Annotated in this window: 48 protein-coding genes, 3 pseudogenes and 2 riboswitches (2 of these 53 only partly in view); of the genes and pseudogenes, 13 read left to right on the top strand and 38 right to left on the bottom strand. The window is 36.3% G+C overall.

All coding sequences use genetic code 11. The annotated features are described in order from the left end of the window. Positions 1-532 carry the 5' portion of a GNAT family N-acetyltransferase gene (locus MKY81_RS14280; protein ID WP_341118112.1) on the bottom strand. Its footprint begins 227 nt before the window's first position, so the window shows 532 of its 759 coding nt (coding positions 1-532); the start codon lies at positions 530-532; its stop codon lies beyond the left edge, outside the window. A gap of 160 nt (positions 533-692) precedes the next feature. On the opposite strand from MKY81_RS14280, the gene MKY81_RS14275 reads away from it, so the two are divergent. Continuing rightward, positions 693-950 (top strand): autorepressor SdpR family transcription factor, encoded by a 258-nt coding sequence (locus tag MKY81_RS14275; protein ID WP_066231475.1) that lies wholly within the window; start codon positions 693-695, stop codon positions 948-950. A 14-nt stretch (positions 951-964) separates the two neighbouring features. Continuing rightward, positions 965-1600 carry an SdpI family protein gene (locus MKY81_RS14270; RefSeq protein WP_108073540.1) on the top strand — a complete coding sequence of 212 codons (636 nt, stop codon included), beginning with the start codon at positions 965-967 and terminating at the stop codon, positions 1598-1600. 219 nt (positions 1601-1819) lie between these two features. On the opposite strand, the gene MKY81_RS21130 is transcribed toward MKY81_RS14270, so the two are convergent. From MKY81_RS21130 to MKY81_RS14255, 4 genes are all read right to left on the bottom strand, one after another. Next, the gene (locus MKY81_RS21130; RefSeq protein WP_373454625.1) at positions 1820-1894 is read right to left on the bottom strand and encodes a putative holin-like toxin; all 75 of its coding nucleotides are present in this window, start codon (positions 1892-1894) and stop codon (positions 1820-1822) included. Between the two features lie 173 nt (positions 1895-2067). Further along, a complete protein-coding gene (locus MKY81_RS14265; protein ID WP_108073541.1) occupies positions 2068-3222 on the bottom strand; it encodes a YcxB family protein in 1155 nt (384 codons plus the stop codon). A gap of 454 nt (positions 3223-3676) precedes the next feature. Next, positions 3677-3832, bottom strand: a complete 156-nt coding sequence (locus MKY81_RS14260) for a DUF4021 domain-containing protein (protein ID WP_108073543.1) — start codon at positions 3830-3832, stop codon at positions 3677-3679. Positions 3833-3890: 58 nt separating this feature from the next. Beyond that, positions 3891-4892, bottom strand: coding sequence for an LLM class flavin-dependent oxidoreductase (locus MKY81_RS14255; RefSeq protein WP_108073545.1), 1002 nt, complete (start codon positions 4890-4892; stop codon positions 3891-3893). A gap of 152 nt (positions 4893-5044) precedes the next feature. Between MKY81_RS14255 and MKY81_RS14250 the strand changes: the two genes are divergently transcribed. Both MKY81_RS14250 and MKY81_RS14245 read left to right on the top strand, forming a co-directional pair. Then, a complete protein-coding gene (locus MKY81_RS14250) occupies positions 5045-5713 on the top strand; it encodes a hypothetical protein (RefSeq protein WP_202299716.1) in 669 nt (222 codons plus the stop codon). A 235-nt stretch (positions 5714-5948) separates the two neighbouring features. Continuing rightward, positions 5949-6143, top strand: a complete 195-nt coding sequence (locus tag MKY81_RS14245) for an alpha/beta-type small acid-soluble spore protein (protein ID WP_066231494.1) — start codon at positions 5949-5951, stop codon at positions 6141-6143. 63 nt (positions 6144-6206) lie between these two features. Here the strand turns inward: MKY81_RS14245 and MKY81_RS14240 are convergent, their stop codons facing one another. The 9 genes from MKY81_RS14240 to MKY81_RS14200 all read right to left on the bottom strand — a co-directional run bounded on the left by MKY81_RS14240 (position 6207) and on the right by MKY81_RS14200 (position 17599). Next, positions 6207-7502, bottom strand: coding sequence for an NCS2 family permease (locus tag MKY81_RS14240; RefSeq protein ID WP_107920092.1), 1296 nt, complete (start codon positions 7500-7502; stop codon positions 6207-6209). Positions 7503-7649: 147 nt separating this feature from the next. Then, a riboswitch (purine riboswitch) is annotated at positions 7650-7751 on the bottom strand. Positions 7752-7829: 78 nt separating this feature from the next. After that, positions 7830-8390, bottom strand: coding sequence for a GNAT family N-acetyltransferase (locus tag MKY81_RS14235; RefSeq protein ID WP_341118110.1), 561 nt, complete (start codon positions 8388-8390; stop codon positions 7830-7832). 30 nt (positions 8391-8420) lie between these two features. Then, positions 8421-10100, bottom strand: coding sequence for an alpha-keto acid decarboxylase family protein (locus MKY81_RS14230; protein ID WP_066231497.1), 1680 nt, complete (start codon positions 10098-10100; stop codon positions 8421-8423). Positions 10101-10534: 434 nt separating this feature from the next. Further along, on the bottom strand, positions 10535-11701 hold the full coding sequence (locus tag MKY81_RS14225) for an acetyl-CoA C-acyltransferase (RefSeq protein WP_268766460.1): 1167 nt from the start codon (positions 11699-11701) through the stop codon (positions 10535-10537). A gap of 52 nt (positions 11702-11753) precedes the next feature. Further along, positions 11754-13079, bottom strand: a complete 1326-nt coding sequence (locus tag MKY81_RS14220) for an MFS transporter (protein WP_084347636.1) — start codon at positions 13077-13079, stop codon at positions 11754-11756. A gap of 73 nt (positions 13080-13152) precedes the next feature. Continuing rightward, positions 13153-13578: a Zn-ribbon domain-containing OB-fold protein gene (locus MKY81_RS14215; RefSeq protein WP_066231499.1), complete on the bottom strand. Its 426-nt coding sequence runs from the start codon at positions 13576-13578 to the stop codon at positions 13153-13155. Further along, complete coding sequence (locus tag MKY81_RS14210) at positions 13575-14741, bottom strand: thiolase family protein (RefSeq protein ID WP_341118108.1); 1167 nt, start codon at positions 14739-14741, stop codon at positions 13575-13577. The genes MKY81_RS14215 and MKY81_RS14210 overlap by 4 nt, the downstream gene beginning before the upstream one ends. Continuing rightward, positions 14741-16705 carry an acetoacetate--CoA ligase gene (locus MKY81_RS14205; protein ID WP_341118107.1) on the bottom strand — a complete coding sequence of 655 codons (1965 nt, stop codon included), beginning with the start codon at positions 16703-16705 and terminating at the stop codon, positions 14741-14743. Before MKY81_RS14205 ends, MKY81_RS14210 begins: the two co-directional genes overlap by 1 nt. Before the next feature lie 143 nt (positions 16706-16848). After that, positions 16849-16953: riboswitch (SAM riboswitch) on the bottom strand. Positions 16954-17125: 172 nt separating this feature from the next. Continuing rightward, entirely contained in the window at positions 17126-17599 is a 474-nt protein-coding gene (locus MKY81_RS14200; RefSeq protein WP_108073560.1) for a DinB family protein, read from the bottom strand. Positions 17600-17667: 68 nt separating this feature from the next. Here MKY81_RS14200 and MKY81_RS14195 point away from each other — a divergent pair, with 68 nt between their 5' ends. Beyond that, positions 17668-18354: an ArsR/SmtB family transcription factor gene (locus MKY81_RS14195; protein WP_108073562.1), complete on the top strand. Its 687-nt coding sequence runs from the start codon at positions 17668-17670 to the stop codon at positions 18352-18354. A 230-nt stretch (positions 18355-18584) separates the two neighbouring features. Here MKY81_RS14195 and MKY81_RS14190 read toward each other — a convergent pair. Next, positions 18585-19150 (bottom strand): annotated as a pseudogene (locus MKY81_RS14190) (NADPH-dependent FMN reductase). A 166-nt stretch (positions 19151-19316) separates the two neighbouring features. On the opposite strand from MKY81_RS14190, the gene MKY81_RS14185 reads away from it, so the two are divergent. Next, on the top strand, positions 19317-20759 hold the full coding sequence (locus MKY81_RS14185) for a DDE-type integrase/transposase/recombinase (RefSeq protein WP_108073408.1): 1443 nt from the start codon (positions 19317-19319) through the stop codon (positions 20757-20759). 674 nt (positions 20760-21433) lie between these two features. Then, positions 21434-22660, top strand: a complete 1227-nt coding sequence (locus MKY81_RS14180) for an IS110 family transposase (protein ID WP_108073350.1) — start codon at positions 21434-21436, stop codon at positions 22658-22660. 304 nt (positions 22661-22964) lie between these two features. Here MKY81_RS14180 and MKY81_RS14175 read toward each other — a convergent pair whose 3' ends face one another. Next, positions 22965-24341, bottom strand: a complete 1377-nt coding sequence (locus MKY81_RS14175; protein WP_341118105.1) for a sigma-54-dependent transcriptional regulator — start codon at positions 24339-24341, stop codon at positions 22965-22967. A gap of 52 nt (positions 24342-24393) precedes the next feature. After that, positions 24394-26436 (bottom strand): transporter substrate-binding domain-containing protein, encoded by a 2043-nt coding sequence (locus tag MKY81_RS14170; RefSeq protein WP_341118104.1) that lies wholly within the window; start codon positions 26434-26436, stop codon positions 24394-24396. 149 nt (positions 26437-26585) lie between these two features. Between MKY81_RS14170 and mug the strand changes: the two genes are divergently transcribed. Beyond that, positions 26586-27098: a G/U mismatch-specific DNA glycosylase gene (gene mug / locus MKY81_RS14165; protein ID WP_066231552.1), complete on the top strand. Its 513-nt coding sequence runs from the start codon at positions 26586-26588 to the stop codon at positions 27096-27098. A gap of 109 nt (positions 27099-27207) precedes the next feature. After that, positions 27208-28071: a hypothetical protein gene (locus MKY81_RS14160; RefSeq protein ID WP_108073356.1), complete on the top strand. Its 864-nt coding sequence runs from the start codon at positions 27208-27210 to the stop codon at positions 28069-28071. Positions 28072-28635: 564 nt separating this feature from the next. Here MKY81_RS14160 and MKY81_RS14155 read toward each other — a convergent pair. From MKY81_RS14155 to MKY81_RS14140, 4 genes are all read right to left on the bottom strand, one after another. Continuing rightward, positions 28636-28845: a YjzC family protein gene (locus MKY81_RS14155; protein WP_341118103.1), complete on the bottom strand. Its 210-nt coding sequence runs from the start codon at positions 28843-28845 to the stop codon at positions 28636-28638. A gap of 95 nt (positions 28846-28940) precedes the next feature. Then, the gene (locus MKY81_RS14150) at positions 28941-29138 is read right to left on the bottom strand and encodes a cysteine-rich CWC family protein (RefSeq protein WP_341118102.1); all 198 of its coding nucleotides are present in this window, start codon (positions 29136-29138) and stop codon (positions 28941-28943) included. 27 nt (positions 29139-29165) lie between these two features. Beyond that, the gene (locus MKY81_RS14145) at positions 29166-30014 is read right to left on the bottom strand and encodes a 3-hydroxyacyl-CoA dehydrogenase family protein (protein ID WP_328007378.1); all 849 of its coding nucleotides are present in this window, start codon (positions 30012-30014) and stop codon (positions 29166-29168) included. A 24-nt stretch (positions 30015-30038) separates the two neighbouring features. Next, entirely contained in the window at positions 30039-31430 is a 1392-nt protein-coding gene (locus MKY81_RS14140; RefSeq protein WP_341118101.1) for a M20/M25/M40 family metallo-hydrolase, read from the bottom strand. Between the two features lie 172 nt (positions 31431-31602). Between MKY81_RS14140 and MKY81_RS14135 the strand changes: the two are divergent. Further along, positions 31603-32458 (top strand): annotated as a pseudogene (locus tag MKY81_RS14135) (MBL fold metallo-hydrolase). Positions 32459-32529: 71 nt separating this feature from the next. On the opposite strand, the gene MKY81_RS14130 reads toward MKY81_RS14135, so the two are convergent. The 4 genes from MKY81_RS14130 to MKY81_RS14115 form a co-directional block, all read right to left on the bottom strand. After that, on the bottom strand, positions 32530-35706 hold the full coding sequence (locus MKY81_RS14130; RefSeq protein WP_341118099.1) for a DEAD/DEAH box helicase: 3177 nt from the start codon (positions 35704-35706) through the stop codon (positions 32530-32532). 163 nt (positions 35707-35869) lie between these two features. Continuing rightward, complete coding sequence (locus tag MKY81_RS14125; protein WP_108073364.1) at positions 35870-37114, bottom strand: aminopeptidase P N-terminal domain-containing protein; 1245 nt, start codon at positions 37112-37114, stop codon at positions 35870-35872. A gap of 114 nt (positions 37115-37228) precedes the next feature. Continuing rightward, positions 37229-37741: a YbaK/EbsC family protein gene (locus tag MKY81_RS14120; protein WP_066231589.1), complete on the bottom strand. Its 513-nt coding sequence runs from the start codon at positions 37739-37741 to the stop codon at positions 37229-37231. 515 nt (positions 37742-38256) lie between these two features. Further along, complete coding sequence (locus MKY81_RS14115) at positions 38257-38427, bottom strand: hypothetical protein (RefSeq protein WP_170112387.1); 171 nt, start codon at positions 38425-38427, stop codon at positions 38257-38259. 116 nt (positions 38428-38543) lie between these two features. Between MKY81_RS14115 and MKY81_RS14110 the strand changes: the two genes are divergently transcribed. Then, entirely contained in the window at positions 38544-38765 is a 222-nt protein-coding gene (locus MKY81_RS14110) for a helix-turn-helix domain-containing protein (RefSeq protein WP_066231591.1), read from the top strand. Positions 38766-38851: 86 nt separating this feature from the next. Here the strand turns inward: MKY81_RS14110 and trhA are convergent, their stop codons facing one another. The 6 genes and pseudogenes from trhA to MKY81_RS14080 form a co-directional block, all read right to left on the bottom strand. Then, complete coding sequence (gene trhA / locus MKY81_RS14105) at positions 38852-39487, bottom strand: PAQR family membrane homeostasis protein TrhA (protein WP_066231594.1); 636 nt, start codon at positions 39485-39487, stop codon at positions 38852-38854. Positions 39488-39852: 365 nt separating this feature from the next. Then, positions 39853-40053: a cold-shock protein gene (locus MKY81_RS14100; protein ID WP_066231598.1), complete on the bottom strand. Its 201-nt coding sequence runs from the start codon at positions 40051-40053 to the stop codon at positions 39853-39855. A gap of 283 nt (positions 40054-40336) precedes the next feature. After that, positions 40337-43858, bottom strand: coding sequence for a S8 family serine peptidase (locus MKY81_RS14095; protein ID WP_341118092.1), 3522 nt, complete (start codon positions 43856-43858; stop codon positions 40337-40339). Positions 43859-43900: 42 nt separating this feature from the next. Next, entirely contained in the window at positions 43901-44554 is a 654-nt protein-coding gene (locus MKY81_RS14090) for a hypothetical protein (RefSeq protein WP_341118091.1), read from the bottom strand. A 55-nt stretch (positions 44555-44609) separates the two neighbouring features. Beyond that, positions 44610-45323, bottom strand: a complete 714-nt coding sequence (locus MKY81_RS14085) for a hypothetical protein (RefSeq protein WP_341118090.1) — start codon at positions 45321-45323, stop codon at positions 44610-44612. Between the two features lie 78 nt (positions 45324-45401). After that, positions 45402-49561 (bottom strand): annotated as a pseudogene (locus MKY81_RS14080) (S8 family serine peptidase). Positions 49562-50095: 534 nt separating this feature from the next. Here MKY81_RS14080 and MKY81_RS14075 point away from each other — a divergent pair. After that, complete coding sequence (locus MKY81_RS14075) at positions 50096-50644, top strand: signal peptidase I (RefSeq protein WP_107920226.1); 549 nt, start codon at positions 50096-50098, stop codon at positions 50642-50644. A gap of 151 nt (positions 50645-50795) precedes the next feature. Here the strand turns inward: MKY81_RS14075 and MKY81_RS14070 are convergent, their stop codons facing one another. From MKY81_RS14070 to MKY81_RS14050, 5 genes are all read right to left on the bottom strand, one after another. Continuing rightward, the gene (locus MKY81_RS14070) at positions 50796-52235 is read right to left on the bottom strand and encodes a C39 family peptidase (RefSeq protein ID WP_108073102.1); all 1440 of its coding nucleotides are present in this window, start codon (positions 52233-52235) and stop codon (positions 50796-50798) included. A 182-nt stretch (positions 52236-52417) separates the two neighbouring features. Beyond that, a complete protein-coding gene (locus MKY81_RS14065; RefSeq protein WP_107920227.1) occupies positions 52418-53173 on the bottom strand; it encodes an amino acid ABC transporter ATP-binding protein in 756 nt (251 codons plus the stop codon). A 19-nt stretch (positions 53174-53192) separates the two neighbouring features. Continuing rightward, entirely contained in the window at positions 53193-53852 is a 660-nt protein-coding gene (locus MKY81_RS14060; RefSeq protein ID WP_107920228.1) for an amino acid ABC transporter permease, read from the bottom strand. Between the two features lie 45 nt (positions 53853-53897). Beyond that, on the bottom strand, positions 53898-55049 hold the full coding sequence (locus tag MKY81_RS14055) for a saccharopine dehydrogenase family protein (RefSeq protein ID WP_327991300.1): 1152 nt from the start codon (positions 55047-55049) through the stop codon (positions 53898-53900). Positions 55050-55080: 31 nt separating this feature from the next. Then, positions 55081-55881, bottom strand: a complete 801-nt coding sequence (locus MKY81_RS14050) for a transporter substrate-binding domain-containing protein (RefSeq protein ID WP_108073096.1) — start codon at positions 55879-55881, stop codon at positions 55081-55083. 189 nt (positions 55882-56070) lie between these two features. Between MKY81_RS14050 and MKY81_RS14045 the strand changes: the two genes are divergently transcribed. Beyond that, complete coding sequence (locus MKY81_RS14045; RefSeq protein ID WP_108073094.1) at positions 56071-56745, top strand: GntR family transcriptional regulator; 675 nt, start codon at positions 56071-56073, stop codon at positions 56743-56745. Positions 56746-56779: 34 nt separating this feature from the next. On the opposite strand, the gene ybaK is transcribed toward MKY81_RS14045, so the two are convergent. Both ybaK and MKY81_RS14035 read right to left on the bottom strand, forming a co-directional pair. Then, positions 56780-57256, bottom strand: a complete 477-nt coding sequence (ybaK, locus tag MKY81_RS14040) for a Cys-tRNA(Pro) deacylase (RefSeq protein WP_107920232.1) — start codon at positions 57254-57256, stop codon at positions 56780-56782. A 144-nt stretch (positions 57257-57400) separates the two neighbouring features. Further along, positions 57401-57671, bottom strand: partial view of a hypothetical protein gene (locus MKY81_RS14035; protein WP_066233542.1) — the 3' portion only. Its footprint extends 32 nt past the window's final position; the window shows 271 of its 303 coding nt (coding positions 33-303); its start codon lies off the right edge, out of view; its stop codon occupies positions 57401-57403.

The following is a 57671-nucleotide window of genomic DNA, read 5'->3' as shown; positions in this document are numbered from 1 at the left end:
TATCTACCGAACCAGCTGGATTACCTTTGTAATATGCAAGGACCTGCATTATTTTTTCATCTTTAAAATTTCGTTTGTGCAGTGCTACCTTTTGTTTCGCGAATTCATTCCCATACTCTTGATCAAATGTATATTGCAACGTTAAAAACGCATCAAGGTTCTCGGAAGTGACTGGAGTTATGTTTATATCTGGGTCATCCTTCAAACGAGGAAATTCGTCCGGTTGAATCACATATAACTCATTATATCCATACAGAAAATCGTTATCGTTGAGATATTCAAGAAACTCCTCTGATGGTTTTTGATTTTCCGGAAAAGTAAATTTTACATGGGACTGACCATGCCTTTTATGACAATCACGTAAATAAGTGAAAGCTGCCTTAAATTCATCAATGGAAGGCATTGTTTTAAACTCTATAAAATTACTATCATAGCGAACTAACATTTCCGGATAATGAAAATGTTTATATAATTCATTTTCAAAAACGATATTGCCAAGCGTATAAATGTGGTTAAACGTTATATTTTCCATTTATTTGTTCCTTTCAATCAGTAGTGAATGCAGTCCATTATATTTCGAGTACTCATAGTATAACAGAAATTAGGGTTGATTTATAAATTGTAGTTGACTTTATTTTGTTTTTATTTTAGTATTTAAGTAAATAACTAAATACTTAAAAGGAGATGTAATGTTGAACGAGGTTTTTAAAGCATTATCAGATCCAACCCGTCGCAAAATTTTAGACTTATTAAAGGAGGAAGATTTAACAGCCGGCGAAATTTCTGACCATTTTAATATGAGTAAACCAAGTATTTCGCAACATTTAAAATTACTTAAAAATGCCGGATTAGTTCAAGATGAAAAAAAAGGTCAGTACGTATTTTATTCATTAAATACGACAGTATTTCAAGATATTATAAATTGGGCTTTTAATTTTTATGGAAAATAATAGGAGTTGAGATTATGAAAAAGCATTTTTTCCCACTTCTTATCATTGTCCTATCCGTGATTGTTTGGTTGATTGCTTTTCCACACCTGCCATCGCAAATAGCCACACATTGGGATTTTAGCGGCAATGTTAATGGATATTCTACAAAATTAGGCGCAATGATGACCATGGTAGGCTTGTTGATATTTCTTTATATTATGTTTTTATTTTTGCCAAAAGTAGATCCTAAAAAAGAAAATTATCAGTTTTTTTCGAGAAGCTATGGAATTATTGTCAATTCATTATTGTTCATTCTTTTCATTTTAAACCTACTTATCATCTTATACAGTCTTGGTTATCCAATACCGATGTCAAGTCTTGGATCATTTATAGTAGGTGCAATTTTTATCATCTTAGGGAATTTTCTTCAAACAGTAAGGACAAATTTCTTCATTGGGATTCGAACTCCGTGGACGTTGTCTAATGATACGGTATGGAGAAAAACACATCGTTTTGGCGGAAAAATTATGTTTATCGCAGGAATCATTATGATGTTATCTACATTTATTCCTGCCGGTTGGAGAGAAGCTATCGTTATAATTAGTATTATTGTATCTGTCGTGCTTCCTATTTACTATTCCTATCGGGTGTTTAAACAAGAAAATCGGTAATCCCATGATGAGCGTGAACTAGAGGATTTATTTTTAACTCACCATCTTACTTGAAATCCATTGATTTTATCCATCAAAGTATATTATACTAATTATAGGAATATTATAAAAGGAACGCTGATGTATATACATCAGCGTTCGAATAGCTAATCCGCAGGAAGTGCGGTAGCTTATTCGGGAAAGGAGTAACCCTTCAACTACTCGCTAAAGCTGGGAGGGTTACTTTTCCTTTATAATGATGACAATCAAAGTGGCAAAACTGATCATTAAAACCAGCGCCTCAAAGATAGTCATTGGCAACACCTCCTGTCTCGTTGTGACATAATCACATAACAAGGAACAGTTTTAAGGTGCTACCGCCCTCCCCCGCTCATAGCTACTCCAATAATAACATATATAAGGATTCCAGAACATACATTCTGTGAATTTTTTTAGTTTTTACAAACAATCCAACTCCCATTGACCCATTATGGTTTAAATATATATCGCTTTGGTGTTATCATATTTTCCTTACCTGGTATGTATAAAGAGATGGTCGGTCCAATGATTTCTGTAGTCATGGATGAAGGAATGCTTATCTTTCCGTTTTCACCAATAAAATGAATCCCGGTTGTGTTGTACCCCCAGCTTCTTATTCCCTTATACATAACTGCAAGATTGTCTTCGTTCCATTGTTTTACTTCATCTTCTACCGGAATTGAGTTAAGCATGTTGATGACGATTGATAAATCGTTGTCTGGTTCATATTTGGTTGTTCCTTCCCCATTCCAATGCTGTTTGTGAACAGTTATTTTATTGCTTTTGGTTTTATCGTAATAGACTAAATATCCCGATTGTAATTTTTTGTTTTTGTCGTATCCGTAAATATACGTTTCAATGCTAGTGATGGTCCCATCTTTTGCAAATCTAATTTCTAAATCATTGGTCATTAAATACGGTTCTAGTTTTATTTTTGATTTTACGGAATCAATGATTCCAGTTAGCTTTGTTGAGTAAAAATTGTCATTTTTCAACTTAACTTTTGTATCTGTTTTCCATTCATTGATTTTCCATGCTAGTGCCCCGTTAAAATTAACGGCATTGTTACCTACAAAATACATTCCAGCAATTGTAACTAAAGCAAAGAGCGTCACTGTTGGTTTCCAAACTAACGGTTTCGTTTTTGTCCCTTTTATGGACTGTCTGAAGAGCTCAATTTCGACGGCATCTTTTGAAACCGGAATGAATGTATTTTCTTGAAAAAATAAGAAAAACCACTTTTTATTCTCTTTTATCTTTATTAATTTTTCTAGTGGGAGAACAATTTTGCTTCCGGTTTGTTTTGTTATCGTTAATTGATTATCATTCATTTCGATTTGACTGCCCATTTCAAATAATTCTTTTTTCATACGACGTTTATAAACGATAAATTTATAGATTAGTAGGGTTAGAATTAGAAAAATAATTATCAAAAATAATGGAATTGTCGTTTTTAACTGCCCTATTTTTGTTATCGTATACGTGACTCGCCACAATATTACATACAGAACAAGGATTGTTAAGCTAGTTTTACTCCCGAACAATTCATTTCGCAAAACCATTCTTCTGTATATTTTTTTAGTCAGTTTATTTTCAATGATCATCATCTCACACCTTTGTTGATTTGCATTGCAACTTACTACTTCTTCAAATAATTTGCTATTCCTCTTTAAAACACAATTTCCGTAAAGTAAAGCGGTCGCTTTTGTTAAAATTCATTCCCTTTTAAATAAGCATCCTAAGTCGGTAACCAGAAAAGTATAATAGGCGGAAATTTTCCGATTAAATGCTGAATGGTGGTCGTTTCGGGCATATATAGGCGGAGGTTTTCCGACTATGCAAAGCAAAATCTCCAATTTTCGCATTTTTCGAGTCAATAGACGGAATTTGTCCGACTATTTAAGCCCTTTTTAATAAAATTCACTAATTAAGCGGAATTTTTACGCCTATTTGGAAGTTGCTACACACGTTCCTTGTTTGCTACTTTTTATAAAGGATTGAAACCAATATAAAATAAAAGCCCCCTCCCATTCACAAGGAGCAAGGCTTTAAGGCTTTCTATTCTGTATAATTTTGTTGACTCTCTTCTTCACTTTCAAGCATACCATACAAGCCATTCATTGCTTGTTCTTCGATACTACTGTCGACAGTGCTACTAGCCGTTTCACTTTGATTAACATTTTCTACGTTGTTATCTACGTTTTGCTTTTTCATTAATTTCACCTCGATTTTAGAATTCCTTTATTGACGTGAAATATGCGCAAATAACAATTTATCTACCTTCAACTACCTCTTTAAATATTTCATACGATCTTTTTTGTTTTTCAGGGTCATAAATATAAGAAACGGCCATGATTTCATCAACATTATATTTATCCTGGAAATCTGTTATTTGTTTTGTAACTGTATCTTTACTTCCCATAAACGTCATGTTTGACATCGATTCAATCATTTCTCTTTCCATCGGATTCCAAAGCTTATCCATATTATCAACCGGTGGCTGCATCGGAATTTTAGTGCCTCTAACGACATTTAAGAAAAATTGCTGCATCGATGTAGATAATAATGCTGCTTCTTCATCTGTTTCAGCCGCAATTACGTTTAAACAAACCATCATATACGGCTTATCCAAGTACTCTGAAGGCTGGAATCGTTTCCGATAAATTGAAATCGCTGCTTCCATTTGTTTCGGTGCAAAATGGGATGCAAACACATAAGGTAAACCCATGCTTGCCGCTAAATGAGCAGAATCTGTGGAAGAGCCTAAAATATATAGTGGGATATTTGTATCTACCCCAGGATACGCCCTTACATAACTTTGTTGATCTTCCGGACCGAAATAAGTAAGTATTTCCTTAATATCTTCTGGGAAAGTATAGACCGTATCGTTTTTTGACCTTCTTAAAGCGCTTGCGGTTAACATATCTGTTCCCGGTGCACGTCCCAGACCAAGGTCCAGACGGTTGGGATAGATTGTTTCCATCGTACCAAATTGTTCAGCAACAACTAATGGAGAATGATTCGGAAGCATCACTCCCCCAGATCCAACACGAATACTTTCTGTATGTTCAAGTGTATGTTTGATTAAAATCGAAGTTGCAGAGCTAACTAATGTCGGGCTGTTGTGGTGTTCTGCAATCCAATATCGTTTGTATCCCAATTTTTCTACAGCTTGGGCAAGATCCACCATAGAATCAATTGCCTGTTTCGTCGTCTGTCCATCTCTTATTGGTGCAAGATTTAATACAGAAACGGGTATATTTATAGTAGTCATGATTTATATTTCCTTTCATTGTCAAGAGTATTATTATAGTAACAATTTGATGGCAAAAAACAAACTTATTTGCTTATATAAAATCGTTACAAGAACATTTGTTCCTTTTAGGCGTTATGTTATAATTGCATTAAGATTAGGAGGTGTGACTAGTGGATCAAGAATTAAAAGATATTTTAGAAAGACTTGAAACAAGCGTTGGAAAACTAGAAAATGGACAGGCTCAAACGAATACAAAATTGGATCGTATCGACAAAAGATTCGACGCAGTTGATCAGAAGTTTATTGAAGTCGACAAACGATTTGATGCTGTTGATCAAAAATTTATTGAAGTCGACAAACGATTTGATGCTGTTGATCAAAAATTTATTGAAGTCGACAAACGATTTGATGCTGTTGATCAAAAATTTATTGAAGTCGACAAACGGTTTGATGCTGTTGATCAGAAGTTTATTGAAGTCGACAAACGGTTTGATGCTGTTGATCAGAAGTTTATTGAAGTCGACAAACGGTTTGATGCTGTTGATCAAAAGTTTGTTGAAGTCGACAAACGGTTTGATGCTGTTGATCAAAAGTTTGTTGAAGTCGATAAACGGCTTGATGCTGTTGACAGTAGATTAGAAAACCTAGAAACCGGACAAATTGAACTGAAAGATATGCTCAAGCATAGTACAACCCTTTTAATAGAAAATTTTACGAGCATAAGGCAAGACATAAGACAAAGAGATACTGAAATGAATGCGGATATTAATTTACTTTTTAGAAAAACTGAAAAAAATGAGCGAGATATTGAAAAAATAAAAAGCAAACTTAAAATTTAGGCTTTCTAAATATAATTTCAACTGTATCTTAAGTCTTTATTCAAAATAAAGACTTTTTATTTTACGTTTTTTCGCTTTAGTATTCACAAAAATGGACTCCCTCAATATCCTTATACTTCTCTCATTAATATCCTTAAATTTAGTAACATTTTACACGATAAACATAATTGAATAGGAAATAATAGAAACGAGCAAATAAATTTTTTGCTCAAAACTTCGTCGGGAGTGATGTATCATGGCTAGAAACAAACTTTTGGTTCCTGGTGCGGATAATGTTCTGGATCAAATGAAACAAGAAATCGCCAATGAGTTTGGAGTTCAACTTGGTGCTGATACGACCGCACGTGCTAACGGTTCAGTAGGTGGCGAAATGACAAAACGTTTGATCGCATACGCTGAACAATCATTACAAAATCAACAGGGCCAATAACAGGAATGGTTGATTTCGCAAAAAAATGGGTGTCCAACCGGACACCCATTAATTGAAAACCTTTTAAACGATAAATACAAAATAAGCTAAAAATGCAAGACTTAAAATATATATTAACGGATGAACAGCTTTCCATTTACCTAACGCAATCATTGTTACTGGATATAAAATAAAACCAAGCGCAATTCCCGTCGCAACACTAGATGTGAGAGGCATCATAATAATCGTTACAAATGCCGGAAAAACAATTTCAATTCGATCCCAATTGATCTGTTTTATTTCAGAAGCCATTAACGCTCCAACAATAATTAAAGCCGGTGCGGTAACTTCCGAAGTTACGATTGACAATAATGGTGAAAAGAATAAGGCAATGAAGAAACCACAGGATATGATGACAGACGTGAATCCTGTACGCCCCCCTGCTGCAATTCCCGCACTAGATTCAACCATCGATGCGGTTGTAGATGTTCCTAGTACTGAACCGACAACAATTGAAGTAGAATCAGCAAGAAGAGCTCTACCGATATTTGGAATTTTATTATCTTTTATGAGTCCCGCTTGACTGGCAATTGCAATTAACGCGCCAGCCGTATCGAAAAAAGCAACAAATAAAAAGGTAAAAATAACCGCTAATACATCCGGAGAAAAAATTTGATCTAAATGCTTAAACACGACCCCAAAAGTTGGAGTTAAACTTGGAATTTTTCCGACAATATGTGTTGGTTTATCAATCACATGACATACAATCCCTATAATAGTGGTAATAACCATTCCATAAAATATAGCTCCCCCAATACGTCTCACCATCATTATTACAGTAATGACTAGTCCAATAATAGCTAAGATTGTTGTTGTTTTCGATAAATCTCCTAATGACACGACTGTATCTTTATTTGAAATAATAAAGCCTGCATTTTTTAAACCGACAAACGCGACAAAGAAGCCAAGTCCGCCTGAGATTGCGTATTTCAAATCCTCGGGAATAATATTAATGATCATTTCGCGAATTTTAAATAAGCTTAATAAAATAAAAAGAATACCCGCAATAAATACACCTGTTAACGTGGTTTGCCACGGAATGCCCATGCCGATACATACTGAAAAGGTAAAAAAGGAGTTTAACCCCATACTCGGCGCAATACCAATTGGGAAATTCGCTAATAGTCCGATTAATAATGAACCGATAATAGCCGAAATGGCTGTCGCCGTAAAAACAGCTCCTTTATCCATACCGGATTGACTTAATATGATTGGATTGACTACTAATATATAAGCCATCGACAGAAACGTAGTAATCCCCGCCATCGTTTCTTGCTTATAGGACGTTTGACGCTGTGCAAACTGAAAAAAATGTTTCACAATATTTATCCTCCAATTCCAAAAAAACCAAACATTTGCATCTACCTATTAGAGTGGCTTCAAATGAAATAAATATAAAAAAACTTCCACTAAAAGTGGAAGCTGCCATTAAATTCAAGAAGAAATTGATTACTAACGATTCATTGTAGTAGAACAACAACTTCTTGTAGTCAAGCTATTTACGGCAGCTTGGTAGAAACGATTAGGCCCTATTCCTAACCATATACAAGACATGTTGTTAATTATACTCAAAGTCACATGGATTTCAATAGAACTGAAAAAAGCGTAATTAATCTAATTATTCTTCCTTTTTAAATTTAAAGATTTTTAATTAACTTTAAATATTATCGATATATCCTTCATATGCCTTCTCCATATCATATGATCACTACCCTTACCCCAATAATCCTTCAATAAATAATTAGGTTCTCCAAATTTTTTCTTCCATATTTTCTGTGCATTTTTATAACCGCTATCCAAACAAAATTCTTCAACCCCCTTATGATGCAAAGTAAAAAAGATACTATTTAAAAGAATATTTCCTATTCCTTTTCTTTGATAATCAGGATGCACAAATACGGTGCCTATCTCAAATATATTTTTATAAGCGCCCTCTGTACAACGATTAATTAGCTCATTCGAAGGGCCGTATGCAATCGATCCAACGATTCTATTTCTTTCTAACGCAATTAAAAAATAATGATTCTTCCCATTACTTTCAAGGTCACCTTTTAAAATGGTATTCTTTTCTTCTATTTCATGTTCAATCTCCTCAACTAACTCCGATAACCCTTCCCTAGCAAATGTATCCTTAATAACTAAACGAAAAAATTCATTCAACTCTTCAATATCCTCTAGCCTCGGCCGTCGTATCTCAACCTTATACAATATAATCCCCCCATGAGAAAGTTGCCATCCCTACCGTTTTAAATACTCCCTCATTTTAACCATATATTCCGGTGCGTCAAGTGGATTATTAATAATCATTTCAATGATACAAAGCTTATTTGCCCCTTCGGCTTGTTTAATTGCATCATCGAGCTCTTTATTCGTTTTTACGACCGCTGTGAATGCACTTTCACCAAATGCTTCCGGAAGCTTCGTATATTCCCAATTAGGTATTTGATTATATAACTGATTTTCCGTTTTGACATTTAAATACTTCTCGATCGTGTACCCACAATTATTCAAAACAAAAATAATTGGCTTACAGTCGTTGGCAAGCATCGAACTGATTTCTTGCGCAGTTAACTGCAATGATCCGTCCCCCGTAAATAACAATACTCTCCGCTCCGGTGCTGCAATACATGCACCAAAAGTGGACGGTGTTGCATATCCAATGGATTGCCAGCCACCTTGTGTAATATATGTCACACCGCGTGGCAGTCTTATTTGTGATAAACCGTAAAAAAAGCTCCCGGTTTCACCGATAACAATGTCATTTACTTTTAACATTTGCTGAATACGTGGATAATAGCTTTGAGCAGACAACAGTCCTTCCGGATTTTGCTTTTCCTCAGTATAAGGTAAAGGGAATTTTGGAATCGGTTCTTCTTGTTTAAATCCTAAGCTTTTTAACGCTTTTATCATATCTTGAGCTAGCACATTCCGATACTCAGCTTGTCCAATCTTCACTTTATCTGGTTGAATGTCAACCAATTTCAGTGGATCAAGCATCGCTGAAAATTTTGCAGTATTTGAATCTGCCCAAACAAGTCCAATAGAAATAACGCATTGTGCAGATTCTACGAAACTGCGCACAGCATCACTGCCAAATTGTCCGGCATACATCCCAATGAAATTTGGATGACTTTCATCAAAACCTCCCTTGCCGAACATCATACTCGCTACCGGTAAGTTCATCGCCTCAGCAAGTGCAAGTGCATCTTGTTGAAGATGAAATCTCATCATTTTCACATCAACAAGGAAGACGGATTGCTCGCTGCTTTCTAACAATTGTTTAGCATGAGCAAGTGCCGCTTGCAATGTTTTTGGATTGGTCACAGGGGATTTTGGCAGCATGGGCTTACGCATCACTATTGGCTTCATTACTAAATCATCAGCAATTACCAAATATACCGGCTTCTTCTTTTCTTTTGCTATATGAATCGCTGTTGGAATTTCCAGCATTGCATTTTCGGGGGTAACTTTAGCAGTATACGCTGTAATGGGTTCATATACTTTACGAAACGTATCAAAATTTCCATCCATTAATGTATGGTGCATTAACTTATGCTCCTGTTGATCTATCGATGGTGGAGCCCCCACAATATGAATAACAGGTACATGTTCACTATTGGAACCAGCAATCGCATTACAAGCACTCAATTCGCCTACGCCAAAAGTAGTTATCAGCGCTGCTATTCCCTTAACCCTCGCATAACCATCAGCTGCATATCCTGAATTAAGTTCATTACGACCGTTCACAAAATTGATTCCCTCATATTTCTCCAAATGATCAAGCAATGAAAAATTAAAGTCTCCAGGAACACCGAATATTTCAGTAATCCCTTCATTTTTCAAACAATCAAACAAATATTCACCTAGCACTACCTGTACTTCATTTCCTACTACTGAACTCTCACGATTGTTAGACATTATACATCCTCTCCTCATACAACTAGTAGCGGTAAACTCCTTACAAAATTCCTCTTATTAACATACACACCTCGATCTTTTGGTTAATTTACCCAACTTATTGCCAAATTATAAATACTTAAATTATTAATTTTAATCCTGGATCTTTCTACCAAAAATTGTTGTTCGTTTTATTAAAATGAGATATTTAATCTTATAACCCCAAAAAATATGAATAAACTTTTACATTCGACAATTTCATGTTCGATTCCAATAAAAAAGTAAAAACGATCCTTTTATGAAGAATCGTTTCTGATAAAGAATAGAAAGAAAAAACCCCTATTTAATATTAACTAAATAATCCCCCGAATAGTCACTTATTGGGTAATAGGTTTATTTGAATATATGGGTCTTCTTTCTTTACAATATATAAGTTTTCATAAGGTGGCATCCGCTTACTCCACTTCTATCAAAACTGCTGCTCCTTGACCTCCACCACCGCATAAGGAGGCAATACCTTTTCCTCCTCCACGACGTTTAAGTTCAAAGGCAAGAGTTAATAATGTCCTAAACCCACTAGCACCTAAAGGATGACCTAGGGCAATCGCACCACCATTCACATTAACTATATCACTTGGTAACCCTAATTTGCGTTGAGAAGCGATCACAACGCTCGCAAAAGCTTCGTTAATTTCAAACAGATCAATATCTGATAATCTTAATTTTGTACGCTCCAGCAACGACTTGATTGCATTTGCAGGTTGCAAATGTAGTGTAGGATCCGGTCCGGCTACGAATGCCCAATCGATGATTGTAGCAAGTGGTGCTTTACCAATTTTTTCACAAGTATCTACATTTGAAATTAGACCAGCACTAGCACCATCTGACATTTGACTGGCATTTCCGGCAGTAATTGTGCCACTTTCTTCAAATGCAGGTTTAAGCATTTGTAATTTTTGAAGCGTGGTTTGAGGGCGTATACATTCATCTTCTGTGATAAGTTGCTCAGAAATGGGGACCCCCACAATCTCTTCCTTAAATATCCCGGAGACCTGAGCTCTGGCGGCCCTTAATTGTGATTGTTCTGCATATTCGTCCTGCTCTTGGCGATTAATATTAAATTGGCGATTCGCCTTTTCAGATATTCCGCCCATCGATTCATTGGAGAGTGCACACCATAGTCCATCGTCTAGCGAATCTTTAAATTCTACTGATCCCATTTTGACATCTTTGCGTAGTGTAGAAAAATGCGGAGCATTCGTCATAGATTCAAAACCACCAACAACGAATAGATCCCCTTCGCTCCTTTCTATTCGACGAGCAGCATCAGCTACAGCTGCTAAACTAGCAAGGCAAACATTGTTTAATGTGATGGCTGGTGTATTAATATCCATCCCAGCATTAAACACAACTTGACGTGCCGGATTTTGGCCCTGTCCGGCTTGAATAACGTGACCAAAAATAGCACCGTCGGCTTGTGCTGCTATAGGATAACGACGAATCAACTCAGAAACTGTATTAACACCTAGTTCAATCGCTGATTTAGAGTGGAACATCCCTTTGAACCTACCAATCGGGGTACGAACACCATCTATCAAAACAGCCTTTTTCAATTGAATCACCCTTATATTTGAAATTTTATCACTAAAAATTCATGTCAATGAATTTAATAAGTCATGTCAATGAGTTCCGATACGTTTCGCGTGCATATAAAGTAGCAATAATACTAAGCACCCCAAGTGCAATTAGATAGATTGCAATCGGCCAGTACTGACCATCGAATTTTGCTAGCAAAGCAGTAGCAATAATCGGTGAAAATCCTCCCGCGAGAATCGCTCCAATTTGATAACCGATTGATGCACCACTTAACCGTGTCTTTGTAGAAAAGAGTTCGGAATAATACACAGCCTGCGGTCCGTAAACAGCATCATGTAAAACATTCAAGCCTAGGATAATTCCAATTGTTATCAAAAAAACGGAGCCCGAATTCATAAACCAGAAAAAAGGAAAAACAAATAATGTTGAAGCAACTGTTCCAAATAAATATACTGGCTTTCGTCCGATCTTATCGGATAAGTAAGACCATAGTGGCATCGTAACAAATCCAATAGCCGAAGAGATCATCACTGCATTGAGTCCAACCGAGCGATCAATCCCATGTGTACTTACAAGATAAGTCAGAATAAATACGGAATAAACGTAAAACACAGCATTTTGTACTAATTTCATTCCAATCGTTAAAAACAATGGTTTCTTCTGATTACGTAGAACAGTTATAACTGGCCGTTTCTCTTGTTGCTTTTTTTCTGCAACGTCTAGGAATACTGGTGATTCACTCACCTTTAAACGAATATAGAGTCCAATCGTAACAAGCACAATGCTTAATAAAAATGGAATTCTCCAGCCCCAATTGAGGAAGGCTTCATTTGACATGTTTGTTGATACGAATGAAAATACACCCGTGGATAGAAGGAGCCCTGCAGGAACTCCCATTTGTGGAAAGCTTCCGAAAAGTCCCCGTTTCCCCTTCGGTGCATGTTCCACAGCCATTACTACAGCTGATCCCCATTCGCCACCGATGGCAAATCCCTGTATAACACGTAGGAGACTAATTAATAGTGGTGCAAGTACTCCAACTGAATGGTACGATGGGAGTAATCCCATGAAGAATGTAGATATTCCCATAAGCAAAAGAGAAATCGTTAGTACTTTCTTTCGTCCTAGCTTATCTCCATAATGCCCGAATACCATACTTCCAAGCGGTCGAGCGATGAATCCTGCCGCATAAGAGCCAAATGCAGCTAATGTCCCATATAGTGGATCAAAATTAGGAAAAAATAATGCTGGAAAAACAAGTGCAGCCGCCGTTCCATATAGATAGAAATCATACCATTCTATCGTCGTTCCTATAAAACTAGCGAGAGCAACTTTTCGATGCTCCTTGGAAAAGTCCTTTTCCTTTTCTATTATTTCCTTTTCAATCAATAGACTTTGAGCCAAAACAAACCCCTCCTCTATTTACATTTAACTATTTTAAAAAACTTGTTGAACTTACATAAAGGTAAAAGTTAATTTAGTTATCTGACAACCTAGTGAAAAAAGGCATCCAGACTTGATTACATTTTGTAAAACTTACTTGTAATGGTAAACCTATTTGTAAATCTTGATCTGAGTCGAGCAACAGATGGGTCATCATCGTTGGTCCTTCTTCTAACTTAACCACTCCAAGAATATAAGGAGTCACATCTTGCCAAGCAGGATGTCCTGGCCTATGTACAACACCCCATGTTTTCAACCGCGCTTTCCCGGAAGCCTTTTTCCACTCTAATTGATTGCCCCAGCAATATGGACATAACGTTCGTGGGTAAAAAATCCATTGATCGCAATCTGTACATTTTTGTAAATAAAATTCATGTCTCGCTATTGCATCCCAGAATGGTTTTGAAACAGTGGTTATCGTAGGACCGGGAACGACGAGATGTTCATACTTCTCACTCATGACTCCACCCCCAGTACCAAAGCTGTAGCTTCACTTAACGTCGCACCATTTCCGGTAACGAGTGCGAGCTCTGCATTTCGAATTTGTCGAGAAGTTGCTTCGTGCCTTAGCTGACGCACAGCTTCGATTATATGGGACATACCTCCAGCAAGATCTGCTTGCCCAACCCCAAGTTGACCTCCATGAGTATTGAGTGGCCAATCCCCATCGTGTCCAAATGAATGGTCTTTCATCCAATCACCAAATTTTCCAGGTGCGCACAAACCAGCATTTTCAATCGTGATACCTACAACGCTCGTGTAGCAATCATATAAAGAAAGTAAATCGATATCTTGTACACTTACATTTGCTTGACCAAGTGCAGCTGAAATAGCATATGATAATGGTGCCGATTCTAAAGCCGGAGCATGACTGACAGCCCGGTGAGTGATTTTTTCCCCTGCACCAAGTAAAAAAACCGGTGGATGGTCTCCACTAGGTAGATTATTTTTAGAAGTGATAACGAATGCTGCACCACCACCAACCGGCATTACAATTTCAAATAAATGCATCGGATCGATAATCAGTGGTGAATTTAAAACTTCCTCGACGGAAAGTGGTTTCCCATAGAAAATTGCATTCGGATTGAGTTGAGCATTTTTTCTTGCCCAATGTGCAATAAGAGCAAATTGTTCCTGAGTTGATCCATATTCCTCCATGTGTTGCCGTTTCAATAAGGCATATGAAGTATTGGCACCCGATGCTCCGAATGGTACATCGAATTCCCGAATGGGGTTTCGATTAGGTGAACGTGGATTTCCATTTCTTTCATTCGTATTCGCCAGTACACATACAACTGTTTCACACATCCCAGCTTCAATGGCTGCTGCAGCTCGCCACAACATTCCTGCAGCGGTTGCTCCTCCAAGATCGACCACATTTGAAACTTTCGGTTCAAGACCAAGATACTCCGCTACTGTTGCAGGTACATGTTGTGGAGTTTCACCCACTTGTGGACCGACTAAAAGACCATCAATCCCCTCTTTATCTAGCCCAGCATCTTGGACCGCTAATCGAACCGACTCTGCAATTAATCCTAAAGTCGTTGCTCCATCTGTATAACGAACCGGAGTAAGTTCCGCAATACCGATGATTGCGCAATTTGGAACACGTCGCTTGATCATCATACGAAGCTCCTTTCTAATAAGGAAATATACTCTAGAAGACTATTTGGATTATGAAGGGATCCCTTGTTTTTCACCTGCTGTCCTAACACCGTTGAACGTGCAGCGCCTTCCACTTTCTTACCGTTAATTGTATAAGGAACCTCATTTACACTGTAAATACGACGAGGTACATGCCGTGGAGAAGCTTTTTTACGAACATTGTTACGAATAACATCAGCTAAATCACTATCTAATTCTCTATCCTTCAAAACCACGCACAATACTATTTCTTCATCTCCCGCATTTGGTAAACCAAACACCAATGAATCTTCTATTTCCGGAATTTGCTCCAGAACACGGTAAATTTCAGCAGTACCTATACGTACACCGCCAGGATTAAGAGTTGTATCGGCGCGCCCGTAGATGATGATTGATTGTTCATCAGTTTGTTCTGCTAAATCTCCGTGCGTCCAAATACCAGGACGTTTAGTAAAATAGGATGAATAATACCGTTCGTCACCGTCCTCTCCCCAAAACGTAAGTGGCATGCTCGGAAACGGCTTTGTGCACACTAAGTCACCTTTTTGATGAAGAACAGATACATCCTTTTCATCGAACACATCGACCGCCATCCCCAGTGCCTTACAAGTAATCTCTCCTCGACGTACAGGATGTACGGGAGAGCCCATTACGAAACAGCCAATAATTTCGGTTCCACCGGAAATCGATGCTAGTAAAATGTCTTTTTTAATATAATCATAGACCCAATCATATTGTTCGGCTGAAAGTGGTGCACCGCAAGAAAGAACACTACGAAGCTGTGACAAATTATGCTCCTGACCAACCGAATAACTGGCTTTTTGTAAAGTTTCCAAATACTTTGGACTCGTACCAAAATGTGTGACGCCAACTTTTTCAGCAATCTCCCATAAAACTCCAATATTGTCCTTAGGTAATGGTGATCCGTCATAAAGGAGAATTGCGGCGCCGCTCGCAAGTCCCGAAATTAACCAGGGATACATCATCCATGCGGTATTTGTATACCAAAACAATATATCGCCATGCTTTATATCACAATGCAACTGATGTTCTTTCACGTGTTGAATTAAAGTACCGCCGACCGAGTGGACAATCGCTTTTGGAAGCCCTGTCGTTCCCGACGTATAGAGTATGTATAAAGGATGATTAAAAGGAACTCTCGTAAATTCCGGAATGAACGGGCCGTTTTTACACAGTTGATTCCAATTTAATACATGCTTTGACTGGTTCTTTAAAAAATCATCGCCTTCAGTTAACGTTACTATGGCTGACACCTCGTCAAGGACCTCGGAAATCGCACGGATATTATCACGGATATCAAAATGTTTACCGTTATATTGATACTCCAACACTGTAATCAATACCTTTGGTTGAACTTGGCCAAGCCGATCAATAATACCTTGAGAGCCAAAATCTGGGGAACACGAAGTCCATACCGCTCCTAATGAGGCAGTTGCCAATAAAGCTACTAATGATTCGATTTCGTTTGTCACAATTCCAGCAACACGATCTCCACTTCTTACACCTAAATTCCGTAAACCTTCTTGCGCTTTCGCCACCTTGCTACGTAATTCTCGTAGTGAAAAATGTGAAGTAGTACCATCCTCTCCAGCAACAATTACAGCTATTTCTTCTTCCTCTCCCATCAAAACATTTTCTGCAAAATTCAATTGAGCCCCCGGGAACCATTGGGCTCCTAATATTCCATCAACGGTGGGTGGAATGAATACCTTCTTCCCCTTTTCTCCGATGATTTTTGCAAAGTCCCAAACGCCAGACCAGAACTCTTCCGGATGAGCTATTGACCAACGATGTAGGCGCTCATAGGGAAAGAGAGGAAATCCAACCTGCTCTGAAAATCCTTTCAAGTTAGACTGTGAAATCCAATTTTCGTTTGGCTTCCATAAAATGTTTGGATCTAATACATTGTTTTGTTTTTTCATCATTTATCCCTCCACTAAACTAATCAAATATAACTTATAATATTGGTTTACTTGGATTAACGAATGAAGACGACTATTGTACTTCTCTTCATCCAAAATATTTAAATAAAAAACCCCTCATCACAATAAGAAGAGGGGTCCTCATCTTATCTTTCAGATACATACGTATCTGCAGGAATTAGCACCGTTCCATATAGGGGGTTGCTGGACGTCATTGGGCCTGGTCCCTCAGTCGCTCTTGATAAGAATATATTTAATTGGTTTAAATTTCTTAATAAATTGAATTTTATAATCAATCAATCTGATTGTCAATTATTTTTTTACTCTTAGGCTGTGTGAAAACACTTACATTCATGTGGCTGTTAGAAATATTTTTATTATTCATGATCGTGATACTGGTTAAAGTCCTGTATCCCAGTTCTAATCCCATATTAACGGTCTTTCCAAACCGATCATACGTAAATATTGTAAAAATTGTCCGGCATGAACTCCATCATGATAGGCAATTCGCAGAAGCATGTCCCCTAAGTATCGCTGATAGCCTACATCACTGCGATCGATAAGTCTATTTTTTAATTCATCGGTTGAAAGAGATTGAACATATGAAATGAAATTGTCAAAGTAGGGTTTCGATAGTTCAATTTCTTTTTCTATTGATATAATCGGTTCCTCATCAAATGAAGCTGGTGCCTCCTCTTTAATTGAACCATTTTTCTCTAACATTAAATGATAATAATAGCTAGATGTCCAAACGTGACGGATCATTTCTCCAAAAGACATTGCATCTTTATCCGGTTGCCATTCAATCCAGCTATCAGGCAATGACCTCCATAATTTAATGGAACGACGACGTGTTTCTTGCAAATTTAAAATACTTAACTCAATCGAATTCATTCAAATTCCTCCCGTAAATTCTTTACTAGATTATTGTAGTATAAAAACATTTAGGGTATCATCGAAATATGAATGTATATCCGAATATTTCATATATTGCAAAACTCATAGCCGAACCAACGCGTGCCATCATTTTAGATCGTTTAATGGATGGGAGAGCACTGCCAGCCAGTGAACTAGCTTATATGGCGAAAGTATCCCATTCAACAATTAGCTCCCACCTTGCAAAGCTTGTTGAAGGAAATCTACTAGTAATGGAGCAGCACGGAAGACATCGTTACTACCGGCTAGCCAATGAGGAAGTCGCCGAGGTCATTGAAAAATTAGGAACGATCGCACCGCAAGCTGAAATTCGCACATTACGACAATCAAGTCAAATGAAACAAGTCCGTCATGGTCGAACTTGCTACGACCATTTAGCTGGAGAACTTGGTGTAAAAGTGACTCAATCTTTGCTTGATAAAAAAATCATCATTTTAGACAAGGAGGCATTTGTTGTTACTGAACAAGGGAAAAACTGGTTTCTTCAATTAAGAATTAATATTGAAGAGGCTACGATTAAAAGGAGGATTTTTGCTAAACCATGCCTTGATTGGAGTGAAAGACGCTATCATATGTCAGGCTGGTTAGGTGCCGCGATTGCTACTCATTTTTTTACACAAAAATGGATCATAAAAGCTGAGTCGATCCGTGCGGTTCACCTTACACCAAAGGGAAAACAAGCATTGCAACAGTATTTTGGAATTGAAATGTAGGTTACAGCAATTGCATTAAAATGCATACAAATGCTGGAAAAGAACGATCGATTTCTTTAAAGAAAGTTATCATAATACTAGAATATAATTAGAAAGATTGACCATTCATTGATCAATCTTTCCAATTCCTGTATATAAAGATTTATCAATTTTTTCGCTAAATACCCCGAATTACAATATACGATTAAAGTAAGTAAGCTCCCGGGTCTAAGTTACATTTAGACAACTTATCAAAAATCATATTGAGCATCTCTATCTTCTTGCACATTTTTATAAGTTTCTGTTAATAAAACCGTATCCTCAACTAAACGTTCAAGGCGAAAGAGTATATCATCATTGACAATTTTTTTCGGTGAAAATCCTTTTCCTCGATGAAGACATAAGTTTGGACAATCTGAGCTTTCATATACGCTAAGATTGGCTTTAATTGTAGTTCTACCATTAAATAATGCTTTGCTGATCCGGCTGTCACGACTGCACTCACTACTTTGTCACGAAAAGCGTTAACTGGAAGTAAGTCAAAAATGTTTTTTAGTGTTGCTGGAATCGATGCTTGAAATGTTGGTGTCCCAATAATAATTGCATCCGCAGCCATAATGGTTTCTGTCACATATTTTGTATCACCTTCGTATTCAAAGTAATTGCGACCATCGCTAAATTCCAATGTATAGTCGGCTAAATCTAGCAGGGTAACTTCATGCTGCGGATATTTTCGCGAAAAAATTTCCACTGTTTTGAGCATAGCTGTTTTTGTTTTTGAACCTACGATCGAACCTGAAAGTGCGACGATTTTCATGTTTTTCTCTCCTCGTATAATAACGTTTTGTCAAAACTTTTATATAAAATAGGCTATAAACTACCTTAATAGAGGGATTTTTGAGCAAAAAAATTGCCACCCCCCTAAATCTAAGGATAATTGAGGTTACCACACACCCAACAACCTTAGAAAAGGAAGTGACAAGTTGTACCCTCAAATTATAACCTATTTACTAACTTTTATAAAATTCCAAGAACAAATAATTCGAACATTACTCACCCTACTTATTGGGAAGAGTATGTTTGATAAACCGAAAGATCAGCAGCCTGTTAACAAACCTTATCGAAAACTACAAGTTGATGATCTTCCCATTATCGAAATCCCAGAAAAGCTGAATTATCGAAATCTCCTAACGGAGTACCAAGAGAAGCATGGGAAATCTCTTAAACCCGTTCGAAGACACAAGAACGCAAAAGTGTCGGTACCTAAAGGAATGAAATGTCCTAAGTGTGGTGCACCATCTGATTATCTTTATGCCAATAATGGTGATAAGGGACAGTATCAATGCAAGGTATGTTCTTGCCTTTTCAGCGATAAGAATCGTTTTTCGAAAGAGGCCATTTTGAAATGTCCTCATTGTTCTAAAACACTCGATAAGATCAAGGAGCGAAAAGATTTCGATGTGTTTAAGTGTAAAAACGACGACTGTCCGTATTATCAAAAGAAATTAAACGGTATGTCTTCCAAAGAAAAGAAACAGTTTAAAAAGGATCCCCAGTCGTTTAAGTTAAGGTATATTTTTCGCCAATTCCACATTGATTTTCAACCATTATCCAAGAATTCACCGGAGTTGCCAGTTGTTGATCTGTCTAGAATCTATGCTTCTCCGCATACGTTAGGTTTGATATTGACCTACCATGTGAATTACGGTCTTTCCGCAAGAAGGACCGCTGCCCTTATGCAGGATGTTCACGGTGTAGCTATTTCTCATCAGACGATATTGAACTACGAAAATAGTGTGGCTCTTTTACTTAAACCTTACGTGGATCACTATCCTTATGAGCTTTCAGATCAATTCTGTGGTGACGAAACCTATATCCGGGTCAATGGAAAATGGCATTATCTCTTTTTCTTCTTTGACGCGGTGAAAAAGATCGTCCTTTCGTACCGAGTGTCGCCTAATCGTGATACAGCATCCGCCATTCAAGCGATAAACGACGTCCTACTGAAGATGGAAGAGATCCCTGAAAACCTTACATTCGTAGTAGATGGAAATCCAATCTATCTTCTAGCCCAGCATTTCTTCGCTCAGAATGATATTTCTTTCGATGTGAAGCAAGTAATCGGGCTGACAAATGAAGATCCCATCTCAACCGAATACAGACCGTTAAAACAGATTATCGAAAGACTGAATCGCACATTTAAAGGAAATTATCGCTCTACACAAGGATTTGGATCGGATCATGGATCTGTTTCTTTTGTCACCTTGTTTGCGGCGTATTTTAACTTTCTACGACCACATGCATCCCTAGAGGGCAAGGTACCCGTTGTGAATCCAAAGTTATCAGGACTTCCTACCATGCCTGCGCGTTGGACAAAGCTCATCGAGTTAGCTCAACGATGGATAGTCGAACAAAGATCCGCCTAACTTTTTGTTTAGCAGAGCCCTTGGACCATTTAGCAATCGGCGGAGCGAACTCTTGACAAACCGAACTTGCCAATGGTTTAAAATGAAAATACCAAGGGCTTATTTGGTATGCCTTCTTTTTGTCCCCTTCGCCCTTGTTAACCTTGGATCAAACCATTGGCGTGTTTGTCAAGAGCGATTGCGGGAGCTCCCCACCTAATAAATGGAAAGTAACCTAAACAACTATTTAGTTTTCATAGAACTTTTTACAATACCTATAATAAGTTTTAGAAATTGCTTTTATTGTTCTTTGATAACTAAATAATTAAGATATTGCTATCTATGATGGAGGCAATGCTGCTCTCTCTTTATATTCATAAATAGCACAACCCGAATTGCTTGGATACTGGGGGATATCCCTGGATAATAGACATTGGAATGGATCCAACTGGGAATATGCTGTTTCCTCCTGTAGTTCGACTACGATTAAAGACTGTGACCCAGACAATGGTTGTACTGCAAACACACAAGCTGTATCGGTGTATTTCTATACCAATGTTAGTGGACATTGGGGCAGCTTTTAGAGACGCACCTTTTGAATACTCATACGCGAGGCTGTTGCCAGACCATTGTTTCTAGGGATATCCCGCAGTATCCAAGCTTATTCCATAATCAAATGAAAGGAGGTCCTTTCCGTGAATTTATTTGTAGGTATTGATGTAAGCTCTAAAAAACTTGATGTGTGTTTTCTGGACAGCGAAGACACACGTTTAAAAGAAACGACTTTTCCAAACGATATTCATGGAGCGAACCAGATTAAAGAAAATATCTTAGCTTATCATGGACAATCCCATTACGAAAAAATCATTGTCGGCATGGAATCCACCTCTGTGTATAGCTTTCACCCTGCGCATCTTTTAGATAACGATGCCGACTTAAAACGGATTGGGGTGGAAGTGGTGGTTCAAAATCCAAAGGCGATCCATCGGTTTAAAGGCTTATTTGAAGAAGATAAAACCGATAAAATTGATGCATTTCGGATTGCCGACTTTCTTCGGTTTGGGCGCTATAATAAAACCATCATCAAGGAAGAAAAGTATGTTGCCCTTCAGCGTTTAACGCGTTCTCGTTATCAGGTCATTCATCAATTGACCGAGTGTAAGCAGCATTTCCTTGAAAATCTCTATTACAAGTGCAATACATTGACCAATGAAGTAGATACTTCTGTTTTTGGTTCGACCATGATGGAGTTGTTCGCTGAATCCTTTTCGCTGGATGAGATCGCTCAGATGGAGCTGGAAGAGCTGGCTGAGTTCCTTCAAGAGAGAGGAAAAGGTCGCTTTCGTCAGCCAGAAAAAGTTGCGAAATCCATCCAAAAGGCGATTCGTGACTCCTACCGTTTAGGCAAGGTCGTACAGGACTCCGTTGATGTCGTATTGGCCACCTATGCCAAACTCATTCAAACACTTAAAAACCAGGTCAAAGAGTTAGAAAAAGGGATTGAGTCCCTATTTCACATTATTCCAGAAGGACAGTGCTTGAAAAGCGTGCCGGGTATTGGTCCGGTTTATGCGGCAGGGATTATCGCCGAAATCGGTCAAATTGATCGATTTGAAACACAAGCGCAAATAGCTAAATATGCCGGTCTCTTCTGGAAAAAATCGCAATCAGGCGACTATGAATCGGAACGAACACCACGAGTCATGTCGGGAAATCAGTATCTTCGTTATTACTTAGTTGAAGCTGCCAACTCGGTCCAACGAAATGAACCCGCCTATCGTGAATTTTACTTAAAGAAGTATAAAGAAGTTCCGAAATTTCAACACAAAAGAGCCCTTGTCATGACTGCAAGAAAATTAGTGCGTTTGGTGGATGTGCTACTACGCAATCACCAACTCTACACGCCAAAAAGGAGCGTGTAACTCAAAAGCAAATAGCTGCTTTTGAATCCTTTCAGCAAACCCGAACAAGCGTTCTTGTGATGGTGCGGGTTTAGTTCAGTGCGCCTTTTTTTCCTTTGAAAGTCCAAAATCAACTTTATTTTTTATGGATTTTCTCTTGACTTATTACCACAAGTCTTTATACGTAAAAGTATAAATGCAATTTCCATGCCAACTTTCTGTAGTCAGAAAATGTATACGCTTACACTCACAACAAATAACTTTGCAATTAATAACGGCAAAATTTGCCGATGCATTCAGAAAATTTTGCCGTTTTTATATACTACTAAACTTTTTCAATTTCATATTGTTTAATTTTATCCCGAAGACTTCTCTCGGAAATTTCCAAAATCTGAGCGGTTTTCTGTCTGTGGTTTCCATAATAGCGAAGCGTTTCACCGATCACTCTTTTTTCTATTTCCTTCATTGAAAGACCGAGTGGGATATGGATGATATCATCATTGTTATCAGAACATGTAAATGCTGTTTTCTTTTGTTCTTGAACATAATGTGGTAAATCATCCTTGTCAATTTCTTGATGAATGGAAAGAGCTACAGCATATTCTATTATATTCCCTAACTCACGGACATTTCCGGGATATTGGTAGTTTAATAGAAGCCTTCGAGCACTTGTTGACAATGACTTCTTTTCCTTATTCATTTCCCGACAATATTTTCTCAAAAAATAATCAATCAATAACGGCAAATCTTCCATTCGATCTCTTAACGGTGGTGTCCTTATAGGTATTACATTCAATCGAAAATATAAATCTTCACGAAACGTTCCTTCCGTAATCATTTGCTCAATATTTTTATTTGCGGCACTTATGATCCTCACATCTAGATTAATTTTTCGATTCGAACCTAACGGAGTCACTTCACGTTCTTGAATCACACGCAATAATTTAGCTTGAAGTGTAAGCGGCATTTCACTTATTTCATCAAGGAATAATGTACCTCCATTTGCTGCTACCCACTTCCCCTCTTTACTTTGAGTCGCTCCGGTAAAAGCACCCTTTTCATAGCCGAATAATTCTGATTCAAGCAATGCTTCTGGAATGGCTGCACAATTCAATATTTCTAATGGTCCGTTCTTTCGTTTACCGGTGTTATGAATACGTTTTGCAACTAGTTCTTTCCCCGACCCACTTTCGCCCGTAATTAAGACACTGGAATCGATATCCTTTATTCTTTCAATCATTGAAAATACTTGTTTCATCGCCTTACTATTCCCTATAAAGTTCCCCGAATTCCGTCTTAACTCCAGCTCCTCATTAAGCGTTTCAACTTGTTGAGACATAAACAAAAACTCTGAAGCTCTTAGTAAAAGCAATGATAGTTCTTCTATATTTATCGGCTTTTCAATATAATAGTAAGCACCTTTTTTAATTGCTTCGATTGACGTTTCAATTGTTGCATAAGCAGTCATAATTATGACAGTAACCGTTGAATCTTTTTGTTTTATTTTTTGTAGTACGTCCAGCCCGTTGTAGCTTCCTATACGAAGATCGAGCAAAATAATATCAACTCGACTTTGATCCATTATTATGAATCCTTTTTCAGGATCCGTGGTAGTCATTACTTCATAATCATTTTCAAGGGCAAAGCTGAGTGAGGTACAAATCGCTTGTTCATCATCAATGACTAGAACTTTGGGCTTCATTATCGGTCTTCCTCCTCTACACAACTAGTAATATACTAAATAGAAATCCAACTTAGTCTTGCGTTGATTCGATCTTTTTTTCTTTAAACAATGGTAATACTACAGTGAATTTCGTCCCTTGTGCTGGAAAGCTAGAAACGTGAATATCCCCCTTATTCTCTTTTATCAGATTATAAGATAATGTTAGTCCTAACCCTACCCCTTTTTCCTTACTAGTATAGAATGGTTCAAATATATGATTTATTTCTTCTTGGCTCATACCTTTCCCTGTATCAATAATCAAAATCCTCCCCATTTCACCATTCTCTTTCTCCATTATGATTTTAATCTTCTTTTCACTCGACTTTTCAACAGCATGAACAGCATTTAGTAACAAATTAAGAAGGACCTGACGAATTTGCTGAGGGTCGATGAAAAAAATGAGATCTGATTCTATGTATTGTTCAAATTCGATATTATTTTTATTCATCGTTACTTGTAAAAAAGCGAGTAAGGAAGTAAGTTCATTTGCCGTACAAGATTGTATGTTCGGAGGTCGCGGACGGGCATATTCAATTAAATCCGTTACGATCATATTTAATCTGTTCACCTCTACAGGTAAATGCTCCATAAGAACCTCACGAAATTGTGGCCGGTCATATTTACTAGGAAGCAGATCAATAAACGTTTTTATCGATGTTAATGGATTCCGAATTTCATGGGCTACACCTGCCACCAACTGTCCGAGGGCATGAAGTTTTTCTTGTGTTATTAATTTTTGCTCGAGTTTCTTTTTTTCAGTTTCATCATTTATGGATAGTAAATATCCAATCTCGTTTTTCATCGAATCAAACATTTTATGCATCGAGTAATAAATGACTTTTTTTTCTCCTTCATCATTAGTTTCTAATATATGATATGTTGCCCCATCCCCCTGCTGAGAAAGTTGCTCAAAGGGGTTATTTGCAAATAACTTAGTGAAAATAGGAGAATCTCCTAGATTAAAATCTATCGGTTTAGTAATCTCGAGAATTTCTAATGCACGTTTATTGCAGCTAGAGATCGTTCGGTCCAGTCCAAAAGTTATAATTCCTGTATCAATATTATTTAAAATTTGTTCTTTAAACGCATTACTATCGGCATTACTTTGACGTTGTCTTTTTAGATCTTCATTTAGCATTCGCAATTTACTCGTTTGGGCATTTACAGCTTTTTTCAACCGTTGATTCCATATGTAAATAATGAAAACAATGAACACTCCGATTGATATAAAAAAAACTAAAAAATAGATAAACTGTTTTAACTTAGCAATCACTTCCCCATTTTGCGGTCTTAACCATGCATCAGTTAAAATATTTACTTCACCTTTAGCTTTTAAATTAGTAAGCGATTTATTAATCATTGAAAGGAGTTGATGGTTTCCTTCCTTAACAGCAATCGTATAATCTGCTGGCTCAATTACTTCATCACGAATCACGTAATTCTTTTCTTGGTTCCATTTTTTTAAAAAGAAGGAGGTCGTCCACTTATTCCCGATAAAAACATCTGCACGGTCTTGAATTAATGTTAATAGACCAGAATATTGATTTGTCGTTAACGTAAGATCCGTATTTCTCATATTTAATAATGTACTAAGTACAGGAGAATTATTTTCCAAAACAACATGTAAGTCCCTTATATCCGCAATACCTTTTACTTTGTTTTGATTGGTTGCTGGAAGAACCAATGAATTTGACATAGTAAAATAAGGAATGGAAAAATCAAATTCTCGATCTTTGTCTGTGCTATATGTTATGCCCGCTATCGCATCAATCTCTCCGTTCTTTAATGCTCGCTCTGCATCAGGCATCTCCATGGGAATGTATGTAAAATGGACCCCGTTTTCTTTTGCAACTTTATTCATCAATTCAATATTTAATCCTGACAATTTTCCTTGATCATTTTCATACGAAAAAGGAGGCAGTAAACTTTCACCTGCTATTTTATATGTTTTTTGCTCAGCAAATATTGAGAGTGGACAAGATATCGTCAGTGTGAAAAATAGCAATAGTATAACGAACCACTTTAAATGTCTATTAATATAAGATCCTCCTTGGTTCCTAATGTTTAAAAGCATTCAACATACTTAAATTAACAATATTTAATTACAATTTATTATATTATTCATTTTAATATTGTCAATTATCTGATATTTACACCCTAAAGTTAATCCAAAAGCAGGATAGGGTATAATATATTAACAGTACATAACAACAGGAGGTTAACATGAACCCAATTCCTGACTATTTACAAAATGATTTATCGATTCTTTTTGTTGGCTTCAATCCTAGCATTCGTTCAGGAGAGACCGGCCATCATTTTGCTAATCCTAATAATCGATTTTGGAAAATATTATTTGAAGCAGGCCTAACACCACGAAAATTTCAAGCTTCAGAAGATTACAAGCTGCTTGAACTAGGATATGGTATGACCAATATCGTTTCAAGACCAACGAAAGCGGCCGATGAAATTACGAAAGAAGAATACGAAAATGGTAGAATCATGTTAAGGGAAAAAATAACCAAATTCAGCCCGAAAATTGTTTGCTTTGTTGGTAAAGGCGTGTACCAACAATATAGTAAAAAGAAATCGATTCCTTGGGGACGCCAAGATGAATCAGTTGTCCTAGGAACGATTGACTTTGTCGCTCCATCTTCAAGTGGACTAGTGAGGATGAAGCTAGAGGACATTATTGATATCTACCGAAAACTGCCTAAACTATTGGATGAAATCTCCTGAGTGAAAATTTATAACAGAATATTGTTTATTTAAAATATTCTGTTATAATATAGGCAGCTAGTATTCCCCCACTACTAGTCTACTAAAATCTATAGAAAGGTGTTGTATAATGAAGAAGTTTGTATATTGTGAATGTGGCAGCGGTAAACCGAAAGATGATTGTTGTGCTCCTCAAATTAGGGTGCGGATGAAACATTTTTCAGATGTTGATGAACGAAAGGAGTTTATGAAAAAAATACACATTAGCTCTCAATTTAATTTACGATATCGAGGATTATTTGAATTTTATATTGATGATTTAATTGCATACAAACAAAAAAGACCAACTAGTCATTCCCGCAATGAATTTCTTACCATATTAGGCAAGTACTTAACTGACTATTTGGAAGATGATTGTCCCTCCTCTTGGAACAACTGCGAACCAACTTTTTGGGAAGAATTTCTGTTCAGTTTTTATCCTTTCCGCATAAAAATTACCCCTAAAGAAAAAGAAGTCGAACAATTCCTAGTAGAACTAAAAAAATTCACCTACGAGCTTGATAAAAAATACGGTTGTTCATTTAAACCATTAGTTGATAAAATGATTGATGAATCTAGCGGAGAACTCATAAAATGTGAGCATTTATTAAATCGCCTCTTTTTAGACCAATATCCACGTATTCACCACAAAGATTGGAATCCACAATTGGAAATAAAAAAGCATCATCAAAAAATTGATAAATTTCCCGAAAAAATAGAATCCGTATTTGAAGTCACGAATTTAAACGGCCCTATTATCGTTGCAACCACACTAGATACAAATCTTTCGTATTTTATAAAGGGGTTACCTTATGAAATGATATCAGTAGGTGATATCATCAGCGGTGGAATAGGTAAAAAGAAAGGTGAATGGATTTGGACATGGATCCTTACCCAAAGTGTTTTCCCACCAAGAGCAAAAAAATTCTTTTCGCAAGTAATGATTACAATGTAGATTCTATCAAGTAAGAGCATAACGTGGAGAAAATTTAAAATCACAGCACAAATAACATAAGAGGTCATAGCATTGAATAACAATATAATTTGCACACAAAAGCTTAGGGATTTTCCCAAGCTCTTGTGTGACGCTAAATCGAGTTTGAAAAATAGGCGGAGAAATTTCTCTTAAATAAAAAATAGCAATGAAAATACCTTAAATAGCCGGAAAAATTCCGACTATTAACTCAAAAAACGTGAAAATGAGTAATTTTGCTTTGCTTAATCGGAAAACCTCCGCTTAAATACCCCGAACTGAGCTCTATTCCGCCGGCTAACCGGAAAACCTCCGCTTATTTGATTATCTTTCATTTCTTATCTATTAGCATGTTGACAACAACAATTGTCAAGATGTTTTTAAGGTTGCGATTTTACTTGCTAATTAAAGTAGTAATATCTTATAATCGCTATATTAGAGGAAAATAAGAGACCAAATCATAAGCGATTTGGTCTGCTAATTAACATACTATTTGATATGTTTCTCCATCGAAACGGAACTACTTTGTTTTGTGCAAGCTCACGTTTATTTTACTAAATGCCAACGATGTTGACGGTTTCTCATTTTCTTTTCACCTTTATGTTCGATTTCTACTGTGTAAGGTTTAAGTTCCGGCAATTGATCGCCTTGTTTCACTTCCACCCTTTGTGCTTTCTTCACTTTTCCCCCACCGTGTCCTACTTCAACATAAGTACCAGTTTGAGTTGCGGTTTCCCCTGATTTTAATGTTGCCATTAAAACAACTCCTCCTCCACCTAAATTTTGTTACTATTTCATTATAATAGGCATTAGCGATTATAAACATAGGTAAAAGGTCTAATAATTCAAACTTATTTATTAAACGCGGACAAACAATTTTTGCAAATGCATGTTTTTTTAATTAAATCGACTGGAACAAGTTCAAATATCCCTTCTGGAAATATTTCTTCACTACACCAACAACTACTCGAAGTATCTTCAGAATAACAACATTGATTATTTCCCCCACAAATGGGGCATCTTTTCGTTTCTTTCCGTATATCTGTCATACTAGTTCCCCTTTTTTAAATGCCCACTTACTCAGTATACGTATAAAATCCTCTACCAGACTTCCTTCCAAGGCGGCCGGCTTTCACATATTTTGTTAGCAATGGTGATGGCCGATACTTTTCCCCTAGTGTTTCGTATAAATAGTTCATGTTTTTTAGCCTGGAATCGAGGCCAACTAAATCAGCTAGTTCAAGCGGTCCCATTGGATGATTTAATCCAAGCTTAATCGCTTTGTCAATATCCTCTGCTGAGGCTACTCCCTCCATCAACATGTTCATTGCCTCATTGCCAATTAAGCAATTCATCCTGCTTGTTACAAAACCAGGGAATTCATTTACTTCCACACACTCTTTTCCCATTTTCCGTCCCACTTCTAACACTTTTTCAACTGTATCATCGGATGTATCTAATCCTCTTACTACTTCGATTAATTTCATTTTATGAACCGGATTAAAAAAATGCATCGCTACACATTGATCCGGTCTGCTAGTTTGTGCAGCTATTTCCGTTGGACTCATCGTAGACGTATTCGTAGCTAAAATTGTATGAGTGGGACAAGCAGCATCCAACTTTTTAAACATCTCGATTTTTAATTCCATTAATTCAAAAACTGCTTCAATGACAAGATCAGCTTCTTTGACACTTTCCGAAAAATCGCTTAAGTAGCTGATATTTTGTATCGCTTCTTCACAAGTTGTTTTAGAAATAAATCCTTTTTTTGCACTTGTTTCAAGAGTTTTCTCAATGTAATCTTTTGCCTTTGTTAAGTTTTCATCACTTATATCATTTAAAATGGTAGTAAATCCTGAAACTGCCGCTGTATAGGCAATCCCTCTCCCCATCGTTCCCGCGCCAATGACACTTATCCTTTTCATTTCCCCATCCCTTTCTTAATCAACCTATTCCCGTTCTAGTGCATGATTAAAGCCGTTTAACATATGTGCCATATGTACGATACCGTCCTCGAAATCCTGTATGCGAATCGATTCATTTGGGGCATGTGCTTTTGATTCTGCCCAACCGACGCCGGTACTAACGATTGGAAGCTTTAACTGTTCTCCAAAAATGTACATTGGCCCTGTACCTGCTGCATTTGGAGCGAGTACAACTTCATTTTCGTACACTTCTTCCGCAGTTTGAATGACATGATCGATAAATGGGTGGTTATAGTTCGAACGGAAGGCTTTTTGCCCATTGATTAACTTCACTTCAATATCTTGAAATCCGTAATTCTTTAAGTGTTTTTTGACAGATTCAAAAATGTGGTTCGGATCTTGTCCAGGAACAAGTCGACAATCGATTTTTGCTTTTGCTGATTTGGGCAATACTGTCTTCGCCCCTTCACCTGTATACCCACTTTCTAACCCGCAAATTGTCATTGTCGGATAAAAAACCATAGCAATGCGTGGATCAACACCTTTAGCCGATGTGATTAGTGGCAACTTTAACCCGTAGATACGCTTAATCGCTTCTTCATCAAAGGGCAAAGTTGAAACGATCTGTTTCTCACTTTCAGTAGGTTCTTCAATTCCGTCAAAAAATCCATCGACAACGATTTCATTTTGATTATTTTTCATCGTACCTAATGCATGAACAAGCCTCCATGCTGCATTATCAACATAAGCACCTAACGAGGAATGCATATCAATTTCCGCTCCAATGCTTGTTAGCTCCATATATGCCATTCCTTTTATTCCCGCTACCATGTTAATTCTATTTTTGACATCCTTGCCACCGAATTCCCATATACAAGCATCTGCTTTGAATAAGTCGCGATATTTCTCAAGATAAGGGGCCAAATGAGGACTTCCGATTTCCTCTTCGCCTTCGATTAGAAATTTGACATTACACGGTAAACCACCTTCTGAATTTTGTAAAATGCGGATAGCTGTTAGCCGTGCAACGAGGTCACCTTTATTATCAGCTACTCCACGTGCATATATCTTTCCGTCAATGATCGTTGGTTCAAACGGCTTTGTATTCCATTCATTTAATGGTTCTGGAGGTTGAACATCATAATGATTATAAAATAGAAGCGTTTTCGTTGAATCTCCCTGCTTACTTGCCTTAAAAAATCCATAAACGACAGGATTCCCGCCAAGATCATTTAAAACTTTTGCTTCCCCATCAATTTCTTTAATCATATTAACAACATATTCGACTGTTTCAGGAATCGCTTTATGCTGGGCTGAAACAGTCGGTAATCTTAAGTAATTTTGCAATTTTTCTATTGAGTCATTGACCATTTCTTTCATGGACTTTTTTAGATTTTCTATATCTTTTCCACTCATTGAGTTCGCTCCCTTTCAAAAGGCTATCATTGTTCTATTTCTCCATACAAAACTAAATTCCTTTTAATTTTAGAAGATTTCAAAATAATACGAACCAAATTGGAAATAAAATTTAATGAAGGCTATCCATAAGAGAAATACTATTCTTTAGAAACGTAAGGAGCTGTCCATTGTGGAAAAAGATATGAATTACGGAAGTGATTATAAGTTTATCCCTGCTACATCAATTGGAAGTGGTATGGGGATTGAAGTATTACCAGATCTATATTGTCATACAATCCAAATAGTAAATATTATTTTAGTGGGAACCGCTGATCATTTTGTTTTAGTAGATGCTGGGATGCCTCGATCTGCAAAGGAAATTATTTCAATAACAAATGAGCGATTTGGAGAAAATAGTCGCCCTAAAGCGATAATATTGACGCATGGTCGGTCATTTCGATCATGTTGGGTCCATTATTGAGCTAGTTAAACATTGGGATGTTCCCGTGTATGCACATGAATTAGAATTGCCCTACCTTACGGGAAAAAGAAGTTATCCAGAACCTGATCCTACTGTTGAAGGTGGACTGATTGCCAAAATGTCTCCCATTTTTCCAAATGAACCAATCAATTTAGGTAGCAAAGTGAATCAACTCCCTGCTGATGGAACGGTACCTCACATGCCAGATTTTCAATGGATCCATACCCCTGGGCATTCACCAGGACATGTATCTTTGTTTAGAGAAAAAGATCGAGCACTTATTGCTGGAGATGCATTTATTTCGGTAAAACAAGATTCAATCCTTAAAGTTTTTACACAAAAAGAGGAAATATGTGGGCCGCCTAGATATTTAACTACTGATTGGAATGAGGCGAAAGAGTCGGTCATAAAACTACAATCATTAAACCCTTATGTAGCTATTACAGGACATGGTTTACCTGTTTCTGGAGAAACTTTATCAAAAGGATTAGCAAAATTGGTTCGTAATTTTGATGAAGTTGCTGTACCTGACTATGGGAAATATGTTGATAAAAATTATCATTAAAAAATTAATCATAAAAAAAGTGCAACTTTGTTATAGCTGCACTTCTTTTTTGTTTACATAATAAATTTATACTATACCAACAAAATTTCACGAATATCCTCTTCAGTTAGTGTTGTAGATGCTTTTTCATTAATAATTTCTCCGATTAGACTTTTCTTCCTTTCTTGTAGCTCGTTCATTTTTTCTTCAATCGTTCCCCGGGCAACTAGTTTAACGACTTGGACCGTATTTTGTTGACCGATACGGTAGGCGCGATCTGCTGCTTGTGCTTCAACTGCTGGGTTCCACCAAGTATCGTAAAGAATAACTGTATCTGCACCCGTTAAATTAAGGCCCGTACCTCCTGCTTTTAACGAAATTAGGAATAAATCACGTTCGCCTTGATTAAATCGATCGCAAATTTCAATTCTTTCCTCAGAAGGTGTTTGTCCATCTAGGTAAAAAAATGGCAGACCCTGCATGAGTAGTTCTTTTCCGATAAGCTCAAGCATTTTCGTAAATTGTGAAAAAATCAACACCCTTCTTCCCGACTCCTTCGCTTCTTCAATTATCTGCATTAGCTGCAAAAATTTCGCTGAACTCCCTTTATATCCATCTACAAATAGGGCTGGGTGGCAACAAATTTGTCGTAACCGGGTCAATCCCGCGAGAATTCTAATTTTATTTTTGCGTAAGGTGTCCTTATCTAGATGCTTTAATGTGTCATGTCGTAGTTTTGCTAAATATGCAGCATATAATTTCTTTTGCTCTGGAAGCAATTCGATAGAATCTGTTGATTCTATTTTTTCTGGAAGCTCGGAAAGAACATCTGATTTTAACCTTCTAAGTAGGAATGGACGAATCCTACGTGAGATGGTTTTTCTCGTTAAATTACTGTATTCCTTTAGTCCACGAAACAGTTCAGGGAACACAATATGAAAGATGGACCATAGCTCTTCTAATGAATTCTCTACAGGTGTTCCTGTCAATGCAAATCGATGATCCGCCTGAATTTTCTTTACAGCGCGGGCTGTTTGGGTCACTGGATTTTTAAAAGCTTGTGCTTCATCAAAAAATACAGTATGAAAGAATTGCTTCTCAAACCATTTAACATCTCGGCGAATTAAAGGATAAGAGGTAATCAATACATCTAAATTCTTCAAATCCTTCAGTATGGCACTTCGTTCTGTTTTATTACCATCAACGACAACTGCCTGTATCTCAGGGGCAAATTTCATGCATTCACTTAACCAATTATAAGTAACGGATGATGGACAAATAATTAAAATAGGCGTCTTATTTTTACGAACTTCAGGTAAAACGGATAAAATAAAAGCAATACTTTGCACTGTTTTTCCAAGGCCCATATCATCTGCAAGAATCCCGCCAAAACCAAAACTAGCAAGTGTTTTCATCCATTTGTAACCGACTTTTTGATAGTCACGCAACACACCTTTTAACATGTCGGGAACTTCAACTTTCATTCTCTCAGGTTGTTTAATTGTATCTAAAAATGTTCGAAATGATTCTTCAACCATAAACATGGAACGATCTTCTACACCATCAAGATAAGGAATAGCTTTTACAAGCGGAATGTCCAAACTTTTTTCCCAATCTTCATTTTGCACCGGTAAAGCATGAAGAAAACGGTGAATTTCTTTCATTTCTCTCGTTTCTAACGATAATAATGAACCATCCCGCAGACGATAATATTTGCGCTTTTCCTCAAGTGCCTGAAGAATATCCCGAATCTGCTGCTCGGGAATTCCATCCATTTCAAACGAAAATTCCAACCAATTTGTACGCTCTTTCTTTAGTCTTACACGAATTTTCATTGGTGTGCTTTTTTTTGAAATTCGATTCCTCACAGCAGTTGTTGCATACACTTGGACAAGCTTTTGCAATTGCGGTAAAGTATGATACAGAAATTCATATTCCAATTCTTCATTATGTAAAAAATAACCCTCGTCAGTTTTTGTAAAAGAGCTCGCCTCCATCAATTGTAAAATTTCTTCTTCTTTATCTTCATCCCTAATGATCATTGTACCCGCTAATTGACTTCTATTTTCCAACGGATTGATCACCATATGATCATAGTGAAACTCCAGCCCCGCAAGTAATCGGTTTCTAATACGATCCAAATAAAGTTTTGCTTTCAAAGGGGTCCTTTTTAGTTGCTCGACCAAATTTCCATTGATTCGAATATCCCCTAATTTTTTCAAACTAGGCATAACTTTTTCTAAAAATAAATGGAATTGATTCTCGGAAAAAGTTATTTGATTTGTTCTTGAGTCTTCCAACATTTGTTTTAAATCTGAGATGCGTTTACTTTCCTCGCTTTTCAGCGGATATAATTTCCCATCAACTAAAGCAAAGTTATACTCATTGAATATAATTAAATCATTTAACCCTATAACCTTCAGGAGAAAACCACTTCCCTCCCATTCAGTTAGCTCAAATTGTAATGGAAGCTTTTCTTTGGCAACTTCTAATCGGTCATGGGCCATTCCACTGTATTCCATTTTTATAAACGAAGGGTTTATTAATAAGGGGTAGAGTCTTTCCCACGATGATGGCGGGATAAGAATCGTGTCACCCTTGTTTGAATGAGCCTGATCATTATATATCTTTTCATCCAAAATCACCTGGATTAAGTGTTGAAGAATTTCATCTGCATCCTTTGTAAAACAATGCAAGGCCGGATCATACTTAAATAAATTAGATATTAAACATGAACGCCCATTTTTTATGTTCAAAAGAAAATCACGAATTTTTTCTACTTGAATTAAATCAATTTTTATTTTTATTCCAAAAAAATATTTGTCATCCATTTTAATAGGATGGCAGATAAACTCAAGAGGAACGATTTGTCGATTTTCAAAATGCAGCTGATGTGCACTTGACCGTTTTGGTTGAGCAGAAAATAAATTCAATACACCACTCGATAAATTATTATCTAATGAAGATAAGATTTCTTTCCTCCCGCTGTGTTGATTCTCATAGATCGCAAGTAGAACAGCTGCAATATGCTGACAGTCCTGTTTGAAAGAAGCGAGTGCTGGACAGCTGCATGTCGAATGGAAGGTTCCATCCGCATCTACTTCTATTAATACATAGAATTTCTCTGTTCCTGAAACCGTTGCTTCACACCGATTAGATTGCAAAACGTCAAAATTCACTTTATTAGCACGAAAAAAAGCTTCTCCTTTTTTGTAGGAGACATTTCCACATCGTTCTTTAATTGTTTTCAAATTTAATTTTTTATCCATATGCTACGCTCCTTTCTGAAACGGACCGTCTAATAATCTGTCCTACTATTTTATACTAGATGAAGCGTGAATGAAAAGTTTCCAGTTCGTTCTTTTCGCAGTTGTTGAATATCAAATAAAAAAGCTCCCTCACATCAAACGAAATGAGAGAACTTTGTAATATTTATTTCTTCATAAACTCCTCAATTTCTTCCGTAGAACGGAAAATATCTTTGGAAAGTACTTCGTTCCCCTCTTCTGTTACTAACACATCATCTTCAATCCGTATGCCGATTTCTTCTTCCTCAATATATAATCCCGGTTCAACCGTTAACACCATTCCGGGTTGAATAATTAGATCTTTATAACTGCCAACATCATGGGTATCTAGTCCGAGAAAATGGCTGACACCGTGATAGTAATATTTGCTAATTTCACTTTCTTCTTTGATCAACCCAACTTTAATACATTCCTCCGCCAAAACTTTCTTTGTATGTTCATTAAGCTTAGCAAATGGAACACCCGGTTTAATCAACTCAGTTGTTTCTCGTAGAGCTTTTAGAACGATATCATAATACATTTTTTGTTTATCTGTGAATTTGCCATTTACCGGAAAAGTGTAGCTAATATCTGCACTATAATAGTCATACTGTGCTCCTAAATCAAGTAACACAAGACTGCCATCTTCGACTGTTGCATCGTTATTTTCATAGTGTAGGACTGTGCCGTTTTTTCCGCTCGCAACAATCGTATTAAACGCATGGCTCTTTACACCTTCTGATTTTAATGTAAAATCAAAATAAGCCTCTAACTGGTACTCTTTTAGCCCCGCTTTTGCATGATTCATTAAATTTTTTATTCCATTTTGCGTAATTTCAATCGCTTTTTTAATCTTTTCAATTTCTTCTGGTTGTTTAAATACACGTAGTTCACAAATTTCCGGATAGACATTTTTTATTTGTACGTAAGGGAAATTCACACGACATTTTGCTGCAAATTGCTGTGCTTTAGTCGTAACAGTATCTAATTCCCTTCTTTCAAGATCTAGAAATAAAGTGGAATCAGTGATTGAAAATAAGGTTCGTGATAAAAAGGATTCAAACTCATCGATATAACGAATGGATTCAATTCCGGAACGTTCTTGAGCTTCATCGTTAGAAATGGTTTTTCCCACCCATTTTTCCATAATTGGATCGGCTTTTTTAATAAAAAGAAACTCTTCTACCTTTTCGTTTGTTTTCTGTGCAAGAAAAATAACATTAGGCTCGTCAATCCCTGTTAAATAATAAAAATTACGGTTAGGAACGAATTTATACTCTTCATCAGCAGATTTCTGAGGGGCATTACCTGCAAATAAAATAAGAAGTGATTGTTCATCTAATTTTTCATATAAACGTTTACGATTATGTACATAAAAATCTTTATTCATCCCATGTTCCTCTTTTCTTTTAAAATCTACTACTATTCTATAACTATACCACTATTCCGAAATTTCCTAAAACAAAAACTGAACTAGAAAATCACTTTCTAGTTCAGTTTTTGTTTAAATCCTTGTATGTAAGATTGCATCTTCTTGCTTTGCTTCTTCCCACCCTTTGCATACATCTACCCAATCTTTTGCAGATGAATAAGTATCCAATTCATCTAATGTTAATTCAATTGCCGAATTCGCATTGCCGCAAGCTGGAAAAACACTTTCAAACCGTTTCATTGAAATATCTAAGAACACCTGTAAATCATTTTTTAAACCAAATGGGCAAACACCGCCGATTTTATGACCAGTTTGTTCCAATACCTCATCTGGTGAAAGCATTCGAGCCTTATAGCCAAATGTTTGGCGAAATTTCTTATTGTCTATTTTGGCATCTCCAGCCGTAACGATAAGAATTGCTGCATCATCTTCACCTTTAAATGACAAAGTTTTGGCGATTCTAGCCGGGATGACACCAATAGTTTCCGCTGCTTGATCGACAGTTGCACTGGATGTTTCAAATTCCATTATATCCTTCTCACGATTCCATTGCTTAAAATGGGCTTGTACACTTTCTAGCGACATCTTTATCATCCTTCCAATTATCTGTATTTTAAAAAAATGATAACATAATTTTAAGGAATACAAAAATTTGCAACTACTCTTATCTAAAAATTATTTTACGATTAATGGAAGTATCTTTTAAGGAAGGTTGTATTGCTTCTCAATACGGTAAAGATAAAATTAGGTGGAATGTATTCCATATTGAAAGTTTTCAAACATTTCATGAAGAACCATTTTTTGTCCGATGTATTTATATCTCTATTCGAGTTATAATAAAAGAAATAGAAAAAATTGGACGTAGAAGGATGGTGACTTTCCATGAAAAATCGTGATAAAAGGCGAAAAAGGAAACGTGACTTTCTAAAAAATTATCTTAAAGATCGATTCAAAAATTGGAAGCCAAATACGGATAAATCGCCTGTGTCAAATAGTGAAAGGCAAGTGGAAAAGTAAGGTTGTTCGGGGTATCATTTCATGTGATACTCTCTTTTTGTTGTGAGAGGGAGAGTGCCCCCCTCGATCAATAAATTGATCAGTTAAAGTTTTTCTAATTCTTCTTCAAAATAAAAAGTAGCCGGATGCTCTTTTACAATATAAGAGTTACGCTTCATATTTGTAATATATTTTGCTTTGACAACTGTTACTTGTTCGTTAGTGGCTGATATTCTAACTAACTCATTTTTCGCAAATTTATAATTTCCCTTCATTTTTACACCTTCTTTATAATTATTATATCATAACTCGTTCATTTCTACAGATTGGTAATGATTCCTTTCTATTTCCAGCTAACTATGGTATACTTAATAAAAGTGAGGTGTTCGTTTTGACAAATTATAAGGCAAAAAAGAGTAACCTTAACACATTATTATTACAAAATAATATGGATTTGGAAGTATTAGAGCAAAATACGAAAATTCCAAAAAGTCAACTTGAAGACTATTTATCAAAAAAAGTAATGAATTTAAATACTGCCATGACAATTTCAAAAGAATTGAACTGTCAAATTGAAGATTTATATGAGTGGAAAACAATTTCAAAAAAATAATCCATCATCCAAATCTACATTTTAAAGGGGATATCCCATAAGTCTTAAAACTTATGAGACATCCCCTTTTAGCTTGAATTATTTCGTTATAAATAAAGTAATATACCGAAAAAGTGACAAGCCGATCCAGCCATAACAAAGATGTGCCAGATGGCATGATGGTATTTAAATCCTCTCCACATATAAAATATGGAACCAATCGTGTATATTAATCCTCCTGCAACTAACAAAATGATCCCGGTTTGACTTAAATTCATCAAAATAGGTTTCCAAATTGTTACAATCCCCCAACCCATAACTATATATAAAATAGTCGATGTAAAGAGATACTTTTTTACAAAAAAGCATTTAAAGATTGTACCCAAAATCGCTAATCCCCAAACGATTCCAAATATCGTCCACCCTTGCCACCCCTTAACAATAAGTAATAAATAAGGTGTATAGGTACCAGCAATAAAGAAGTAAATAGCGGAGTGATCAAATATCTCAAAAACATCTTTCGCCTTTCCTTCACAGAGTGCATGCACAAGTGTAGATGACATATATAGGAACAGCATCGTGATTCCATAAATTGTAAAACTAATAATATGCCACGCATTCCCATTAAGACTTGAAAAGATAATTAACAGAACAAGTCCGGCAACACTAAGAAGTGCACCGATCCCATGTGTAATAGAATTAGCTAATTCTTCCCCTTTGGAAAATGTATGAGTAGCTGCCAATAGGATCATTTCCTTTCATAACTAAATTATATATAACCTTGAAATAGTATGAACTATTCGAATATCGATTACTATTACCTAAAACAACAAAAGCCCTACCTCTCTTTTGTCCTAACGGCTCCTTGACCGTGCCAGTGTGAATCAGGCTATTTAAAGTCAAAATTCTACATTCTTGATGGAAAAATTCTGAAATTGATAGATGATTTTCTTGTAAATACAATTGAGGTAATTATGAATGGAAATTTAAGTGGTTTAAAGAACGGTTGTTTTTGCGAAAGACTATTAAAAACAACATTTTCGAAAAAAGCCAAAGAATAAAAAAGTGAAGCTCTACAATTGCAAAGCTTCACTTTCAATTGTTTTAATTAAGCTTTTTGAACGTTTGCAGCTTGGTCTCCACGTTGACCTTGCTCGATATCAAAAGTAACCTTTTGACCTTCTTCTAATGTTTTAAAGCCTTCGCCTTGAATCGCTGAGAAGTGAACGAATACATCGTCTCCACCTTCACGTTCGATAAATCCAAAACCTTTTTCACTATTAAACCATTTTACTGTACCTTGTACCATGTGTAGTTCCTCCTAGTGTGTCATGCACACAATGTATTACTATCCTTGCTCATTAGATATCAAGTCGATAAGCTTTTATTCACTTTTTCTACCATACATACCGAACAAAAATAATTCTACTTAAGAATAACAGAGGTTTAAGATAAAAGCAAGTTTTTATCGTCGGATAAATTGATTTTTTCATTTTTCATTTTGGTTATCATTGATATAACTGGTCACTATTCCCCGTTTCCTTTTGATAATGAACGCTCTCCAATCCGGGAAGGGCGTTCATTTGTCATTATTATTTCTTTTGCTTAACCGTAAATTTTGTCGGTTCTGCTTCCACTTTAAAACCATCAGCATCACTAGCTTCCGTATAAATGGAATAAGTTCCGTCCGGTAAGTCCTTCTTAGGCTTCCAATTCATGTGAATTTCTGCTTGATGCTTTACATCGAAAGTGTCGACAATCTTTCCGTCCGGCCCTACAATTTTAAAGTTCCAATCTACTTTTTTAATAGCAAATCCATTGATTTGCAGTGGAACATCCTCATTAACATTTGAACCATATATACCAAGATAGTTAATTAACATGTCTTTATTGATATAGCCTGGGTCCCCCCATACATTGAATCCAACGTTTAATGCCCAGTCAATTCCAATAATGACCATGCCTTTTGGCTCTACCTTTGAGAGGTACGAAGTTGCACCTTCGGGAATCGATTGATATTGTCCATTAATCCAAAGGATCGCACCATCATATCCACTCCCGCCTTCATTGTCCTCCGCATTCCACGAAATTTTGTATTTTCCATCAACCGGCTCTACTTTAATATTATCAATAGTAGGGGCAACTGAATCAATTTTAACTGGCATTTTCACCTTTTGCGGTTTGGCATTTTTGTAATCTAGTGTACTTGTAATCGTTAATTGATATTCTCCATCCGGAACAACTTTCCCTTGATCATCTGTTGCATCCCAAGGATACACTTCCGCAGATACTGAGAAATCATTATACGCCATGATGTTCTTCGAAAATTTCCATGGAGACCCATCAGGTGTAAATTCACTAAAGTTTCCTAATTGGCGGATTTTCTTTCCATTATTGTTCTCAACTGAAAGATTCACTTCTTTCAAATTTCTAAATACTGTAAAGGAAGGATACACTCCAGATAATACGGAATTTGGTGAGTATGCAATGTGGTTCATATTAAACTCTCCCGTTTGAGCATCATAACCTAACGGCATTTCGCTCATTTCATCCCATAATACGGTATAGCCTAAAAATACATCTTTATCCCATGCTGGTGAATCAATATTCTTTAGTGAGTCCCACTGACCATAAAAGCCCATATATGGCATGGATAATTCAGGCAGGTCTTTATTCACAGGTACAAAACGGACAAATCCTTCAACAAAACTATTTTTCCGTAAATCTTTTGGCAAAATTAGATCGACATGTACATTTTGCTTCTTTCCATCTTTAACTTTTATCTTTACTGGTTTGTCATAAGAAATCTCTTTCCCGTTTAATAATCCAACCGCATTTTTTACACGTTTACTTGAAAGTGTTAAATAATCGTGAGATCGGTCGGGTTTGCCATCACCATTTAGATCATATTCCTTATATTCCGTATCGTCTGTTAAGACATCCAAATAAACATTATACTCAACCTCTTCTGATTTTTTCTCTGAGAGAGGGATTACATTTAAATCAAATTGGGCCATTTGATTTTTTATTTCCTTCAATGCAACTGATCCTTTGCTTTCTGCACTAGCTGCTTTATTTTCTATTAATACTGGTGTTTGCAAGGCATTTTTAATTTGCATCATGCCTGCCCCTTGTTTGCGTGGAGAATAAGGAATCTTATTATTTGAGTTTGGATCATACTCGATCTTGGATGTATTCATTAAAGCGGTTTTTGTCTTTAAAATCGTATTCATATTTTTTGGTAATCCTTTTTCATAAAAGGATTGAAGGACAAGTGTTGCTCCCCCAACAACGTGCGGAGTGGCCATTGATGTCCCACTATATACATCATATTGATTATCAAAAACGGTTGAATAAATACCACCACCAGGTGCTGTGATTTCTGGTTTAAAATCAAGTGTATGTGGTGCACCTATAGAAGAAAAATCAGATATTTCATCATGGTTTGGATTTTCAACCCATAATCCCCCACTAAGTTGTGCAGAAACCGCTCGACCGTTTTGAAGCTCATTGATAAGTTTCTTTCCATCTTTCACACTTGTAACAACAGCTGGAATTGAATATGGACTGAAATCTGATTCCTTGTAATCACCCCATGCAGGTGTTGGTGCAATAATAACCGCTATAGCACCTCTATCTTGAGCATTAAATTGGAGATGCGAATTGATTCCTAGATCAATATCCGGTTGTACAACAGCAATTTTATTTTTTACATCAATATTTTTGTAATCATTTGCGCTCCCTTTACCCGCAAATACGAGTGGGTACTCTTTCCCTTTTTCCATTGCCTTTTTCAGTTTTAAATAACTTGGTTCATAATAAGCAATTTCGTCTCCAGTAGTTAACTTCAAACTAGGTTTATGAACAACATTATTTTCGTATGATGCAACTTGTAATGCATACGGACTGACACCTGGTGATCCTAAAATACCTATATCCGGATTATCCGCATATGGTTTTGTGGAAGATGAAAGCTTGTCATTTTTTGTACTGTAATAGGCATTTCCACCTGCAGCAACAACTAATACACCGTTATTCGTTGCAAGTCGTATCGCTTTTTGTACAGTATCATCCTCTTCACCAACGAATCCGCCATCAGAACCTAAGCTTAAATTGATGACATCTGCTCCCATTTCAACAGCATGGTTGATTCCGGCAACAATATCATCCTCGTATGCGCCCCCGCCATTATCTGAGAATACTTTTTCTGCTAGAATTTGGACATTAGGCGCAATTCCTTTGACGCCATCTTTCTCTTCATCACCGTTGGCCCCGATCGTTCCGGATACATGCATGCCATGTGAACTTTCGTATGGAAGTACATCGTCATCTTTGTCCGCCCAATCATAGCCGGTTGGTACTTTATCGGTATACCAGCGATCATCTACTTCAGTTTCGTCAAGCTTGCTTTGTATATTCTCTTTTGTTAGCTTCTCTTTTCCCTTTCCTTTATCCGACATCACCATGTCTTTATGGCGATAATCAACTCCGGAATCGACGACACCGACAAGCATTCCTTCACCTTTAAACCCTAGTTCTTCCCACACCTGTTGGGCTTGTACCAAACCTTTTGAGGATTTCATTGCTTCTGAGTACGTATTTGCAATAGATACATTAGCAACACCATTAATTTTCTTAATAGCATCCATATTACGAAACTCTGTTTCAATACTAAACCCATTAAATCCCCGAACAAATTGATGTCTTAGTTTTGTCTTTATTCGTTTTTTCGTTAATTGATTAATCACTTGATCGTGAGTTTTTAATTTTTTCTTTTCTTCGAATACACTTGTTTTTATGTCCATCAATGGCTCATCGGTTAATTCAACTATTAATCTCACTTTCTCTTTAGGTGCAAATGGTTTATTCGTAGCTTTATTAATATCAGCCTTTGTGATTCCTAGTTTATTTTTGGCATCAAGATTCGCCTTTTGCTTTTGTTCTCTTAGGATTTCCTGCCCTTTTTGAACTATTGATTCAACGTTAACCTTACTTTGGTTACTAGTTTGCTCTGTTTTTGCGAAACTATAATTACTGCCGCTAATTAATAGTGCTGCTAGTATACCCATACTTATTATTTTATATGGTATCGACCGCCGGCTTCTCCGTTTCATATATGGTCCTCCTCGTTAACAAACAATCTATATTACTAGTAATTATTGTTCCTTAGAATCTTTCGGTTCCTCATCTTCATCAGGTTCATTCGTATTCGAATCACTAGAATGCTTTTTCACCTCTACATTATCCTGAACATTCTTTCCACTGTCGGCTTGTGAATCTTCCTTTGTTTTATCACCAGGCAGATCCTCAGTATGATCTTTCGCTTCTGCATTTACATTCGGTTTATCCTTGCTTTTTTCAATTGGTTTATTTTGCTCTTCTGTTTTCTCCACAGTTGCTAAAAGCTTCCTTTGATCGAGTGGTTCACGGATCATTTCATCAATATAATTTTTGAGTCCGGTAAGATGATAGCTTACTTCTGTTTTCTCACAGGAAACGGCTTGTTTTATTTTTGCTACAAAAGATTCACCAGGGCTCAATATTTTTTGTTCGTTTTCCAACTGAACGGGAATCTCCATATTCGAAATATTTTTTATTGAAATCACTTGCGAAATTTCGCAATTTTTCAAGTATGATACTTCTTTCTTTGAAATTGATAAAAGATCTTTCGTCGTTGCATTCGTTATTTTTCCACTTGCTTTAATTTCCGAGGTGAACCACGCATAGGTATTCGCTTTTCCTACAATAAAAAACAGGCAATAGATTAAAATAGTGAATTGAATGAGTTTAAAATAATGCTTTTTATTCATACAATCCCTTCCTTACTACAAAGGCAGTCAAATAATTGACTGCCTCCTTTGTTTATTATTCTCCGTCGTACTTAGAACCTTCATCTGTTTGTTTTGCTTGTACTTTCAAATCGGCTGAATAGCTGACACCTTGATAGTCATTGTTTGCACTTTCATCAAGTTTGACAGCAAATAATAGATCAATATATTGATCTGATTTTAAACGCCAGAATGGTTTATTTGTGCCATCTCCTAGAACCCAGTCTTTTGCAGAGGTTGCTTTCAGTGCAGCAACCCCTTCTTCTCCAACAAATCCTGTAACAGCAGTAACTCCTGGGGCAACTTCAATTTCACCATTAGACGCTTTCATTGTATTTACGACATTCGTTGTACCATCAAATAATTTTTCTAGCTTAATTTTCGAAGCTTTTAGGACGTCTCCGCTAGGTTTTTCCTTGTATTTCAGAGCGATATAACCAACTTTATATTTTTTAATATTAATATCTTTATCCAATGATTGGTTTAACGTAGCTTTGATATGAGAACCTTGTGATCCTGTATTATCAATCGTTAACCATTCACCATACTTTAATTGAGAAGGAGCAAAATCAACTCCATCAATGATTTTTTCAGTAATGTTTTGACCATTATTCAATTGCAAAGTACCGTTGGCAATTTGCCCTGATGCATTTGTCTCAGATGTAAACCAAGAATACGTACCAAATCCTGCCGAAACGACTAGTGCTCCTACTAATGTAGTTCCCAATAATGCTTTCTTCATCTTTTTCATTAATAATGTCCTCCCTTTTCTAATAAATAGTTTATTAACTTGGGGTGGGTATTCTATGATGTTTACTGCATATTTTCATTATTTTTTCGGTTCAAGACCTAACGCACGTAAGAAGTCTTCTAATCCTTTTTTGCCAAGTTTCTCTTGAGGCTTTGCATTTTTCTTCGCTGTCGCTCCGACTTTTAAGAAGTTCTTTTCAATGAAACGAACATCTTTTTCATCGACAATGCCGTCTTGATTGATGTCTACTTTCGCTTGTTTTTTACCGTAGAATGTAGACAATTGTACGATATCGTAAATATCGACGACTCCATCACCATTTACATCCCCCGCATAATTGCTCTCCATACGGGTGTTATAAGATATTCCGATCAATTCTCCATCTACTGTTTCACTAAGCTTGACTGATTGTTTACTCGTTAAATGACCTGGAACTTCTACATAAATATCATAGTCTTTTTCTGAAACTGGAATTCCATGGATTTCAGCATATCCTCTATTATCAATTGAACCTTGATATTTCTTTCCATTACCTGCTTGTGCATATACTTTTGCGCCTATTTTAGAAAAATCAATATTGGCATTTGTACCATCTTCTTTTAAGAAGCCTTCAATATCCGCATATCCACTTACAACAGAGTGCTTCGGAATAATTGAAAATTGATCATTTGCAAATCCAGGAATCGTTATTGACTCAGATGTTCCCGATTTTGTATATGAAAACTCATTAACGCTTAATTGTACTAATTCACTATAATTTTCATCATTTACTACTTTAAAGCTCACATCAAGGAATGGGGTATCTCCATCGAATCCTTGGAAGTCTTTTTGATCAATGGCTGCTCCGACATTAACTGTATTGTCCCAAAAACCTTCTTCAATTTTTGGCTTTGCAAGATTAATCTTCAAATGGTTATCTTTTGCATATTTTTCAAATGCTTTATTTACCTTTACACCCATAAATTCAATTAATTGGTTCGAATATTCAACCCCAAATGATCCAGATAAAAGCTTTTTCACATTATTTACATTCAATGTCATCGTTATTGTATCACCGAGCTTTACTTTTTCTTTATCATAGCTAGGCAATACATACTCTGTCCCCTCTTTAACAAAAGTATAGCTATTTGCTTTTCCAAGGAAATCAGCAGCCGTTGCTAAATCAACTGGCAAAAGCTTTAAATTGACAGGTTCTTCAAGCTCCTCCGGCAGGACACCAAATTTGATATCTCCATTTGGCTGTACTGGCAGCGTACCTGATGGCCAAGGTGAATTTTGATAATAATAGAGTGAATTCGCTGACTGATCATACTTCAGTCCTTTTGATTTTAATACATCAATGGTAGAATCATAGACATTTCCATGTACCCATAATGCATGATAGCCATCTTCATCGGTATACATTGAGTCATCGACTTCATAGAAGTTTGGCTTATAATCTTTGTATGTTACTTCTGGTGCTTTATTATCTACAATAATCACTGAATCATTTATATAAGACTTTCCTTTTTCATCGGTTGAAATCACTTCAAAAATATAATCCCCATCCTCTAAACGAATCGGCTTATCCGCAATTGGTTTAGATGGATCGTTTGTGAACGGATAAACAGTTCCACTGAATGCCCATAATAAATATTTTTCTTCATCCGGTTCAATTTTATCTGCTTCAAAAATAGAACCGATGAAGCCTACAGGTTCACCTGTTTTTCCGTCTTTTACGAGAATATCAATCGTTTTCATTGGGCTTTTCAATTTAAAGATTCCATTTACAAATGGATTTAAGAATGGATGAAACTTTGATGTGTTAGTTGCCACTGCAGGTCTATCTAGTTCAAAATAATCAACACCTTGATCTGTGTAACGGATTGCAAATGGAATTTGATAGTTTTCCTCATTATTTTGTTTACAAAATGAATATAGCCTTCATATCGTCCGTTTGCCGCATCCAATGGGACATGTATAGCTGGTTTAACTTCTTTCTTTCCTTCTGAAGATACGGAAATAGAATCAGGGATTTTAACCTCGACGCCATTTTTCTTCGCATCTTGTATATTATCTTTTGCTGGTAAAAACTCTACTTTGACCTTAAATTCTTTATCTTCTTTTTCATGATTTTCAATCATTACCTTTTTGTCCAAATTTAATTCTTCATCTTTTTGATAGTGACTTCCAAACGCGATTGAACCCGTTTCCTCATCAATTTCTACGGTTTCCTTTCCTTCAACATTTTCTGTTTTATCAAGAACCTTTAAAGAAACACCTGCATGTGCTGCTTCATAGACATCAATTCGCCCTGCACCTACTTCATTCACTGAGTATTTTTCTTTCATCTCATCAGCAGTATTCATTAAAGCAGCCTTTACATCAAATGGTGTATAGTCCGGATGTTCTTGTAGAAGTAATGCGGCTGCGCCTGCAACATGTGGAGATGCCATTGAAGTTCCTTGCATGCGTGTGTAGGCAATATCGTAATTATCTCCATCCTCAGGATCATTCATATATTCAGGATAAGTTGAGAAGATAGCTACTCCTGGTGCAACTACATCCGGTTTAATATCATAGTTTTGCGCTACCGGACCACGGGAACTGAAATCCGCTAAGTGATCGCCTTCAGTTTGTACACTTCCTAGTAATCCGAAGGTAAATTTGACATTTTCTTGAGATTTTAAATGTTCACCATCCGCTTTAGAGAGCTGGAAAGTTGGAATATAGCCAGTGCTTTCTCCTAAGTAAGCTGCAATCTCACCTTCGACGTTGTTGTAGACGATAACCGCTTCTGCACCTGCTTTTTTAGCGTTTTGAATTTTTTCGTCAAAAGAGATATCACCACGTTGGATTAAAGCTAACTTACCTTTTAAATCTTTCCCTTCAAAGTCGCTGCTTTTTCCTAGCCCAACAAAGACAACATCTAAAGATTTATCTTTCAAGTCTTCCAATTTGTCAGTAAAATTCTTACCTAATAGTTTTATTGCGCTATACTTCTTATTACCGGCACTTGCTGAATAGGTGGCAATCGTTTGGGATACATCACTTGCACCAACCGTAATTGCTAACGCCGATGTACCTGGAGAACCTACCGTGTTTTCATTTGGCCCAGCGTTACCTGCTGCAACAACGGAGACTACTCCTGAAAGCATTGCGTTGTTAATTGCCACAGATGTTGGATAAAGTGCATCGTTCACACTTGCACCTAATGATAAGTTGATAACATCCATATCATCTGCGACTGCCTTGTCTATTCCTGCAAGAACATCATCTGTATACCCACTTCCATAAGGTCCAAGGACTCGGTATACATATAGGTATGATTCAGGCGCAACCCCTTCAACAGCATAATCAACTTGATTTTTCTTTTGTCCTGCGATAGTTCCCGAAACATGGGTTCCATGCGAGGTGTAATAGGTAGATCCTGTGGCAGGATTTACTTCCGGATACCCCGACTTTTTCCAATCATCATAAGTTGCCTCCATTGGATCAGAATCATTATCAACGAAATCATAACCGCCTTTATAAGCGTTTTTTAAATCGGGATGGTTGTAGTCAACTCCTGTATCAATAACCCCCACCTTGATTCCTTTTCCCGTAACATTCTCATCATGAAGCTTGTCCGCACCAATTTGTTGATTACTGTCTGCTGATCCGGATTGGGCAGTAGATTTCAAATCTTTTGGCTCTTTAGGGAGATCCAATTTAATTTCTTTGTTATTCCAAATACGCTTGACAACATCTGATTTTACTAACTCTTCGAGCATATTTCCTGGTACAGTTACAGCAACTCCATTAAATGCATTTTTATATTCCCTAGTAATCTTTGATTCATTTACATTTTGACTATAAGCAATTTTTAAGCCTGTTAATTTATTAAATTCTTTTTTAAATTGTTGATGGGATGCCTCTACTTTTATTTTGGCGGAAGATAAAGCCACTTTCTTTCCCTTTGCTGCCTGTTTCATTAATTCCACCTTTGCAGGTGCTTGCTTGAATTCAACAATGACGTCGACTAATTCAGGAGAATTCACATTAATATCTGGAGAAATAACAAACCCTGGACCAACTTCTAGCTGCTTTAGTGCCCTTCTTTGCTCGTCATTTAAATTTTTCAATATTCCTTCTGCTTTTGTAACCTTAGTTTGCCCTTGATCTTTTGCAAGGACATTATTGGGAACACCTGAAGAAGCAATTATACTCACAGTCAAAGCTGAACCCAACAATATGTTCCCTAATTTTCTCTTTTTCATACCCTTCCTCCCCCGTTTACCATTTTTCAAGTGAAAAGCAAGATGTGATTTTTTCTAGAAGTATCTTTTAACAAGACAATTAGTTTATATAGATTAGAAAATTCAATATAAACAAAATTGAACAAATATTCACTTAACACAATTGTATAGGAGACAAGATATGACGTAAATTGGGGTAATTGAATAATTGAAATTCAGGTCTTTTAGACCATTATTTGGTAGGTATTAACTCATAAATATGTTGCTATTATGTTTAAAAATAGAGGGATAAGACTTTGTTCCTGATGTCTATTCGCCTATCCATAGTAGAAAAAAGGGAAAATCACAGTCGAAATTACCCCAAATTGGTCATTACCTGAAAATTGGTTAAGTTAAGGAAACAAGAGAAATAATAAGAATTATCTATATTTCCATCGGAATATCAGGAAAATCAGGGTAATATAACGGTTTTTAAATGTAGAAAAACAGTTTACAATGACGAAAGAAAACTGTCTTTGTTGAACATTCTGAAAATAAAAGAAGGTTGTGAAGCTTATGATTAAAAAACTATCAAAATTTATTTCTATCCTTTTTCTTGCAATTATCTTTTTTGTCATTGTTTTTCTACTCTATTTCTCATTTCAATCAAAAAAGCATCCTGAAAAAGTACCTACACTCTTTGGAATCAGTCCTTTAACCGTCTTAACAAATAGTATGCATCCTTTTATTAAAGCTGGAGATTTAGTTTTTATTAAAAAGGTTGAGCCATCTGAAGTGAAAGTAAATGATGTAATAACTTTTAAAGAAACACCGACAAAATTTATTACACACCGTGTAACCGCTATTAAAAAGAATAAAGGTACCATCGGGTTTGTTACGAAAGGCGACAATAATAATGTAGCTGATTCTAAAATTGTTGCATCCAATCAACTCATTGGAAGCCTACAATTAAAAATTCCGAAAGCAGGATATTTTTCAAAGTTTGTTAGCGGACCTATCGGATTTATCCTTTTAATCCTAATCCCAGCCACCGGCTATATTTGTTTAGAAGTTTATGAAAGACTATCAAAACAAAAGAAAAAACAAACACCTGACACACTATAACTTCACAAAAAAATTATTTAAAAATAATACTTAAACTATACTAAAAAGGCACCTTGTGAAAATTTCACAAGGTGCCTGACACTTCTGTTGATACTTCTGTAAAGACACTTCTGTTAAATACACTCCCGTAAATAACTTTTATAAAGGCGCTTTAGTAATAGCTAATTGCTTGGTTGCCGAATTGTTTCCAGCCTTCGATGAATTGTTTAAGTGGTTTCTTTTTATTTTTCTTACCGTCCATTGGGTCATTAAAGTAGACGTATTTTTTGTCATAGCCGGTAATTAGAACTGAGTGTTCTTTATAGGTGATACGAATTTTGCTATGAGGTGTATACCAAGTTGTCCAATACTTACTAGGTACATAGCGGAACCAACTCGTTGTGACGACCCAGACCGGATGTCCTGCAGCGACATAATCCTTTACTTTATCAAAAGAACTCCCTGTCAAATCAACAATTCGATTTGGCAAATATTTTGAGCCTAAAGATGCGATGGGTCCATGATAAACAGCAAGGCCCGGTTTTTTGAAGGTGTATATATCCCCAACAAAACCGTAATATGGATTACCAAAATATTTTTTCCCGTTTTTTACCTTATATTTCGTCGGATCCTTTTTCACCTTGGAGGCAAGGGTCATCTTACTTACTTTCACCCCTGCATCACCTAACAGCATTGCTAAACTAGTAACTTCGCATCCCCTTGCAAGTTCTGGAAACTGTTTAACAACTGGCGCAGATACCACTTTTTTGGTTGGCCGATTTTTTGCTTTTACCTTAACTTTCTTTGTTTTACTCTTATTCCCGGCAGCGTCTATAGCATAAATATCAAAAGAGGAATTTGCCTTCTGTAATGGCATCCTATATGTGAATTTTCCCGAAGTTCCTGTTTTAATTTTAGCCAGCCGTTTTTTTCCTTTGTAAATAAAGACCGTTGCCCTCGCCTCAGTTATTCCTTTAATAGAAAACGATTTGTCCGTAACTAATTCCATTTTGGGTTCTGCAGGTGGTATTTTGTCCGCAACTGTTACAGTAACAGTTCCACTTTTTCTCCCTGCTTTATCAATTACATATACCGATACCTTCGTGCCAGCCTTCAAAGGTCTCTTATCGTCGAAGTCCATTTTAAAAGATTTCGAGTTTTTTAGTTGCATAGATTTTACTTTTTTATTTATTGTAATGTAAATTGTACTATTGGGTTCAGCCGTTCCAGTTAAAAAAGTACTTTTGTTTGAAATGGGGTTTAAAACTGGTTTTTTGGGTGCGGGTGCCGCTTGTACCTTTTGATAAATAATCTGTTGTTCATCATCTTTAATAAAAATGAATTTTACCTGTTTGCCTGCTTTTAATAATGAAGAAGGGTAAAATTCAAAATAACCCGTATCCGCATTATATGTTTTTAGACTTAATTTCTGTTCATCTACAAATGCCTCTACTGAAGTTTGGTTCGCAGCTTTGCCAGTAATTACTTGATCTTTATCATTGAATGGATTTATAACGGGAGACCATTCGTCCGCCAAAACCGATTGTTTAAATCCACATAACGCAGCAAAAAAAAGAATAACAAATGGGATGACTTTCACTATCTTGACCAAATTCCCTTTCTCCTCCCTATTTAACAGATAAATTTTAATTTTCTATTTTTATTATATTATCAAATTTTCAGTTAATTATATAGATCAATTTTCCATTTTATCGTGTATTTAAGATATCTCCAGAATCAAACATAAAAAAAGCACCTAGTTTTTTACGACTAGTTGCTTTTTTTATTGCATTTTTAAATCGCCTCACTTTTTGAAAGAAAACGTTTCGTTCTTTCTTCCTTTGGATAATTAAAAATTTGATCTGGTGTCCCTTCTTCAACGATCACTCCACCATCCATAAAAATAATTCGATCGGCTACTTCTCGTGCAAATCCCATTTCATGTGTTACAACGACCATGGTCATCCCTTCTTGTGCCAATTCCTTCATTACTAATAAAACTTCGCGTACAAGTTCTGGGTCAAGCGCTGATGTAGGTTCATCATACAGCATAACCATCGGTTCCATAGATAGAGCTCTAGCAATTGCGACCCTTTGTTGCTGCCCACCTGAAAGTTGTGATGGATAATGATGAGACCTTTCCCCAAGTCCTACCTTTTCCAATAAGGTTTCCGCAAGCTTCCTAGCTTTCTCCCGTTGCATTTTTTTTATCACAATCGGACCTTCCATAACATTTTCAATCGCGGTTTTATGAGGAAATAAATTAAATTGTTGAAAAACAAATCCGGTATTTTTCCGTATTTCGTTTATAATTGACTTCCGACTTTTGTTCAGCTTTTCCCCAGCGATTAAACTCCGTTGACCGACGTGGATAACCCCTTCGTTTGGTTCCTCTAAATAAGTAATACATCTTAGTAACGTTGATTTCCCTGATCCACTCGGCCCCATAATAACAACAACTTCACTTTTGTTTACAGAGAGATCAATTCCTTTCAATACTTCATTACCTGCAAAGGACTTTTTTATATTTTCTAATTGAACTACCGTCATACCTATCCCCCTTCAATAATTATGATTGAACTAAATGTTTTGATGTTTTCTTCTCCATTTTGTCTAAAAGGATAGTAAAAAATGTTATTAATATCCAATATAAAGCTGCAGCCAGTAAGTAAATAGTTAATGGTTCAAAAGTTTTCGCAATTAACAATGAGGACATTTGCAATAGTTCTGTAACGGTAATGACAGATACTAGCGATGTATCTTTTATAAGAACAATAAATGTATTTGATAATGTAGGAATAGCTATGCGGATACTTTGAGGTAAAATAATTCTTCTTAATGCTTGCCCGTAGGTCATTCCTAAAGAAACCGAAGCTTCCATTTGCCCTTTATCAACCGACATTATTGCAGAACGGAAAGATTCGCATAAATAAGCTCCAGCATTTAAGCTTAGTGCAAGAATTCCTGAAGGTATTGGATCCAATTCAATATTTATTTGGGGAAGACCGTAATAAATAACAAATATTTGAACTAAAAGTGGTGTTCCACGAAAAATAGATACATAGATTGAAGCAATTGCTTTTAATAATTTTATTTTTGATAAGCGCGCTAAAGCGGTAAAGAAACCTAAAACTAGCGCAATCAATATTGAAACAATGGCTAAAAGAATGGTCATTAATGTTGCATTTAATAAAGTAGGTAATGATTCAATAATTATTGAGACATCCATGAAGTTTCCCCCATTCATCCATTAAGAAAGTGTTCTTTAACAAGACTACATGGTTATTTCCTGAAAATTAATCGTAACTCCTAATCTTTGTAATTCTTCCATAAATGGTTCAAAACGATTTCCGACAATAACATTTTCAATAGGTACGACACCAACTTCCTTCACTTTTCCAGAAGCAATCCAATGTGCTAATAACATTGCAGGTAGTGCCGTTGTTTTGGCCATCGAAGTAATATTTCGGTCGTGGTCATAAAAATCAACCATCTCCCATAAATACTTCATCTGTTTTTCTGCTTTTTTACCGGTTACCTCTACACGTAATACGGTAATATCTTCATTCGATTTTCCTTTTAGCTTTGGAGTCAGCACCTTTTCGGTGAATAATCTAGGAGAAATCTGGTGGCCTTGAATATCAATTGGAGTTTCGTCAAAGAAGCCTAGTTCAGCTAATGTCGCCATTTTATCCCAGTGACCAGCATAACGAACAGTTTTTTCATATAATCTATTAACCTTGTTTTTTAGTGTATAGGCTGTACTATGAGCATCAGTAATTACTGCCTCACATTCTCCCACTGGATCAGGGAAGGTTATCTTTTCTAATCCGGATAGAGGTGGTAATTCGACTAGTTTTCCATATTCAGCAGCTGTTGCCGGTCTAGTGTAAAGTCCCATAACACTTTCAAGGCGAAAAACAACTTGATACCATAAAGGTGGTAATGGATGTCTTGGAATGCCTCCACAAATCATTACTGCTTCATCTGCTTCATCAAGCATTTGGATTCCTTGGGCAGCAAGAAAATTTGTGATACCTGGAGCTACACCACAACCGGGCATAATAATCACCCCTGCCTCTCTTGCTTGTTGATCAAGCTGCATCTTCTCATCAATCTTTGAACCTACCAGATCGACTATATGACATTTAGCTCTAATTGCAGCGTGAATCACAGGCAAGCTTAATGAATGTGGTAAACATGCTACTGCAATATCAGCATCTTTAAGGACTTGATAAATTTCCTCGTCAGAATTTAGTGAAGTTGTTAAACCGGTCACTTTAGAATGTTGTGCTTTTTTCAGGCATTTATCGATACTATCTTGACTGACATCGACTGCAGTGATTTGATCAATACTCGAATACTTAACAAGTTCACTAACTACAGTGGTTCCAATCATCCCAGTTCCTAACACTTTTACTTGCATATAAACCACTCCTTAATTGATGTAAATAAAATTACTTTACTAAAGGCTCAGTTCCAAACCATTTTTTATAGATTTCATTATACTTACCGTCTTCTTTCATCTCTTGTAATATTTGATTGACTTTTTTAACGAAATCTTCATTTCCTTTTTTTACAGCCATGCCAATTTCGTCTTTATTTAAAATGTCACTTGTAATTTGAATTGGAAGGTTCTTTTCTTTGATGTTGTAGCTCATTAACAATTGGTCATTAATAATCACATCAAGTCTTTTATTAATTAAATCTTGTACGTAGTCGTTCATTGCTTTGTAAAGCTTAACATTTGCTCCATCAACACTTTTTGCAACTTCTTCAAATGTTGTTCCACCGCCGACCCCAACATCTTTACCTTTAATATCATTCAAAACCTTAATGTTATCTGTATCTTTTCTTGTAACTAACACAGAACCTGTCACTACGTACGGATCGGTAAAATCCACGCTTTTCTTTCTCTCATCTGTCACTGTCATTTGACCGATAATAATATCAAATTTATCCGATTTTAACCCTCCAATAAGACTTTCCCACTTTGTCGCAACAAACTCCGTCTTTACTCCCAACCGTTTTGCCATTTCATTTGATATGTCTACATCGAATCCCTCATATTCTTTTTTATCATTCAAAAAGTTAAAAGGAGGGTAAGTCCCTTCAAAACCGACTTTTAGAACTTTAGCATCTTCCACTCGATCAAGTACACCTTTTTTGCTGCTACCCCCTGATTCTTTGCTTCCACAACCTGACGCAATTCCCACAAAAACCAACAATGCGAGCATTAACAACCAATATTTCCTCATACTCCATCCCCCTCATAATTTTTGTCCTTTGATAATGCTTACACATTTTTTATATATTGTTGCTCAAAATTGTAGTACAATTTATATGTAGTTTAAAGCTAAAAGATTCATTCTGTCAATATATTTTGAATATTTAGTCCAAATGAAACAATCATATCTATTGAAAGTAAGGGTAAGGTGGGGATAACAATGAAAAAAACATCCATGGAAAACGTGGTATATCAACATTTAAGAAATGCCATTTTATCTAGGAAATTGGCACCTGGTAAACAATTAAAAGAAACGACCATATCCGAGGCATTACAAGTTAGCCGCACTCCAATTCGTAATGCCATTCAAAAATTATCACTTGAAGGTCTCGTCGATCTGATACCTAACAAAGGTGCATTCGTAACAAATCCAACAAGAGATGAAATTATACAAGCATATCAATTAAGGGATAAATTAGAATATATGGCGGTATGTACAGCCATCGATTATATGGATGAAAATGATTATGAAGAAATCAGTCGTTTAATTGAGGAAGAACATAAGGTGTTAGTAGAAAAGAATGTAGAAGAATATGTAACTGCAAACAAACAATTTCATTTATTAATAACGAGAAAATGCCAAAACAAATTTTTAAATAGTTTTATTGAGACACTTATTAACCAAACTAGCATTTATTTAATCCTATATGACGATTTTTTCGAAAATCCTTTGCAGAAACCTTATAGTCCAAAGGAGCACAAACGAATACTTGAATTAATTAAAAACAATAAAAAAGATGAGCTTAAAATTGAGTTAAGCAAACATTTCGAACATGCATTGGAAAGTGTAGATAATCAGTATAGGGGATATCAAGAATTGGATGAGATTTTTTAAATCTATTAAAGGGTTAGGTAATATTTACTAACCCTTATTTAGACAAATCCACGTATCGGGCCTTCACTACTCTTTCTAAACTTTCTGGCTCCAACTCAATTTGCACGCCAATATTTCCTCCGCTTACAATAATTGTATCTAGTGTTCGTGCTTTTGCATCAATAAAAGTAGGAAATAATTTTTTCATACCGATCGGGGAACAACCACCACGGACATATCCGGATACTTTGATAATATCCTTTACTGGAATCATTTCTATCTTCTTTTCCTCTGCAGCCTTTGCTGCTTTCTTTAGGTCAAGCTCAGCATCAACTGGTATGATAAACACATAGTATGCCTTGCTTGAGCCTTGGGAGATTAGGGTTTTATATACGACTCCATCTTCTCTTCCAATTTTTTCAGCAACTGACACTCCATCAATTTTCCCGTCATCAGTTGTGTAAGTCATCATTTTATATGTGATTTTTTCCTTATCTAGTATTCTCATCGCATTCGTCTTTCCTTTTTTCATTTCTTCAGCCTTCCTAAGTTCCAAGTTGAATTAATTTTTTTGAATATCCCACAATACTACATTTTTAGTCTACCTTTAGGGTTTATTGGTTCAACGACTTTCTATACCGTATAAAAAACAGGGTCTTCACTTCGCTGTTTTAGATCAAAGAATAACTAAAACAACTACGAGATATAAAATGATATACGCGAGATATAAATAAACTATATTGAGATTTAAACGCTTACACATTATTCTTAGCATATCGACTAGTTTATTGTTATTTATGAACCACTGTATAACAAGTGCAGCAAGAGCTAATCCTAAAATAATTTGAAGTGCGAGATTATCGGTTAAACATTCAAATAAAGGAAGCAGTTTTAATGCAATCGTGAATGCAACAAAGGATAAAAAAGACTCAAACGCTTTATTAGGT

It is taken from the genome of Heyndrickxia sp. FSL W8-0423, assembly GCF_038009395.1.
GTDB lineage: Bacteria > Bacillota > Bacilli > Bacillales > Bacillaceae_C > Heyndrickxia > Heyndrickxia sporothermodurans.
This window is presented reverse-complemented; position numbering and strand designations above follow the sequence as displayed.

Bases quoted from the DNA above. Each gene is read 5' to 3' on its own strand.
- MKY81_RS14270 (WP_108073540.1), top strand. From the start codon at position 965: ATGAAAAAGCATTTTTTCCCACTTCTTATCATTGTCCTATCCGTGATT.
- MKY81_RS14265 (WP_108073541.1), bottom strand. From the start codon at position 3,222: ATGATCATTGAAAATAAACTGACTAAAAAAATATACAGAAGAATGGTT.
- MKY81_RS14260 (WP_108073543.1), bottom strand. From the start codon at position 3,832: ATGAAAAAGCAAAACGTAGATAACAACGTAGAAAATGTTAATCAAAGT.
- MKY81_RS14255 (WP_108073545.1), bottom strand. From the start codon at position 4,892: ATGACTACTATAAATATACCCGTTTCTGTATTAAATCTTGCACCAATA.
- MKY81_RS14245 (WP_066231494.1), top strand. From the start codon at position 5,949: ATGGCTAGAAACAAACTTTTGGTTCCTGGTGCGGATAATGTTCTGGAT.
- MKY81_RS14230 (WP_066231497.1), bottom strand. From the start codon at position 10,100: ATGTCTAACAATCGTGAGAGTTCAGTAGTAGGAAATGAAGTACAGGTA.
- MKY81_RS14215 (WP_066231499.1), bottom strand. From the start codon at position 13,578: ATGAGTGAGAAGTATGAACATCTCGTCGTTCCCGGTCCTACGATAACC.
- MKY81_RS14210 (WP_341118108.1), bottom strand. From the start codon at position 14,741: ATGATCAAGCGACGTGTTCCAAATTGCGCAATCATCGGTATTGCGGAA.
- MKY81_RS14205 (WP_341118107.1), bottom strand. From the start codon at position 16,705: ATGAAAAAACAAAACAATGTATTAGATCCAAACATTTTATGGAAGCCA.
- MKY81_RS14200 (WP_108073560.1), bottom strand. From the start codon at position 17,599: ATGAATTCGATTGAGTTAAGTATTTTAAATTTGCAAGAAACACGTCGT.
- MKY81_RS14195 (WP_108073562.1), top strand. From the start codon at position 17,668: ATGAATGTATATCCGAATATTTCATATATTGCAAAACTCATAGCCGAA.
- MKY81_RS14175 (WP_341118105.1), bottom strand. From the start codon at position 24,341: ATGAAGCCCAAAGTTCTAGTCATTGATGATGAACAAGCGATTTGTACC.
- MKY81_RS14170 (WP_341118104.1), bottom strand. From the start codon at position 26,436: ATGCTTTTAAACATTAGGAACCAAGGAGGATCTTATATTAATAGACAT.
- mug (WP_066231552.1), top strand. From the start codon at position 26,586: ATGAACCCAATTCCTGACTATTTACAAAATGATTTATCGATTCTTTTT.
- MKY81_RS14160 (WP_108073356.1), top strand. From the start codon at position 27,208: ATGAAGAAGTTTGTATATTGTGAATGTGGCAGCGGTAAACCGAAAGAT.
- MKY81_RS14155 (WP_341118103.1), bottom strand. From the start codon at position 28,845: ATGGCAACATTAAAATCAGGGGAAACCGCAACTCAAACTGGTACTTAT.
- MKY81_RS14150 (WP_341118102.1), bottom strand. From the start codon at position 29,138: ATGACAGATATACGGAAAGAAACGAAAAGATGCCCCATTTGTGGGGGA.
- MKY81_RS14145 (WP_328007378.1), bottom strand. From the start codon at position 30,014: ATGAAAAGGATAAGTGTCATTGGCGCGGGAACGATGGGGAGAGGGATT.
- MKY81_RS14140 (WP_341118101.1), bottom strand. From the start codon at position 31,430: ATGAGTGGAAAAGATATAGAAAATCTAAAAAAGTCCATGAAAGAAATG.
- MKY81_RS14130 (WP_341118099.1), bottom strand. From the start codon at position 35,706: ATGGATAAAAAATTAAATTTGAAAACAATTAAAGAACGATGTGGAAAT.
- MKY81_RS14125 (WP_108073364.1), bottom strand. From the start codon at position 37,114: ATGAATAAAGATTTTTATGTACATAATCGTAAACGTTTATATGAAAAA.
- MKY81_RS14120 (WP_066231589.1), bottom strand. From the start codon at position 37,741: ATGTCGCTAGAAAGTGTACAAGCCCATTTTAAGCAATGGAATCGTGAG.
- MKY81_RS14115 (WP_170112387.1), bottom strand. From the start codon at position 38,427: ATGAAGGGAAATTATAAATTTGCGAAAAATGAGTTAGTTAGAATATCA.
- MKY81_RS14100 (WP_066231598.1), bottom strand. From the start codon at position 40,053: ATGGTACAAGGTACAGTAAAATGGTTTAATAGTGAAAAAGGTTTTGGA.
- MKY81_RS14095 (WP_341118092.1), bottom strand. From the start codon at position 43,858: ATGAAACGGAGAAGCCGGCGGTCGATACCATATAAAATAATAAGTATG.
- MKY81_RS14090 (WP_341118091.1), bottom strand. From the start codon at position 44,554: ATGAATAAAAAGCATTATTTTAAACTCATTCAATTCACTATTTTAATC.
- MKY81_RS14085 (WP_341118090.1), bottom strand. From the start codon at position 45,323: ATGAAAAAGATGAAGAAAGCATTATTGGGAACTACATTAGTAGGAGCA.
- MKY81_RS14075 (WP_107920226.1), top strand. From the start codon at position 50,096: ATGATTAAAAAACTATCAAAATTTATTTCTATCCTTTTTCTTGCAATT.
- MKY81_RS14065 (WP_107920227.1), bottom strand. From the start codon at position 53,173: ATGACGGTAGTTCAATTAGAAAATATAAAAAAGTCCTTTGCAGGTAAT.
- MKY81_RS14060 (WP_107920228.1), bottom strand. From the start codon at position 53,852: ATGGATGTCTCAATAATTATTGAATCATTACCTACTTTATTAAATGCA.
- MKY81_RS14055 (WP_327991300.1), bottom strand. From the start codon at position 55,049: ATGCAAGTAAAAGTGTTAGGAACTGGGATGATTGGAACCACTGTAGTT.
- MKY81_RS14050 (WP_108073096.1), bottom strand. From the start codon at position 55,881: ATGAGGAAATATTGGTTGTTAATGCTCGCATTGTTGGTTTTTGTGGGA.
- MKY81_RS14045 (WP_108073094.1), top strand. From the start codon at position 56,071: ATGAAAAAAACATCCATGGAAAACGTGGTATATCAACATTTAAGAAAT.
- ybaK (WP_107920232.1), bottom strand. From the start codon at position 57,256: ATGAAAAAAGGAAAGACGAATGCGATGAGAATACTAGATAAGGAAAAA.